This window comes from Bacillus sp. SIMBA_005 (assembly GCF_046535585.1).
GTDB lineage: Bacteria > Bacillota > Bacilli > Bacillales > Bacillaceae > Bacillus > Bacillus pumilus.
The window spans coordinates 288,358-332,486 of the sequence record NZ_JAWRWI010000006.1; the positions used below are offsets into that span (position 1 = coordinate 288,358).

General features: G+C 41.0%; 47 protein-coding genes, 1 pseudogene and 1 CRISPR repeat array (1 of these 49 running past the window's edge). Of the genes and pseudogenes, 33 read left to right on the forward strand and 15 right to left on the reverse strand.

Annotated elements, in window-relative coordinates; genetic code table 11:
- From mprF to SB660_RS12395, 3 genes are all read left to right on the forward strand, one after another.
- Window positions 1-612, forward strand: partial view of a bifunctional lysylphosphatidylglycerol flippase/synthetase MprF gene (gene mprF / locus SB660_RS12385; protein WP_268497963.1) — the 3' end only. Its footprint begins 1,959 nt before the window's first position; the window shows 612 of its 2,571 coding nt (coding positions 1,960-2,571); the start codon falls outside the window, past its left edge; its stop codon occupies window positions 610-612.
- 91 nt (window positions 613-703) lie between these two features.
- Window positions 704-1,252, forward strand: a complete 549-nt coding sequence (locus tag SB660_RS12390; protein ID WP_058015766.1) for a thioredoxin family protein — start codon at window positions 704-706, stop codon at window positions 1,250-1,252.
- A gap of 337 nt (window positions 1,253-1,589) precedes the next feature.
- A complete protein-coding gene (locus tag SB660_RS12395) occupies window positions 1,590-2,057 on the forward strand; it encodes a thiol-disulfide oxidoreductase DCC family protein (RefSeq protein WP_058015767.1) in 468 nt (155 codons plus the stop codon).
- Between the two features lie 36 nt (window positions 2,058-2,093).
- On the opposite strand, the gene SB660_RS12400 is transcribed toward SB660_RS12395, so the two are convergent.
- Complete coding sequence (locus tag SB660_RS12400; protein ID WP_061407125.1) at window positions 2,094-3,350, reverse strand: transcriptional regulator; 1,257 nt, start codon at window positions 3,348-3,350, stop codon at window positions 2,094-2,096.
- A 272-nt stretch (window positions 3,351-3,622) separates the two neighbouring features.
- Here SB660_RS12400 and SB660_RS12405 point away from each other — a divergent pair, with 272 nt between their 5' ends.
- Window positions 3,623-4,210 carry a nitroreductase family protein gene (locus SB660_RS12405; RefSeq protein WP_339165293.1) on the forward strand — a complete coding sequence of 196 codons (588 nt, stop codon included), beginning with the start codon at window positions 3,623-3,625 and terminating at the stop codon, window positions 4,208-4,210.
- Window positions 4,211-4,245: 35 nt separating this feature from the next.
- On the opposite strand, the gene SB660_RS12410 is transcribed toward SB660_RS12405, so the two are convergent.
- From SB660_RS12410 to SB660_RS12420, 3 genes are all read right to left on the reverse strand, one after another.
- Window positions 4,246-4,401, reverse strand: coding sequence for a YfhD family protein (locus SB660_RS12410; protein WP_012009317.1), 156 nt, complete (start codon window positions 4,399-4,401; stop codon window positions 4,246-4,248).
- 61 nt (window positions 4,402-4,462) lie between these two features.
- On the reverse strand, window positions 4,463-4,573 hold the full coding sequence (locus SB660_RS12415) for a YfhE family protein (RefSeq protein ID WP_017358836.1): 111 nt from the start codon (window positions 4,571-4,573) through the stop codon (window positions 4,463-4,465).
- A gap of 52 nt (window positions 4,574-4,625) precedes the next feature.
- Window positions 4,626-5,522 carry a TIGR01777 family oxidoreductase gene (locus tag SB660_RS12420; RefSeq protein ID WP_410582782.1) on the reverse strand — a complete coding sequence of 299 codons (897 nt, stop codon included), beginning with the start codon at window positions 5,520-5,522 and terminating at the stop codon, window positions 4,626-4,628.
- A 94-nt stretch (window positions 5,523-5,616) separates the two neighbouring features.
- On the opposite strand from SB660_RS12420, the gene recX reads away from it, so the two are divergent.
- Both recX and SB660_RS12430 read left to right on the forward strand, forming a co-directional pair.
- Entirely contained in the window at window positions 5,617-6,408 is a 792-nt protein-coding gene (gene recX, locus SB660_RS12425) for a recombination regulator RecX (protein ID WP_410582784.1), read from the forward strand.
- Window positions 6,409-6,411: 3 nt separating this feature from the next.
- Window positions 6,412-6,726 (forward strand): YfhH family protein, encoded by a 315-nt coding sequence (locus tag SB660_RS12430; protein ID WP_410582786.1) that lies wholly within the window; start codon window positions 6,412-6,414, stop codon window positions 6,724-6,726.
- Between the two features lie 22 nt (window positions 6,727-6,748).
- On the opposite strand, the gene SB660_RS12435 is transcribed toward SB660_RS12430, so the two are convergent.
- Entirely contained in the window at window positions 6,749-6,922 is a 174-nt protein-coding gene (locus SB660_RS12435; RefSeq protein WP_003217811.1) for a YpzG family protein, read from the reverse strand.
- 25 nt (window positions 6,923-6,947) lie between these two features.
- Window positions 6,948-7,097, reverse strand: a complete 150-nt coding sequence (locus SB660_RS12440) for a small, acid-soluble spore protein K (RefSeq protein ID WP_003217849.1) — start codon at window positions 7,095-7,097, stop codon at window positions 6,948-6,950.
- Between the two features lie 116 nt (window positions 7,098-7,213).
- Here SB660_RS12440 and SB660_RS12445 point away from each other — a divergent pair, with 116 nt between their 5' ends.
- The 3 genes from SB660_RS12445 to SB660_RS12455 all read left to right on the forward strand — a co-directional run bounded on the left by SB660_RS12445 (window position 7,214) and on the right by SB660_RS12455 (window position 11,441).
- Window positions 7,214-7,486 carry a YfhJ family protein gene (locus tag SB660_RS12445; RefSeq protein ID WP_003217809.1) on the forward strand — a complete coding sequence of 91 codons (273 nt, stop codon included), beginning with the start codon at window positions 7,214-7,216 and terminating at the stop codon, window positions 7,484-7,486.
- A gap of 289 nt (window positions 7,487-7,775) precedes the next feature.
- On the forward strand, window positions 7,776-8,759 hold the full coding sequence (locus SB660_RS12450) for a glycosyltransferase family 2 protein (RefSeq protein WP_061407137.1): 984 nt from the start codon (window positions 7,776-7,778) through the stop codon (window positions 8,757-8,759).
- Between the two features lie 87 nt (window positions 8,760-8,846).
- Window positions 8,847-11,441, forward strand: a complete 2,595-nt coding sequence (locus SB660_RS12455; protein ID WP_410582789.1) for a YfhO family protein — start codon at window positions 8,847-8,849, stop codon at window positions 11,439-11,441.
- Window positions 11,442-11,464: 23 nt separating this feature from the next.
- On the opposite strand, the gene SB660_RS12460 is transcribed toward SB660_RS12455, so the two are convergent.
- Window positions 11,465-12,598: an FAD-dependent oxidoreductase gene (locus SB660_RS12460; protein ID WP_339165297.1), complete on the reverse strand. Its 1,134-nt coding sequence runs from the start codon at window positions 12,596-12,598 to the stop codon at window positions 11,465-11,467.
- Between the two features lie 207 nt (window positions 12,599-12,805).
- Between SB660_RS12460 and SB660_RS12465 the strand changes: the two genes are divergently transcribed.
- Window positions 12,806-13,273 (forward strand): DinB family protein, encoded by a 468-nt coding sequence (locus tag SB660_RS12465; protein ID WP_339165299.1) that lies wholly within the window; start codon window positions 12,806-12,808, stop codon window positions 13,271-13,273.
- Between the two features lie 4 nt (window positions 13,274-13,277).
- On the opposite strand, the gene SB660_RS12470 is transcribed toward SB660_RS12465, so the two are convergent.
- The 3 genes from SB660_RS12470 to SB660_RS12480 all read right to left on the reverse strand — a co-directional run bounded on the left by SB660_RS12470 (window position 13,278) and on the right by SB660_RS12480 (window position 15,191).
- On the reverse strand, window positions 13,278-13,700 hold the full coding sequence (locus SB660_RS12470) for a regulatory YrvL family protein (protein ID WP_180309352.1): 423 nt from the start codon (window positions 13,698-13,700) through the stop codon (window positions 13,278-13,280).
- Window positions 13,701-13,768: 68 nt separating this feature from the next.
- A complete protein-coding gene (locus SB660_RS12475; RefSeq protein ID WP_339165302.1) occupies window positions 13,769-14,932 on the reverse strand; it encodes an oxalate decarboxylase family bicupin in 1,164 nt (387 codons plus the stop codon).
- 94 nt (window positions 14,933-15,026) lie between these two features.
- A complete protein-coding gene (locus SB660_RS12480) occupies window positions 15,027-15,191 on the reverse strand; it encodes a YvrJ family protein (RefSeq protein ID WP_003217819.1) in 165 nt (54 codons plus the stop codon).
- Between the two features lie 166 nt (window positions 15,192-15,357).
- On the opposite strand from SB660_RS12480, the gene SB660_RS12485 reads away from it, so the two are divergent.
- The 9 genes from SB660_RS12485 (at window position 15,358) to cmr6 (ending at window position 24,754) form a co-directional block, all read left to right on the forward strand.
- A complete protein-coding gene (locus SB660_RS12485) occupies window positions 15,358-15,960 on the forward strand; it encodes a sigma-70 family RNA polymerase sigma factor (protein ID WP_047947015.1) in 603 nt (200 codons plus the stop codon).
- Complete coding sequence (rsoA, locus tag SB660_RS12490; protein WP_073204404.1) at window positions 15,908-16,129, forward strand: sigma-O factor regulator RsoA; 222 nt, start codon at window positions 15,908-15,910, stop codon at window positions 16,127-16,129. The genes SB660_RS12485 and rsoA overlap by 53 nt, the downstream gene beginning before the upstream one ends.
- Before the next feature lie 181 nt (window positions 16,130-16,310).
- Window positions 16,311-16,672: direct repeats of the CRISPR family, unit length 32 nt; unit sequence GTCGCACTCTACATGAGTGCGTGGATTGAAAT.
- An 817-nt stretch (window positions 16,673-17,489) separates the two neighbouring features.
- Entirely contained in the window at window positions 17,490-18,374 is an 885-nt protein-coding gene (locus tag SB660_RS12495) for a DUF6602 domain-containing protein (RefSeq protein WP_410582792.1), read from the forward strand.
- A 15-nt stretch (window positions 18,375-18,389) separates the two neighbouring features.
- On the forward strand, window positions 18,390-19,727 hold the full coding sequence (cmr1, locus tag SB660_RS12500) for a type III-B CRISPR module RAMP protein Cmr1 (RefSeq protein ID WP_339165305.1): 1,338 nt from the start codon (window positions 18,390-18,392) through the stop codon (window positions 19,725-19,727).
- A complete protein-coding gene (gene cas10 / locus SB660_RS12505) occupies window positions 19,697-21,505 on the forward strand; it encodes a type III-B CRISPR-associated protein Cas10/Cmr2 (RefSeq protein WP_339165307.1) in 1,809 nt (602 codons plus the stop codon). The genes cmr1 and cas10 overlap by 31 nt, the downstream gene beginning before the upstream one ends.
- Entirely contained in the window at window positions 21,498-22,730 is a 1,233-nt protein-coding gene (gene cmr3, locus SB660_RS12510) for a type III-B CRISPR module-associated protein Cmr3 (RefSeq protein ID WP_339165308.1), read from the forward strand. The genes cas10 and cmr3 overlap by 8 nt, the downstream gene beginning before the upstream one ends.
- Window positions 22,731-22,743: 13 nt before the next feature.
- A complete protein-coding gene (gene cmr4 / locus SB660_RS12515) occupies window positions 22,744-23,613 on the forward strand; it encodes a type III-B CRISPR module RAMP protein Cmr4 (RefSeq protein WP_233421727.1) in 870 nt (289 codons plus the stop codon).
- Window positions 23,610-23,978 (forward strand): type III-B CRISPR module-associated protein Cmr5, encoded by a 369-nt coding sequence (cmr5, locus tag SB660_RS12520; protein ID WP_339165311.1) that lies wholly within the window; start codon window positions 23,610-23,612, stop codon window positions 23,976-23,978. The genes cmr4 and cmr5 overlap by 4 nt, the downstream gene beginning before the upstream one ends.
- Window positions 23,975-24,754, forward strand: coding sequence for a type III-B CRISPR module RAMP protein Cmr6 (cmr6, locus tag SB660_RS12525; RefSeq protein WP_339165313.1), 780 nt, complete (start codon window positions 23,975-23,977; stop codon window positions 24,752-24,754). The genes cmr5 and cmr6 overlap by 4 nt, the downstream gene beginning before the upstream one ends.
- Window positions 24,755-26,504: 1,750 nt before the next feature.
- Here the strand turns inward: cmr6 and SB660_RS12530 are convergent.
- Entirely contained in the window at window positions 26,505-27,485 is a 981-nt protein-coding gene (locus SB660_RS12530) for a metal-dependent hydrolase (protein ID WP_106036204.1), read from the reverse strand.
- 192 nt (window positions 27,486-27,677) lie between these two features.
- On the opposite strand from SB660_RS12530, the gene mutY reads away from it, so the two are divergent.
- Window positions 27,678-28,778, forward strand: a complete 1,101-nt coding sequence (mutY, locus tag SB660_RS12535) for an A/G-specific adenine glycosylase (protein WP_058015781.1) — start codon at window positions 27,678-27,680, stop codon at window positions 28,776-28,778.
- On the opposite strand, the gene SB660_RS12540 is transcribed toward mutY, so the two are convergent.
- A complete protein-coding gene (locus tag SB660_RS12540; protein WP_044139672.1) occupies window positions 28,765-28,989 on the reverse strand; it encodes a hypothetical protein in 225 nt (74 codons plus the stop codon). The two genes, mutY and SB660_RS12540, sit on opposite strands and share 14 nt — an antisense overlap.
- Before the next feature lie 81 nt (window positions 28,990-29,070).
- Between SB660_RS12540 and fabL the strand changes: the two genes are divergently transcribed.
- The 10 genes and pseudogenes from fabL (at window position 29,071) to SB660_RS12590 (ending at window position 38,613) form a co-directional block, all read left to right on the forward strand.
- Window positions 29,071-29,823, forward strand: coding sequence for an enoyl-[acyl-carrier-protein] reductase FabL (gene fabL, locus SB660_RS12545; protein WP_003217873.1), 753 nt, complete (start codon window positions 29,071-29,073; stop codon window positions 29,821-29,823).
- Window positions 29,824-29,898: 75 nt separating this feature from the next.
- Window positions 29,899-30,048 (forward strand): annotated as a pseudogene (locus SB660_RS12550) (gamma-type small acid-soluble spore protein); the annotation flags it as partial.
- A 173-nt stretch (window positions 30,049-30,221) separates the two neighbouring features.
- Window positions 30,222-30,482 (forward strand): YgaB family protein, encoded by a 261-nt coding sequence (locus SB660_RS12555; RefSeq protein ID WP_137055487.1) that lies wholly within the window; start codon window positions 30,222-30,224, stop codon window positions 30,480-30,482.
- Window positions 30,483-30,629: 147 nt separating this feature from the next.
- Window positions 30,630-31,160, forward strand: coding sequence for a nucleoside tri-diphosphate phosphatase (gene ntdP, locus SB660_RS12560; RefSeq protein WP_012009337.1), 531 nt, complete (start codon window positions 30,630-30,632; stop codon window positions 31,158-31,160).
- A gap of 92 nt (window positions 31,161-31,252) precedes the next feature.
- Window positions 31,253-32,995: an ABC transporter ATP-binding protein gene (locus SB660_RS12565; protein WP_410582798.1), complete on the forward strand. Its 1,743-nt coding sequence runs from the start codon at window positions 31,253-31,255 to the stop codon at window positions 32,993-32,995.
- A 112-nt stretch (window positions 32,996-33,107) separates the two neighbouring features.
- Window positions 33,108-34,130, forward strand: a complete 1,023-nt coding sequence (locus SB660_RS12570) for an ABC transporter ATP-binding protein (RefSeq protein WP_061407158.1) — start codon at window positions 33,108-33,110, stop codon at window positions 34,128-34,130.
- Window positions 34,099-35,076, forward strand: a complete 978-nt coding sequence (locus SB660_RS12575; RefSeq protein WP_410582801.1) for an ABC transporter ATP-binding protein — start codon at window positions 34,099-34,101, stop codon at window positions 35,074-35,076. The genes SB660_RS12570 and SB660_RS12575 overlap by 32 nt, the downstream gene beginning before the upstream one ends.
- On the forward strand, window positions 35,051-36,637 hold the full coding sequence (locus SB660_RS12580) for an ABC transporter substrate-binding protein (RefSeq protein ID WP_058015786.1): 1,587 nt from the start codon (window positions 35,051-35,053) through the stop codon (window positions 36,635-36,637). The genes SB660_RS12575 and SB660_RS12580 overlap by 26 nt, the downstream gene beginning before the upstream one ends.
- Window positions 36,638-36,697: 60 nt before the next feature.
- Window positions 36,698-37,699: an ABC transporter permease gene (locus SB660_RS12585; RefSeq protein ID WP_003217874.1), complete on the forward strand. Its 1,002-nt coding sequence runs from the start codon at window positions 36,698-36,700 to the stop codon at window positions 37,697-37,699.
- Window positions 37,700-37,716: 17 nt separating this feature from the next.
- Window positions 37,717-38,613: an ABC transporter permease gene (locus SB660_RS12590; RefSeq protein ID WP_410582803.1), complete on the forward strand. Its 897-nt coding sequence runs from the start codon at window positions 37,717-37,719 to the stop codon at window positions 38,611-38,613.
- A 29-nt stretch (window positions 38,614-38,642) separates the two neighbouring features.
- Here SB660_RS12590 and SB660_RS12595 read toward each other — a convergent pair whose 3' ends face one another.
- Both SB660_RS12595 and SB660_RS12600 read right to left on the reverse strand, forming a co-directional pair.
- On the reverse strand, window positions 38,643-39,716 hold the full coding sequence (locus SB660_RS12595; RefSeq protein WP_058015788.1) for an FUSC family protein: 1,074 nt from the start codon (window positions 39,714-39,716) through the stop codon (window positions 38,643-38,645).
- A gap of 246 nt (window positions 39,717-39,962) precedes the next feature.
- Window positions 39,963-41,258: a glutamate-1-semialdehyde 2,1-aminomutase gene (locus SB660_RS12600; protein WP_410582805.1), complete on the reverse strand. Its 1,296-nt coding sequence runs from the start codon at window positions 41,256-41,258 to the stop codon at window positions 39,963-39,965.
- A 129-nt stretch (window positions 41,259-41,387) separates the two neighbouring features.
- Here SB660_RS12600 and bcp point away from each other — a divergent pair, with 129 nt between their 5' ends.
- Both bcp and perR read left to right on the forward strand, forming a co-directional pair.
- A complete protein-coding gene (gene bcp, locus SB660_RS12605) occupies window positions 41,388-41,855 on the forward strand; it encodes a thioredoxin-dependent thiol peroxidase (RefSeq protein WP_012009346.1) in 468 nt (155 codons plus the stop codon).
- Window positions 41,856-42,012: 157 nt separating this feature from the next.
- Window positions 42,013-42,450 (forward strand): peroxide-responsive transcriptional repressor PerR, encoded by a 438-nt coding sequence (gene perR, locus SB660_RS12610; protein ID WP_012009347.1) that lies wholly within the window; start codon window positions 42,013-42,015, stop codon window positions 42,448-42,450.
- A gap of 34 nt (window positions 42,451-42,484) precedes the next feature.
- On the opposite strand, the gene SB660_RS12615 is transcribed toward perR, so the two are convergent.
- Window positions 42,485-42,832 carry a YgzB family protein gene (locus tag SB660_RS12615; RefSeq protein WP_003217804.1) on the reverse strand — a complete coding sequence of 116 codons (348 nt, stop codon included), beginning with the start codon at window positions 42,830-42,832 and terminating at the stop codon, window positions 42,485-42,487.
- A gap of 189 nt (window positions 42,833-43,021) precedes the next feature.
- Between SB660_RS12615 and SB660_RS12620 the strand changes: the two genes are divergently transcribed.
- Entirely contained in the window at window positions 43,022-43,900 is an 879-nt protein-coding gene (locus SB660_RS12620; protein WP_003217861.1) for a nucleotidyltransferase-like protein, read from the forward strand.
- The last annotated feature ends 229 nt before the right edge of the window (window positions 43,901-44,129 follow it).

Sequence of the window (44,129 nt, forward strand, 5' to 3'; positions counted from 1 at the left end):
GCTGTGGCCAATAAGTTTGAACGAGAAGGCTATACGTTTGACATGCTGGAACCTCCTTTTTCAGATGAGCTGATCTCAACCTTAAAACAGATTTCTGATAGCTGGCTTGGAAAGAAAAAAGAAAAAGGGTTTTCGCTCGGCTATTTTCAAGAAGATTATCTTCAAAAAGCACCAATTGCGATACTGAAGGATGAACATGGGGAGATCATTTCATTTGTGTCATTAATGCCGATGTATCAAGAAGGGGAGATATCGATCGACCTTATGCGTCATATGCATGATGCACCGAACGGGATGATGGATGCGCTGTTTATCCACCTTTTTCAATGGGCGAAAGAAAAAGGCTACAAATCCTTTAACATGGGAATGGCGCCTTTATCAAATGTAGGAACATTTCATCAGTCCTTTCTCACGGAGCGTTTGGCGAGTGTTATTTTCAACAACGTCAGATTTATGTACAGCTTCAGTGGATTACGCTCGTTTAAACAGAAATATAAACCTGAATGGCGCGGAAAATATTTAGCGTATAAAAAGAATACATCTTTACCTGTCACAATGGTGCTTGTCACCAAGCTGATAGGGATGGACCCAAATCGCAACCGGCGTCCATAGATCAAAAACCTTTACCTTTCACTAGGTGAAGGTTTTTTTAGACAAAAGAATAGCAAAAGTGGTAAAGTTGAAGAGTAAGGGGGATGTAAATATGACATTAAATGAATGGTTTGCAAAGGGATTAACTGAACGTACATATGTACACAACATGGAGAAAAACCGAGAAAATCTACTCACGGTGTACAACCAGTACGCAATTCATCAAAAAGAAAAAGAGCTGCTTCAAAAGCTGCAAAAGAAAAAGCTCAGAGCGCTTGTCATCACAGCGGATTGGTGCGGAGATGCGATGGTCAATGTACCAATTTTCATGCGTATTGCAAGTGAAGCACTCATTGAAGCGCGCTATTTCATTCGGGACGAGCATCTAGACCTGATGGATCAGTATTTAACGAACGGAACCGCAAGATCGATTCCGATTATCGTGATCATTGATCAAGACGGGAATGAAGTAGGAAAATGGGGACCACGCTCAACAGAAGCACAACGCTTTGTTGATGAGAAAAAACCAGACAAGGATGCTCCTGATTTTGAGGAAGCTTTTCAAGTATTTGCGAAAGAAGCCGCACATCACTATACGACAGATCGTTACTTATGGAAAGATATTGAGAAAGAAATAGTAGAAGTTTTGGAAAAAATATAAACCAAAAGACTACTTCGCCGCAAAGGGAAGTAGTCTTTTTTTATCTTGTTTTTGCGTTTCACCTACAAAACACCGCATAAAGATGTAGAAAAACCGCAGAATTCTACAAAAAACCGCAGAAAACCGCAACGCATCACGATTTTCCCAACCATTTTTAGTTGAAAAACCTCATATGTGCCATGAAAACCTCAATTTTGCCCTTATCTAAAGGCTCATATAACGCACGTTGGTTTGCTTTTTCCCAATACAAGAGGCCCAGCAACTATAGTAATCTAGTTGTAATCTCCTTTGAACGAACTAAAAAAACAAATGACGGAAAAGGGCTGGCGATCAATCTATGAAAAAAATCATTTATCTCGATCAGGAAAAAAAGAAGCTCGCTGAATCGAAAAAAAGAGAACAGCGTTCCATCAAATCACTTAGGCTGCTTGTGTTTTATGACGGGCAAAGTCCTTCATGTGCAAAAGCGATAGACTTGTTGAAAGCTCTCGATTGGAAGAACCGTATTCATTTTGAATCCTTTCGACACTCGCAGCTGCTCAAACTGAACAAAATAAGTGAAGAAAAGGCAGAAAAGCGGATCGTGTCAATTTCCTTAGCCAAAAACCAAAAAAATTCGGGGATCTATACATTGCTGAAAATTGCTTGCAATATCCCTGCATTATGGGGAACGATCCCATTCATCGTGCTCAGCATTTGGTTAGGCTTTGGGCAGCATGCGTACGATTACTTTGCGAGAAAGCGGTATGTTCATTCAGTCAAACAAGTCACCCGTCCTGATACAGATCAACAGAAGACCATTTAATGAATAGGAAAAGCATGACCTTCGATCGGCAGAAGGTCATGCTTTTTTGTAATAGGGGACATATGATGCAAGATGATGAAGCAGCGTTTTCGTGTAGGACATATAGGTACGTTCGTCAAGCTCAGAAGCCGCATAGGAAAGCAAGGTTCTTAGAGCAAACAAGTACTCACTGTGCAGCTCATTGTGTTTAAAGTAAGGAAGGGCTGCTTCGATTAAATAGGTTTTCAAATCAAGAGGGTTTTCCTCAATCATCAATTTATAGATTTTGATCATATATAAACAGTTTGGCTGAATACGAGGCTGTTTTAACAGCTCATGTATGTAGGGAAGTGCCTTTTTGCGGTCGTATTCAGCATATAATGTCGCGATTTCATACAGAGTTTCACAGTAACGGTCTTCTATCTGTTCTTGATTAAAGTAATTGAGTGAATCTAGTAAATAAGGCACAGCTGAAGAGAAATCACCCTCCCGTTTTAAAAGTACCCCATAATAAAAATATGCGGTCATTTTAATATAGGCATCAGGATAAAGGGATGTGTGCAAAATCACTTCTTTTAAATATTTCTTCGCTGTTTGAAAGGCTTTTAGTTCCAGTGAGATCACGCCATGAATGAGTGTGCAGTGAATGATCCGTTTGAAATTGTTTTTTTGTCTATATAAATCCATCGCTTGGTGGGTTGCTTCAAGCGCATCACCAAGATGTCCCATGTTTCCAAGTGCTTTTGCATAGTGATAATACAGGTCACTTTGTTCAACAGACGCATAAGAAAAGCAGCTTTCCAGTTTCTTTATGCCTTCTTCAAGCTGACCATTTTTAATGAGATGAATGCCATCTAGATATTCAAATATTTCTTTTTCCGTTTCAATAAAGGTTTTTTCAAACTTTTTCAGTACGCGGTGTGTTTTTAAGGCAAGCGGCTGCTTGTCCGATAATAAATAAAATTGAAATAAGGACAAATGATACTGAATGCCTAAATCCAGCGAAAAGAACTGTTCCTCGTGCTGAATGATCATTTCTGCATTTTGTTCCGCTTGATCGAGTGCATAGAAATACATATTCATTTGAAACTCATCCAAGAGTGACAGCAGGTGACGAGCCTTTTGTGACAGCGTTTCTTGACTGATGCCGAGTCGTTCAAGCAGTAAATTGATCGTATCTTGATTGGCCTCTTTTGAGCCATTTTCGATTTTACTTAAATGAGAGACAGAACAAATTCCTTCTGCCAATTCAGATTGGGTCATATTTTGTTTATACCGGTAGAGCTTAATGATTTGCCCGATATTGATTTTCATTCCATCCAGAAGCCTCCCTTCCAATCATGGGTTGAAAGCCTTTTGACAATAGAACCGAATCAGACAAAATGGGAATACCTGAAATCATTTCATCATCTTGGCTTTTTTCTCAAAATTTGTTTAAAACGTAATATGATTGTAACATTACTTGAAAAACTCAAACAACTTTTTAGCAGACGGGAGGGGAAACATCATTTGCAACTGCTCGAAATGATGTTTATAATGTGAATGAGAATCAATTTCAATTAAGATTGATTGAAAGGATGACACATATGCCAGAAATCAAACAACAAACAGAAGCGTTAACGGTACGAGACGCTGTCAGATATAGACGATCCATTCGGAAATTCAAAGAAACGCCTGTGACCATTGAGCAGCTTCAGCCGTTATTAGAGGATGCGGTCTATGCACCGAATCATAAAATTACGGAGCCGTGGCGCTTTCTATATGCAGTGACGGAGGAAGCGAAAGCGACATTTGTTGATCGCTTCGTTGCGTTCTTCAAACGCAACAATCCAGATGCAAAGGAAGAAAAGATCAATCAATATAGAGATTACTTTTCAAAAGTTCCAGCCCTTTTACTTGTAGTGTTAAAGGAAGACGAAAACCCAGTAGTGAGAAATGATGATTTTGCCGCTGTGAGCGCACTCATTCAAAACTTCCAGCTGCTTGCTTGGGATCAAGGAATCGGTATGGTCTGGAAGAGCGGCCGCATCTTATACAACAAAGGCTTTCAACAGGACATGGGTCTAAAGGAAAACGAGCGGTTTGCTGCCATCCTTCATATTGGTTATCCAGAAGAGGTGCCTGAGGAAAAATCACGTCAGAAAGCATCAAGTCTTCTTACTGAAATCAAATAAAAGAAAAGCAGACCGCTAAAGGGTCTGCTTTTTACTTATTGTTTTTTGGCGCGCTGGTCGGCTGCTTTCATACGTGCCATTGCTTTTACGTCATTCGGATCTGCAAGTTCTTTGGAAAATTCAACATATTCGCCATCCGACTCTTGTGCTGCAAGTTCGTGATTGGTTTTTTGGTGTTGGTCTTTTTTCAAAACCTTTCCCTCCTTTACAAGATCACTTTAGTTATGTGCTTGTTGGAGTGGAATATCCATCTTATTTGTTTCTTTTTTCTGCTGCTCTTTCCGCTTTTTTGAATTCCTGCTGATACAGGACTTCCTGGGTTTTCTTCAGCTTTGAAGTTGGCTGGTGTTCTTTTTTCTTCATCAAAATCGCCCCCTCATCTCATTTTTCATAGGATGGGTGTTTTTGACAAAAATTATTCCTTTGAATGCAAAATCGCTTCTTTTAATTCAGGATGCAAAAAGTCATAAGAAGAAAGCAATGCCTTCTTCGGCAGCGCACGCTGACCTTCTAAAACAAGTAATGACATTTCGCCAAGTGCCGTTCGAATGACAAAGGATGGGACCTTCAGCCAGTGAGGGCGGTGAAGGGCAGATGCTATCGTTTGTCCAAGCTGTTTCATTTGAACAGGATTCGGTGATGTGACATTGAGTGGACCTGAGATGTCGTCATTGTGCATGGCATAAGCAATGAGATGTGCTACATCTTCGACATGAACCCATGAAACCCATTGCGAGCCGGAGCCAATCGTTCCGCCGGCAAATAGTTTATATGGCAGTGTCATCAGTGGCAAGGTACCTTTTTCTCCTAACACGACGCCGAAGCGTGTGTAGACGGTACGAATGCCGAGTGCTTCAATCTTTTGTCCCTCAGCTTCCCAACGCTTAGATGTATGACTTAAGAAATCAGTATCCGCAGGAGGTGATTCCTCTGTAAAATCTCCTGTTTGAGACGTGCCATAAATTCCGACAGCACTTGCTTGAATGAGCACGGATGGTTTCGATTCCTGCGCTTCTATAATGCGCCTTACTTCTTGTGTGGATTGAATACGGCTAGAGAGGATGCCTTCTTTTGCCTTGTCTGTCCAGCGGGTGAAAATGGATTTTCCAGCAAGGTTAATCCAGACATCAATCGCAGGCAATTCATGCTCAGGCGCAGCACCTTCTGTCAGCCACTGCACATAGTGTAAATGATTTTGTTCGGATTCCTTTGGATTTCTTGTTAAAATATATAGATGATGTCCTTCAGCAGCGAGCACTTTCGTGACGTGCTGGCCGATAAAACCGGTTCCTCCGGTGATGGCGATATTCAATTGACATCTCTCCTCTCATATACATACCTATATCTTTCACGATTTTGAATCAGAAGAAACATCCTGACTGTTTGAAAAAAGGAGTGATCACAGGATGCCCTATATTACAAAAATCTCCGCTCAAAAAAACAATACAGAGCGGGTAAACATCTTTCTTGATGAAAAGTACGCGTTTAGCGTGGATCTAGATGTGCTCGTCCAGCACGATTTGAAAAAGGGAAAAGAGCTGGACGAAGCCGATATCATCGACATTCAATTCGGTGATGCTGTGAAAAAAGGATTTCAGCAGGCCGTCGATTATTTATCCTACCGAATGAGATCGGTGAAAGAAGTCACCGATTACTTGACGAAAAAAGAAATCCCGGCACCTGCCATTAGTGAAATTATACACAAATTAAAGCATTACAAGTATGTAAATGATCTTGAATTTGCGGAAGCCTATGTCAGCACCCACCGTAAAACGAACAGCAAAGGGCCGTCTGTCCTGAAAAAAGAGCTAAAGCTCAAAGGGATAGATGATGACAACATTGAACAAGCACTATCGCAATATCCTGATGACTTACAGCTGGAGGAAGCTGTGAAGCAGGTTCAGAAGCTTGTGAGAAAAGAAAAAAATCGTTCCGCAAAAGAGATCGAGCAGCGCATCAAGCTGCAGCTGCAGCGAAAAGGGTTTTCGTTTGAGGTCATTGATAAAGCCCTTCAAGAAGCCTATGATGGACAAGAAGAGGAAAAGGAAGAAGAAGCGCTCCTTTATATGATGGAGAAGGCAAAACGCAAGGTAGGATACGACGGATCATTTGAAAAGAGGATGAAGGTGAAGCAATTTTTATTCAGAAAAGGCTTTGATCTCGACACAATTGATCAAGTTTTAGACAAAGGGGAATGACAGATGGACAAACGTTATAGTGAGATGACGGAATACGAATTGAAGCAGGAGATAGCTTCTCTTTCTGAAAAAGCACGTAAGGCTGAGCAGCTTGGCATTGTGAATGAATATGCCGTCTTAGAACGGAAAATCGATATGGCCAAAGCCTACTTAGTAGATGCAGCCTTGATTCAAACGAAAACGACTTATCAAATTAAAGATACAGATGAAGAGTTTTACGTGGAATATTTAAATGGTGTATTTGCGTGGGGATACAGAGTATCAGCCCCAAATAAAGAAGATGCACTGCCAATTTCAATGCTTACGAAAAAGGACTGATCCGAGAGATCAGTCCTTTTCTTTACTTCGAACGTTGTTTACGGACGTTGTTCTGAAGTACGATGTCGTGCTGCGTTTGCTGCGTTTCTCCGTTGACCTGAGAGGCAGAATGCTTTGCATTCGCCCATGGTTGAGGGTAAGCGGTTGTCCTTAATTGAACAAAGTCTTCCATATACGATTTCCCATTTGAACTCATATCTCAAGCACTCCCTTTGGAAAAATTAGCGTTTCCCTGATGCCCTCATTCGTTCCTGTGGACGTGTATTCGTCTCACCATTTGGCCTTTTAGACGCATAAGCATCTGTGGCGCCTGGCTCGCCTTCAAATTTGTGATTCACTTGATTTGGAAAGCCTTTTGCTTTATTACGCATATCGATTCCCTCCAAACAATACAAATCATTTGCGTCTTTTGAAGACGTAAGGGTAGTATATGAAAAAAGAGGTTTTTTTAAAAAGGCACTTTCTGCTAGATGAAGGAGGAACCGACATGGAACAATACTTTGAGCGATTAACAGAACAACTGATGGAAAAAAACAATATGCTGACATATGACGAAGCACGTACATGGGTAGAGCTGCTTTGGAGTGATTTTGAAACGACCTATGCAAAGGCTGGCCACAAGTATAAAGGACAGGAAACAACTGAACGGATTGTCCAAGAGTGGATTGAGAGCTACGGTGCGCAGCTGCATTTATTCCAAAATAAACAATCGAAGGCAAACGAGCATCTACAAGAGCAGAATAAAGGGCTGCTTCATTAAAAGAAGTGCCCCTCATCTTTTTCAATAAATAGGAAAATATATAAATGAGTAAACAATTTTATGATACAATACCCAGTCTGTGATCGAAATTACAGGCTTTTTACAATGGTTAAACTTAAAATTACATTAAATTCATCTTGCTGAAAATCACTGGAAATAAAACTTTGATATAATGGAACGATTAAAGAAACATGTAATTTATGGATAATAAAAAAGGGTTTCGTTTCCTGATAAAAAAGGAATAATGAACATATCAGACTATGTGAAAAAAGTGAAGAGAAGGTGCGATATGGAACGAGAATTGCTCTCTGTTATAATTCCTTCTTACAATGAAGGTGAAAACATCAGACGAATCTTTGAGGCACTCGAGGAAGAGTTTCGCGATTTTCATTATGACTTTGAAATCATTTTTGTGAATGATGGAAGCAAAGACAATACACTTCAATATATGAGAGAGCTCTCTCGCAAAAGTGCAAAGGTCAAATACATTTCCTTCTCACGTAACTTTGGGAAGGAAGCCGCTATTCTGGCAGGACTTGAATATGCGAATGGAGTAGCTGCGATCATCATGGACGCGGACTTGCAGCACCCAACGTATTTGATTCAGGACTTCGTCAGAGGATATGAAGAAGGCTACCATCAAGTCATTGCCAAACGGAACCGTAAAGGAGACAGCAAGCTTCGCTCTTACTTATCATCCATGTACTATAAAGTGATGAACAAGGTAGTCGAAGTGGACTTGCGTGATGGCGTCGGAGATTTCCGCTTAATTTCGCGCCAAGCAATCGATGCATTGCTTCAGCTGAAAGAAGGAAATCGTTTTTCTAAAGGGCTTTTTTGCTGGATTGGGTTTGAAGAAAAGGTCATCTATTATGAAAATGTAGAAAGACAGCATGGTGATACAAAATGGTCATTAAAGAAGTTGTTTAACTATGGCATAGATGGCGTTATTTCCTTTAACAACCGCCCGCTGCGTATTTGTTTTTATACTGGCATACTGATCTTATTCCTCTCTTTGATTTACATCGTGGCCACCTTTATTCAAATCGTCAAAACGGGCGTGATAGTACCTGGTTATTTCACTTTAATATCGGCTGTGCTTTTCCTCGGAGGTGTCCAGCTTTTGAGTCTAGGTGTGATTGGTGAATATATTGGCCGCATTTATTATGAAACGAAAAAGAGGCCGCATTATTTGATCCAAGAATCAAATGTCATGCAGCAAGAGACAAGCTCTAAGGAACAAGACCGAGTGTTAACGCAGTTATTTAAATAACGTGGAGTCAAATAACCGGCAAGCACGAATCGCTTGCTGGGTTGTTTTGTTTCAAAGAACAATGGATCTTTTGTGGAAAGGATTTAGATGATGAAACGTAGATGGATAATCATTGGAATGTGCCTCATTCTCGCATTATTAGGCCACTCCTTTTTCTTATATGAATATACGCAAGGCCGGTACATGACAGGAGATGGGGATGGCATTTCGCAAATGCTCCCATTTAAAAAGCTGCTTTACGACGAATACGTCAAAGGGAATTTCTTTTATTCCTATCAATTCGGTCTAGGCGGCGGTACATACACGCAATTAGGGTATTATTTCACAACGTCGACGGTCTTTATGGTGACAGTCGCTGTCGTCTGGCTGATGAATGCGCTCCATCTCATACAGTCAACAGACATCCATTTTTGGGCAAATGCCGTCATTTGGCTGAGCGTGATCAAGCTGACGCTTATTCTTTTCATCGCTTACCGTGTGCTTCTTTCAATGGTTCAAAATAGATTGGGTGCACTGACAGGTGCAGCAATCTATGGATTATCTATTGTATATTTCCGGCATCAAACGTTTTGGGAATTTTTCACCGACAGCATGATGTGGCTTCCGCTGCTTGTGCTTGGGGTTGAGCGGATATTCAAAACGGGTAAGCCCGCTTGGTTTATTGCGAGTTGCAGTCTGATGCTGATCAACAACTTTTACTTTGCTTATATTCACTTTATCTTTTTAGCGATCTATCTTATCTTCAGATATATGATCAAACTGCGAAGTGAGGAGCACGGGTGGAAAGTGTTTTGGACACTTGCGATCTCTACGCTGTTATCCTTTGGGATCAGTGCTGCCTTTTTTATCCCGTCTGTTTATGGCTTTCTTAACAATATAAGACCGCCGTATGAACAGACCATTCCTTGGTTCGAGCTGCATGATCATCTGCTGTTTACGAGCAGGGTGTATTTATTACCTGTGATTTTTCTCATTTGTATGTTCCTCGTTCCGCTTTACCGGAACAGGTGGTTTTTCATTTTTACATCGATCAGCGTTCTGCTCATTGTTTTTCACTACAGTCCAAAGATGGCGAGCGTGTTTAATGGTTTTTCAGCACCGCAATACAGATTTGAATACATTCTTGCCTTTACAGTTGGAGCGGTCGTTGCCATCACGATCAAGCATTTCTCACAAATCGAGTGGAAGTGGAAAAAGCGTGCGGTCTTAGGCGCTTGGATCGTGTTCCTTCTCGCTGTCGTCTTTTCAGAACGAGCAAAGGGAAACATGGATGTCGTTGTGTTTACAGGTATAGGACTGCTTGTGATCAGCTTGTTCATCCTATGGATGCATGCGGAAAAACGTCAGCACCTTCGTCTCTTTTCAGCTGTGCTTATTGCCATCAGCTTACTGACAGCAGGCGTGTATCAGCAGGGATACTTATCTGAAAGAAGCAATATTAAGAGCGTATCAGATACGTATCTGAATAGTGAGGCATATGCTGGACATGAACAAATGAAGCTCATTCAGCAGATTCAAAGCCGCTCTTCAAAAGATCCGCTTGCCCGGATTGATTGGATGAACGGCGTGCGCAACAACACCCCGTTATTTGAAGGCTTTCAAGGCATGAGTGCGTATTCAAGTATATTGAATCAGCATTTGCTCCATTTCTACTGGAATGACCTGCAAATTGATATGGGGAGGGAAAGTGTCAGCCGTTATGCAACAATGGGGGACAGGGCGAATTTATACAGTCTGACCTACGGGAAGTATTATATGAGAGACAAAAGGGTGTCTTTCTCACCGCCGGTTTATTTTAAGCCAATATTGGAAAGCGAACATTATGAAGTGTATGAAAATACACGCCCGCTCCCATTTGCAAGAACAACGAGTACCGTCTATTCAGAAAAGTCACTAGAGCATGCGTCAGCACTTGATAAAGAACATGCGATGTTGCAAGGTGTGATCTTAAACAAAAAAGGAAATGCTGAAATCGACCAATCGCCTGATCGAATAAAGGATACAAACATTCATACTGAACAAGCGGTATACGAAAATGGCGTGCTTGATGTATACGGGAAAACGGGCGGGCTGAATATCACCCTTCCAGATGATATCGCTCGCGTGGGGGATGTGTATGTGAGTTTTTATGTGAAGCGGACAGACCGCAATGAAGGGTTTCAGTTATCCATTGACGACTATGTTACATCTCGAAAAAGCAATACATCCATCTACAAAACAGGTGTCAATGAAGTGACGATTCGGGTCCCTGCGGAAAAGATCCTCTCCATTCGAGTACCAAAAGGGACATACGAACTCAATCAACTGAAGCTGTATCAAGAGCCTTACCGCGTCCTAGAGAAAGCATATAAAAAAGAAAAACAAGATAATGGCAACCAGCAAGTAAAGCTTAAAAATAACCGCTTTACGATTTCATATGATAACAAGCGCGGCGATAATTATATGGTTCTGCCAGTACCATATGAAAAAGGCTGGGAGCTCACGGTGAACGGCCATCAAACCGATATTGAACAAGCCAATTACGCCTTTATCGGTTTTCCAATAGAAAAAGGCGAAAACGAGATTGTGCTAACCTACTATCCGCCTTATATCAGAATTCTCGCATTGATTTCACTCGTCAGTTTGATTGGTGCGATCCTCTATGCACGGAGAAAACACAAGAAACACCACTTTTCATCATAAGTGGTGTTTTTTTATCTTTCATCTCATACGTAAGTTTCTTCATCCCATTCAATCGTGTATTCGTTCATTTTTTTATCAATATCGTTTTGAATACTCATGTGCTGAAATAGCGCATTCAATTCTTCTGTCCTCTTTCTTCGATCCTTTTCATAATAATAGAACGCATCTCGATAATCATGATCCCTTAGCATCTTTGCTATGAGCATGGCATCTTCTAGACTATACGATGCTCCTTGACCAACAAAAGGGTTCGCCGTATGTACCGCATCACCTACAAGAACAACACGTCCTTTTGACCACACAGGAAAATCCTTTATTTCATAGATACTTCTTGGAAAGAACATGTTTGTATGATCGATGATGTCAGAAAGGTGTTTAGGAATGTTCCAATGTTCCATTTGTTTATATAATAACTGTCGGATGGTTTCTTTATTGGCTTTCTCAAAATGTTTTGTAGGTAACTTCTCAGGACACTGAGAGAAAGCTTGCCACAAAATATTCATTTTATTTGTTGGATGCGCTTTTCCAAAAATGAATTGAAAGTTTCCGTCATTGTAAAAATAACTTGTTGCCTCATCCAATACAAAATTCTTCACAAACGATACTCCTTGTAGTCCCCAAAAACCGCTATAGTCTAATTTAGCATTAAACGCAATAGCCTCTCTTGTTTTAGAAAAAGTTCCATCTGCTCCTATTACGATATCACCTGTTATCTCAGTTTCATCTTCAAAAAGAACCTGAACGGAATGAGGCTGCTGTTTGATTGAGATTAACTTTTTGTTGTATTTCACTTCTATTCCTTGGCGGTGAACTTCTTTTAAAAGTGATTGGATGATTTGGTCTCTCATGACGTTCAGTAAAGGAGCATCATAATATTTTTCACTATAATTGTGAAAGGTCGCTTCTACTTCATTTTCACTGTTTATTTGCTGGATCTTCTTTATCACTGTTGCATTTGCTATCACTTCATTTTTACACCCGATTCCAGCCAAAATCTTTACCCCATTCGGAGAGAGTAAAAAACCTGCTCCTGTTTCTAATTCTTCATCTGACCTGCTTTCATAAATCGTACTTTCCATTCCAGCCTTTTTTAAAAATAAAGCAGTAGCCAATCCTGCTACACCACTGCCAATAATGATCACATTTTGAGATTTCATCATTTTCCCTCCCTTTTTATAAACAGACCGGTCGGTTTATTTTTGTGCAAAAAAATAAGCTTTTTCATATAGGACAGCGTATCACAATTCCCCCCTTTTCATTTGGTAATTAAAGTATATGATAATATGTTATAAATGATTTAGCAAGAATGAAACTATCCAATTTCTGATCAACTTCTTTTAAAAACATGAAGGGGATAACAAAACATGAACAAAGACACCGTGATAAAACACTATGAACACACCCTTGAATGGGTACAGTCACTAACGGAAGTAACAGAAGAAGAATGGCGTAGCACCATCGCTGATGGAAAGTGGAGCATTGCTGAGATCATCGCACATTTCGTTCCATGGGATGAATTTATTTTACACGATCGCCTAAAGGAATTTTGGAACAATAAAGCGTTACCTCAGGCACCTGATGTGCATGAAATGAACCGGCAGTCAGCCGAAAGAGCAAGAAAGGAAGAGAGAAGCGAGACGATCGGGCGATTTATTGCTGTTAGAACAATATTGCTTCAAGAAATGAAGAAAATCGAAGTATCTCGCTGGACTACACCCTTTCTGATCGGTCAAATCGAGCTGACGTTATCAAGTTATTTTCAAGGTTTGATTAAGCATGATCTCCATCATATGGAGCAGGTCAAACAAGCGCTCTCCACAAAAAGACGATAGCGCCTCACGAAGCTTCCTTATCAAACGAAAACGTCGCATAATCAAACAAAAAATGAAATAGCCAAAGACTTAGCGCAAAGAGAATTTCTTCAGAAGTAGTCAGCAAAATGCCGTCAACCAATTCATCTGATAAGTAGACAGCACCCCAAATAAACAAAAGGTGAAATAAAACGGCATAGAAAACGATGGATCGTTTTTTGGACCGACACTTACGAACAAACCGCATGAGCACGTGTTCCAGATGTTCAAAAGAGATCCCAAGTACAACATAGATGCCCATAAACAGAAGCAGCGATAAAATCGAATGATAAAAAGCACCCGTCAAATGAAAGAACAGCACACAAAACAACAAAAATATGTAACAGACAGCCGACGCCGCCATGAGCCATTTCAGCCCTTGCCATAAAGCGTGAACAGATTGTTGCATGGGTAAACAACACTCCTTTACATGAAGATACCTGCAAAAAGGACAGCCTTTTTGCAGGAAGGTTGGAATTAATCCTCTTTTTTAGGTGCAGCGATAACAGGATGTTTTTCAGTATCAAGCAGTTTCAAGAATTCTTCGCCTTGATCTAAATGATCCAAAACAAGCTGTTTCGGTGTGACCGCAAGCCACTGATTGAGTGAAATGTCTGCATAATGATCGCTCTTAAAGATTTCTAAGAAATAGAGCGGTTCGTCGCCTGTATTTTCTACATAATGCCCCATAGCAAATGGCACATAGCCAACGTCTCCCGCCTGATAGTTGAAGGTTCTCGCATGTCCATCAGAAGCAAATACCGTCATTCGAGCTTTTCCAGAAATGAAATATTGCCATTCATCCGTATTTGGATGCCAGTGCAGCTCACGGATGGCACCTGGATCAACTTTCACAAGAGCAGAGGCAATCGTTTTAGAAGCTTTGAAATTGGTAGAATCCGCAATCCACACTTGTCCGCCGCTTGACGTAATCGGCTCTTGCTTTAACAGCTCATATTTAAAGGAGTTCGGGACTTCTCCTTGCTCTGTTTGCACCTTGTCACATTCAAGGGAACCAGGAATTCCTTTTTGGAAAATATACTTCTCTTTCTCTGGCAGCTTGTTAAATTGTTCTTTTGTCATTCCAAAGTTTTGGAGAACGACTTCCTCTGGGGTATGGGCAAGCCAATCAGTCACTTGGAACGTACTATTTTCAGAGAAGGAACCATCATCAAACACTAGCAAGAATTCAGCTCCCGGTTCAAGTGCTTGAATAGAGTGCGGCAAGCCTGAAGGGAAGTACCATAAATCTCCCTCAGTCACATCCTCTGTAAAATTCCGCCCCTCTGCATCAACCGATGTAATTCGGGCTTCCCCATAAATCATATACGCCCACTCCGCTTCCTTATGCCAGTGCAGCTCGCGAATCGCACCAGGTTTTAGCCGCATGTTCACAGAGGCAAGACTTTTAGAGATTGGCAGTTCACGCACTGTTACCTCGCGGGCATAGCCGCCTTTTTCTAAACGGTTGTGCGTATCAGAAAAAGAATATTTCATGTTGGGAACCGTTCCATGATCGGTTTCTGGTGGCGTGAGCATATCTGGGTTTTGTCTGTCTCGCTCGAGATTACGTGGAATTTTGACCGTTGCTCCTTTTTCTCCTCGAATCGGCTGTGGTACACCATTTTGCTTTTCACTCATGATAAAATCCCCTTTCAACATCGTATTGTGTGAGGTGACAAAAGGCCTTTCATTCCGCCCTCGTTTTCATAAGGTGAAACGAATCAAGAAGATGTCAATCTGATTCATCATTTTTTTGAACAGCGACCAATCGTTGGATGAGCTTGCTTAATTCATCAAACTTTCGTTCAAAACGTGTCAGCAAATAAACCGTCAAAATGGCAGGAAAGCCAGCCTGACCGAGCTGCTTCAGCCATTCCTCCGAAAAAAAGGTCTCCATTTGTCTCACCTCCCAGCGGATGCTCGTCTTCTCTATAAGTGGTATGAAAGAAGAAATAGGAAATCAAAGGGGGAGAAAATGAACCATTAGACCCGTTTCACAAAGTTTACTTTTTTTAACTTTTGTCCACTTAATGCAAGTAGAGAGAACAAAGGGGAGGATGCACATGGATTATCGGCTGTTATTGAAAGCAAAATGGAAGGAAATCGTTGATCACCCGCTCATTCAGCAGTTTTTAAGCAATCCTAAAAACCAGCAGCTGCTCCGGCAAGTCATGGAAGAGCCAAACGAAGAAAATGCGAAAAAACTAGATTCCGAGTTCAAGCAGTTTTATCAAAAAATCCGCATCATCAAGTATATTTCCACAATGATCCGCATCTTTTCAGTCGACTTTGACAAACGAGTGAAAAAAAAGCAGCAACGTTTTCCGCTCATACTCGATCATCCTGATACGCAAGAAGTGAAAGACCCTGTTCAAACAGATACGTATGAAGCTGTGCTCTTTAACCAGCAAGACTTAGGGGAGCACCTGCAAGACCCAAGATTGTACAAGGCCTACCAGCAGCTCACAGACAAACAAAAAATGGTTTTAACCCATATTTATGTTGAAGGTCAAACAATGAAAGAAATAGCCGACCGGCTAGGCGAAACGAGACAAAACATCTCAAACATCCACAAAAAAGCACTCAACAAACTAAAAGAAGAAACAGGGGGAGATGTCCGTGCAAGAAGACAAAATGACCAATGGAGAAATGGAAGAACTCATTGAAACCTTCACACCCATGATCAAAAAGAAACTACAAAACACGGCATATCAAGAAAGAGAAGACCTCGAACAAGAACTTTATATCAAACTCATCGAAAAAATAGACCGGCTGATTTACCAAGAAGGACCTGGATTTTGGGAGTTTATTGTGGAATATATGACGAAGTTGTAAGAGAAGCTGATGGTGCGAATGTGAGGTGAACATAAAATCCCCGGGGTATTCGCACCTTTTTATTCGACAAAATTGAGAAAAAATGTATATTTTATGAAGGGAAAAACAAAATTCTTTATTGAAAGTTGTGGATTTTGCCTATCATTTCCTAAAAAATGTTACAATTAGGGCAGAAATCGCAGTCGCACTCTACATGAGTGCGTGGATTGAAATTAACGCAAGGGCTTTTGTATACTTCCCCCCACGTGTCGCACTCTACATGAGTGCGTGGATTGAAATAACAAAACGCATCTGATACGTCAATCATAGAAAGAGTCGCACTCTACATGAGTGCGTGGATTGAAATTGAATAAAATTGCGTTTTTAACCCAATTTTCAAGTCGCACTCTACATGAGTGCGTGGATTGAAATATAATATTGCCCGATCCTGCATAGGCGTATCCTCGTCGCACTCTATATGAGTGCGTGGATTGAAATACAGTAGCCGTATTAATTACAGGTCTTATATTTGTCGCACTCTATATGAATGTGAGGAATAAAATTCTTGTCAGTAGGTAGCTTGAAAGATTTATTGACATTGCGCTTGAAATAGGTGTGAAAAACATAACTCTGTCTCAGCCATTTTATTAATGAATTCAAAGATGTTGATGAAGCAGCGAAATAAGTATGATTATCATCAGTAATAGTTTTTAATTAAATAGGATTAAGAGAGATTCGGTGCGAATGTGAGGTGAACATAAAATTCCTGAGGCATTCGCACCTTTTTATTCGACAAAAATGAGAAAAAATGTATATTATTTAGAGGTGAAAACAAAATTCCATATAGAAATTGAGGGTTTTGGCTATCATTCCCTAAAAAATGTTATAATTAGGGCAGAAATCGCAGTCGCACTCTACATGAGTGCGTGGATTGAAATCTTATCGCTGCCACTAGTTTGTTTTCAAACTCAGGTCGCACTCTACATGAGTGCGTGGATTGAAATATGGCGGTGTTTTTCTATTTGCTGTAAAGCGTCCCGTCGCACTCTACATGATTGCGTGGATTGAAATGATTTCTTCGTCTGTTAAATCTTCATAGTATTTGTCGCACCCATATATGAGGTGTGCATGGTTTTCAATGATTGTGTCTTAAACGGTTATGACTACCTTAAAGATCATCTTCTTACAACATCCTCTTTCAAATAGCCATCAAATATACTGTTCATTTGTACAGTGAAAACATGACTCCTTGCAGTCATGTTTTTTTCTTCTTCTTTTTCCTAAATAAACCTTAAAAAATCTCAAAATAAGTCGAAATGAAAAGTAGTTATTTAGATTCAAATATTATCCATTCGTAATGAGTGGTGAAGGAGGAAATGGTTTGGGTGAAACGGAGCGAACCGGTAAAGTGGAGCAGCTGATCTTAGAGAATTATCAAAGATTAAACAGCATGATATCAGAAGAAGTGGACTTTGCTTCTAATCATGGCGGGCTGACAGGAGATTCTAGAGAAGTGATGTGGTTGGAGTTTTTTCGGAAAATCATTCCTAAAAAATATTCATTAGCACAAGGTGTCATCATTATTGACTCAGAAGGAAATCATTCTAACGAAGTCGATATTGCCGTATTTGATGAGCAGTATACGCCGTATGTGTTCCAACACAATTCCTTGAAATTTATACCGATTGAGGCGGTTGCTATAGAATGTAAAAGTTCAAATTTCGATGTTGATAATTTAAAAGTTTGGTCTGACAATATAAAAAAATTAGTACCGAAAACAAAAGGAATAGCTAGGATAGCCGCCAAAGGGGTTGACATGGTTGAAAATGATACACAGAAACGAACACGTCCTATTTTAATTTTAGCAAGTAATTTAAAAAGGCAAACAGCAAACTCATCTTCAAAGATGTTTGAAATATTAGACAAAGCATTTGACCTTATTCTTATGAAACAAAAGAGTGTATTTCATTTAAGAGCTCCTAATGAAGATAAACAGTTAGGATGGTGGGCTAATGAATTAAATTGTTATGATCCAGAAAGGTCTAAGGAACAAGAGGATAAAGAAAAGAAAAAAAATAGTGAGAAAAATAAAGATGATAGTAAAGACAAAGTGATTTCGAACAAACTCAGCGATTTACGTATTAATGGATGCGATCTGTTGACACTAAATTTCCAATTAAATCAATTGCTGATGCTCATTAACAATCCCATGTTTTTCCCTCACTATGCATATGCCGAGCTATTTCAGAAACAGATAACAAAGTGAAGAAAGGAGAGCGACATGACAAGGGAATCTAGTAAACCCAAAACGAATTGGCATGATGTGAAACATGCGATTGACACGAAAATCCATGAAGACCAAAGACTTTTTAAAGAGCCGCTCACTATTCATTTGGTTACGCCAATGTTTGGCGGAGGGCCCCAATCAAACTCAATTGATCAAGACAGACCGATTCGAGAAAGTGCGATTCGTGGTCATCTTCGTTTCTGGTGGCGTGCAACTCGAGGAGCTGCTTGCAAAAACGCAAATGAATTATCTAAACGAGAAGCAGAGATATTTGGTCATACAGAAAAAAGCAGCTTAATTAAAGTAATCGTTGAAGAAATATTTAAAGAACAAAAACAAATCAAATTCCCTCCAAAATATATTTTTCAAAAAACACCAAATAAAATGTTGATGGGATATTTCAAAATGAATGTTTATTTGACCGAGAGTGCTTCAATGACTTCACAAGACAAAAAGAAGTTGGGCAATGAAATCGAAGCTGCACTATGGGCGTGGATCAACTTTGGGGGACTTGGTGCAAGAACGAGACGTGGTTGTGGGAGTTTATACTGTGAGACATTTTCTCCTAAAGAGCAAGAAGTCAGTAAGGAGCGATTTGATCAATGGTTTAAAGAGAAAGTATGTCAATATGCTATCTCCATTCCCGAAGTGCCTCGTGAATGGGCAACGCTCAGCTGGGAGTTTAGATTACAAAATAAAGCTTCTCAAACGCATTTATCCTGGACGAGAACAATGGATACATACAGTGAATTTCGAAAAAAACATAATGTCCAAAATGGGGAGGCTGGGAGAAGTTATTGGCCTGAGGCAGATTCCATACGTCGTCTAGCGAATATGTCACATCCTGATCACGAATTACAATATCCTTCAAATAAACCAAAGAGATATATCGCTTTTCCTAGGGCGCAATTTGGTATGCCGATTGTTTTTAACTTTAAAAAGAAATCGAAAAAAGATAAGGAGCGAAGCGAAGAAGAAATAGCAAAAAGAAGGTGGTTTCAAAAGGAGCCTAATACAAAGACGTTAGTCCCGCGAAATAAAAATCGCTTGGCTTCACCACTCATCTTAAAACCGTTAGCTATTAATCAAAAGGAATCGGTGGGCATGGTGATGGTGCTGCAGCAACCAAAGATCGAAGCTTTATCGCTTTTAGGAAAAGGAAAGCCTTTGCCCGATGTGACAGATGAACAAAGTATCTACCCAACAGCCACCTACTCAAACAATCCATTACGAGACGAGAGTGGCCGTACGCACTCATCGGCGATTCAAGCCTTTTTACATAGCAAGGAGGTGCAAACATTTTGCCAGAAGAATCACAAAAACAAACATTAATGCTATTTTCGATAGGGCCCGTTCAAGAATTTATTGCGCAAGCAAGGCGGACGCGTGATTTATGGTTTGGCTCTTTTCTTCTATCTGAATTAAGTAAAGCAGGTGCGAAGAAATTTCAAGAACTGGGTGGAACGCTTATTTTCCCTGTGTTCAACGAATCATCTGCAAATACAAACAATGCACCAAACAAAATATTGGGAGGAATTTCACACGAACAGCCTTCATCCGTTGCAAGACAAGTAAAAAAAGCAATATATGGCAAATGGAAGGAATACGCAGATTTTGTAAGAGGGATTGTGGATCCTTATATTCAAATAGGCACATGGAATCGACAAGTAGATGATTTAATAGAATTTTATGCTGTGTGGACTGAGATGCAAACTCCAGAGGAAGCGCCAAATGCGTCCGCAAGTTCATATCATATGGCTCTTCAAGAAGTCGAAGGTTTAATGGCGGCAAGGAAGACTTTAAGAGATTTTAAACAAAATGAGCCAAGGGCGTTATTCGGTGAACCAAAATCATCACTTGATGGTGGCCGGGAATCAGTTTTCCAAAAGCAAAAAACACCACAGCAAGTGGCGCAACTTGCTAAATGGGGAATTGGTGAACATGAATCATTAGATGCGATTTCAGTGATCAAACGATTATCTATACATAAGCACCCGAGTATGACCTTTCCATCAGTCTGCGATAAAGCGTTTGCTCCCTATCAAAACATGTTGAAACAAAATGAACAGAAGAAAGCTGCCACACAATATGTGAAAGATGTAGAAACATATCTTAAGAATATGAATCTAACAGTAGCCCCTATTGATTTGAGTGAGGCATCGCTTTTTTATGATAGAAGAATAGAAGATTATCTTGAACAACGTGGACTTGTCGGGACCACACGAACAGAAGCGAAAAATGATATCACACAGCTGCTCGAAAAATATTTCAAAGGTGAATACAGCAAGCATCATGGCCGGCCGGTCAAACCACCAGCACCTTCACCTTACTATGCCTTTCTCATGGCGGATGGAGATAAAATGGGCAGCCAACTGCGAAATATACAGCATGTAGAAAGTCATATTGCATTTTCTAAAACGCTCTCAACTTTTGCTTCAAAGGCAAGTGGGATTATTTCCGAATGTGAAGGTACATTGATTTATGGCGGTGGAGATGATGTCATGGCTTATGTACCGGTTCACAAATGCTTAGAAGCAGCTGGGAAATTACAAAGAGAATTTGTATCAACGATGAATGCTCATCAACATAGTGAAATACCTCCTTCGATTTCAATTGGCATCGCCATCGTTCATATGCTTGAGCCTCTTGAAGAAGTAAGAAGTATGGCACGCCAGGCTGAACAATATGCAAAACAAGAGCGAAATTCATTAGCGATTCATTTCCAAAAGCGAGGCGGAGGAGACACAATGAATATCTCAGTCTCTTTTCAAATAGATCCAGTGGCCTCTATCCAAGAGATGACGACATGGTTAAAACAGTCTTATTTCACATCTGGCTTTGCATATGGCTTACGAGAGTTGTATCAAACATACGAACAGTCTTCATTTAAAAAACAGCCAGCAATTTTAGATGAACTCATTCCACTAGAGATAAGACGTCTTGCATTCAAAAAGAAAACGGAAGCAAAAACAGAGCAAGAAACGAAAGAGTGGATCGATCAATTGATTACGAAGTATATACCGAAGAAGAATACATTAGAAGAATTACATACAATCGCTGAATGTATGATCATTGCTCTTCAACTAGAGGAGGTAAGTGGACATGCCTGAAAGATGGTTTCACATTCAACCGCTTGATCCGCTGCTTATTCGTGATGCACGCCCATTTCAAAGTGTACCGGGTATACGGGCGCGTTCATTAAACGATGTTCCCCCTAGTGTGGTCGCAGGAACACTTCGTACAGCACTAGCGAAGATACGACAATCAATGAAACACACCACGCCACTTTCTTATTATGCGAAATCTCTTGTGCGAGGTCCTTTATATCGCTGGCATGATCATTTATATGTGCCAATGCCTAATGACCTTGAGTTATTCGATGATGAGTATGGCATGTATCAAGTGAGACCGAAGCGAATGATGTCGAAAGGACAGGGCTTTTTTGGCACAGGAAAAACAGGCCGTTTTAGTGAGGCATTATGGCCGCCAATTGGAGCTGGTGCTCGTAAAAAAATGAAATCGCCGCCTGCTTTTGTATCACTAAAGTGGATGATGAACTGGCTGACAGACGCAGTGGATGAGAGTCAGGTGAAGGAAGCCTTGACTGAATACCAACACATGCAGAAGGAAAATCATTCGTTCAAAAATGATGCACCACCTGCATTTATTCCAGCATTACAGCGTCAGGAGCGAACACAAATTGAGGTGGAAACTGGCAGTAAAAGAGCAAAAGATCAGCATCTATTTTCAACTGAATCGCTCTTATTCCCAGATGACTTTAAACTGGAGGCAGGAATAGATTTATCTACTGAAGAGTCAGAAGAATTAAAGCCTTTCTCAGGGATTCACCCAATCGGTGGTGAACGGCGGCTGGCTCATATAGAAGACCGGCCACATGTATACCAACAAGATTGGACATGTCCGGATGCTATTAAAGAATCGCTCAAAAACAAGCCGTATGTTCGCATGATATTGGCGACACCTGCTTATTTCAGTAAAGGATGGCAGCCCGGCTGGCTGGATGAACAGCTCATGTCAAAACCACTATTTGATACAAATGTACGACTCAAATTGGTTTGGGCATCTGTTCCACATTGGCAGCCTATCTCTGGATGGAGTTTAGCAAATAAAGACAAAGGGCGTGAAAAAGCAATACGCCGCTTAGTCCCTGCGGGTAGCGTTTACTTCTTTACAGTAGAAGAAGGAGATCCAGCAGAACTGGCCGAAAAAATGTGGCTTCAATCAGTATCCGATCGTAACCGGCGCAAAGAAGCGTTTGATCGTGAAGATGGCTGCGGGTTAGCACTTTGGGGAACATGGAAGCCGAATGAATAAGAGGAGTGAGATGATGGAAGCAAGCCGTTGGTTTTGGATACATTGTTTATCCCCCCTTCATATTGGAGCGGGTGAAGGAGTTGGCGTGATTGATATGCCCATTCAACGAGAAAAAGTAACAGAATGGCCGATTATACCTGGAAGCAGTATCAAAGGCGTGCAGCGTGAACATTATCGCGCGAAAGGACAAGACACATTCGTACAAAAAGTATTTGGTACACAAGGAGATCAAGATGGAAGCGCAGGAGCAGTCGTCATGACAGATGGCCGGTTATTTTCATTCCCGGTGGCGAGTAGATACGGTACATTTGGATATGTGGCAAGTCCACTCATATTGAAAAGATTAGCCCGCGATGCAAAAGCATTAGGCGTATCGCTGGATATCCCTGATCTCATCGAAGAATCGAGCACGCTAGTCACCATGATTTCTAAATTAGTAGAGAATGACGAATTATATCTAGGTGAATTTCAAGGGGCTGCGAAAAAATCTCCACAACTAACCGATTTTGCTGAACAGATGGCCAAACTTTTATTCGACGATAAACAATCACAAACTCTTTGGATAGAACGATTTGTGATTGTAAGTGATGACGTTTTTCAATACATTGTCACCATGAATTCTGAAGTGACACCTCGTATTAGAATTGATCATGAAACCCAAACAGTTAGTAAAGGTGCTCTCTGGTATGAAGAGTATGTACCGGCAGAAGCCATATTTTATGGGCTCATGTGGTGTGATCGTGTCGATGGAAGCAATAATTTATCCGTTAGACATCAACTTTTAAATCAACTAGAAAAACAGATGTATCTTCAATTAGGTGGAAACACAAACGTAGGTAAAGGAAGAGTATCCTGGCGTATGACAGGAGGGGAGGGATCATGAAACTCATTCAACATCATTATGCTGAGAAAGCGTATCAACATGTGATGAATGCCAAAACGAATGAGGAGAATTTCTCAAATCAATATGGACAACTCTGTCACAGATTCGCCTCAATGATCTTAACAAATGGATTAAGGCTCACCATTACATTTTTTGAAGCAAAATCAAAAAAAGGAAATGCTTATCAACAATTCGTTCAGGATATAAAAGAAACACTGGATATACAAGGAGATTGGTCAGCTTCCAATCGAGATTACTTAATCAAATCAAGACAAGCTTTAAATGCATCTGTTTGGTTAAAAAGATATGCGGAATCTATTTTAAAGGTGGAACAAGGGGCGGAGAATGTGGAGGACATCCAATGAATCTGTCATTAACCTTAAACAAAAGCAAATGGGAGATTGATGGTTCTACATTGTCGGACATCATAAAGGACAGCTCGAAGAAGCAGTCATTTTATGAAAATGTGATTAGTTTGCATCAAGAACAGTGGGAAAAATACAATCACTTGCTGTATGAAAAATTTGTGGAGCGATATTATACCGATACGAACCTCACATGCTTAGTCAAGTCCATATCGCCGTTAGTCATTGGACATAGAGGAGAGGGTGTACTTGAAACGGGATTGTTATTACACCCGATATACGGCGTTCCTTATTTACCAGGAACAGCTTTAAAAGGTGTAGCCTCTCATTATGCCCACTCTGTATTAGGTGAAAACTTTCCTGAACTAAAACAAGGTGGTAGTGATTACAACACATTGTTTGGAACAAACGAACGTGCTGGCATCATCGAATTTCATGATGCGCTCATGATGCCTGAGACGGTAGGAGAAGCATTCAAAGTGGATGTGATGACACCACATCATTCAGACTACAACAGCGTCAAGCTAGATAAGATGAACAAAGGGGGAAGTGTTCCAGCCCCTCGAGACGATGACTCACCAACACCTATTCATTTCTTAACGGTGGTCAACGGCCGCTTTCAACTTCTATTGAAAACAAAAAAGAATCTACCAGAAGAATCGGAATGGCTCGAACTCGCCAAAACCATCTTACTAGGCGCTTTAGAACACGAAGGAATCGGTGCTAAAACAAATGCGGGTTATGGAAGACTTAAAATGGACGACGTCATTTCATGAAACTTGGTGCGAATGTGAGGTGAACATAAAATCCCTGGAACATTCGCACCGTTTTATTCAAAAAATGAGAAAAAATGTATATTTTTAGGTGTGAAAACAAACTGCTATATAGAAACTTAAGGGTTTTGACGATTATTCCCTAAAAAATGTTATAATTAGGGCGAAAATCGCAGTCGCACTCTATATGAGTGCGTGGATTGAAATCTACCGCTATTTGCAATGTCCGTAAAGGCGTATGGGTCGCACTCTATACTAGTGCGTGGATTGAAATTAATAAGAGTTTAAGAGACTCAATTCTCTGCTCTCGTCGCACTCTACATGAGTGCGTGGTTTGAAATATGAATTTCAGTGCCTCTAAAAATCCTGCAATTTTGTCGCACTCTACACGAGTGCGTGGATTGAAATTAGCTGATGGTTCAGCTTGATGTTTTTTTCAAATCGCACTCTATATGAGTATGAGGAGTAAAATTCTTATCAGAAGGTAGCTTGAAAGATATATTGACAATTGCGCTTGATATAGGTGTGAAAAACAAAACTCTGTCTCAGCCTTTTTATTAATGAATTCAAAGCTGTTGATGAAACAGCGAAATAAGTATGATTATCATCAGTAATAGTTTTTTTAAAATAGGATTAAGAAAGATTCGGTGCGAATGTGAGGTGAACATAAAATTCCTGGGACATTCGCACCTTTTTATTCGACAAAATTGAGAAAAAATGTATATTATTTAGAGGTGAAAACAAAATTCCATATAGAAAATTGAGGGTTTTAGCTATCATTACCTAAAAAATGTTATAATTAGGGCAGAAATCGCAGTCGCACTCTACATGAGTGCGTGGATTGAAATTTCATGGCTGCTCCTTTCCGACAAATAAAAAACGGTCGCACTCTACATGAGTGCGTGGATTGAAATCACAATTCAAGGTTTACTTGAGCGTTTTTATCTGCGTCGCACTCTACATGAGTGCGTGGATTGAAATCTATCTGATCCAATTCTATTTTCACGTGTTTCAGGTCGCACTCTACATGAGTGGATGGATTAATAATTGTGAAAACATAACTCTGCCTCCTGCCTCAGTAGTCATGAATCTAATTGGATTCAATTGTTGCTGAAATATAAAGAAGTATGATTAACAAGTTTCAATAGATTTCATACTAAGAAAAAGTCGGTGCGAATGTGAGGTGAACATAAAATCCCTGGAACATTCGCACCTATTCATTCGACAAAAATGAGAAAAAATGTATATTTTTTAAGAGTGAAAACAAACTTCTATATAGAAACTTAAGGATTTTGACGATCATCCCCTAAAAAATGTTATAATTAGGGCGGAAATCGCAGTCGCACTCTACATGAGTGCGTGAATTGAAATTTTTTCGGGATCGTACTTTGCAATAAATAGCCCATGTCGCACTCTACATGAGTGCGTGAATTGAAATGTTTGTGACGTTTTCAGCTCATTACCCCACACACGTCGCACTCTACATGAGTGCGTGAATTGAAATATCTCTTCTCGGATCACGCGGTCTAGCCATTACAGTCGCACTCTACATGAGTGCGTGGATTGAAATTCGGCCGTTTCCCGTACCGTACAATCGTAGTCAGTGTCGCACTCTACATGAGTGCATAGATCACAGTGTCTTAGTTTTATACAAATTCAACTACCTATCCAGTTCAAAATCTACACAAAATGATTAATCAATAATGTACGTCCCCTCCTAAATCCAAGCCCTACACAACAAAAAAAGACTCGCTCACACAGAGCCGAGTCTTAATTTTTTTTGCAGTTTTTCTTCACTAAAAATCCAGCCGGTATAGGAATTTTTGATTTGGTGGTCCATGTCGATATGGCAGATCGCGACAAAAGGATAGTGACCTTTGCTGCGGTAGCGCAAATCAATGAACCGCACCTCATAATGATCCTTGTATTTATCCACTTCCCACCGGTAGACAGGGGAGAAGGAGAGAAAGGCTGAAATGTTTTCATCTTGTTTGGCAATTTTCATAATTTCAGTATCAGGAACCGGCACCCGGTTAAAGGTGTCTAAAATGACAACCTCTCCATTCATACTGCGCCCAACATGGAAAGAGGATTTACATTTCACGGCAATGCGCCATTGTCTGAACTTCATCGTAGGCGAAATAATAATGTCTTCAATTTCATCGAATCGTGCACGCAGCTGACGTTTGATCTGAAGCTGCATGATGACCCTGACGATATAGTAACAAAAAATCACCGCATACAGCGTTATGAACGTATAGCCGGGATGACCGCCAATCGCCCAAACGACAATGGCGACAAGGTGTGTAAAAAAGATGAATGGATCAAACGTGTTTATAATCCCAAGCGCTACCCACTTCTTTGAAAATGGACGAATGGCCTGTGTGCCGTATGCATTGAATATATCGACAAACACATGAAGCACAACGGCTAATAGGGTCCATAACCAGAGGTGAAGTAAATTCGCCCCCGGCACAAATGGGAAAATCACAGCCGGAATCAGCAATGACCAAAATAGTACAGCCGGAATGGAATGTGTAAATCCTCGGTGATTTCTTATATAAACCGCATTATTTTTTAGTTTTAGCACAGTATCAATGTCTGGTGCTTGGGAGCCGGCGATGGTCGCGATCATCACGGCGTGTGCCATGTGTGGATCTGCGCTGACGGCTGGATCTAAAAGTGCAAGTCCCCCAAGAGAAATGCCCATTACTACATGAGTACCAGTGTCCAATTGATTACCTCCTAGTTGTCATGCTTAGGAACAATCATACAAAGTATACGTCTCCAATCAAGACTATGTGCAAAATCACTTTTGCTTTATCCCGATTTAATGTAACATGTTAACGTATCTACAAACAGTATACAACAAATAAGGTTCTTTTCAGAACGTTAGCCCTCGGTTCAAGTGAGAAGGAGTATAGATATGAAAGACATTCAAGAAAAGCTGGACCGCAAAGATATTGCGGGCTTTCAGCATGATTTAATTGATTGGTATGAAAAAGAACAACGAACACTTCCGTGGCGTGAAAATCAAGATCCATACCGCGTCTGGGTATCAGAAGTGATGCTTCAGCAAACGAGAGTAGATACGGTCATTCCGTACTTCAACCGGTTTATGGAGCAATTCCCGACGGTGAAAGATCTCGCTTTAGCTGATGAAGAAAAGGTCATGAAAGCATGGGAAGGTCTTGGCTACTACTCAAGAGTGCGTAATTTACAGGCAGCTGTGAAAGAAGTATATGAATCCTACGGTGGCATTGTCCCTGATACGAAAGAGCAATTTTCAAAGCTCAAAGGTGTAGGTCCGTATACGAGCGGCGCAGTACTGAGTATCGCCTATAACAAGCCGTACCCTGCGGTAGACGGCAACGTTATGAGGGTCATTTCCCGTATTTTGTCCATATGGGATGATATTGCAAAACCAAAAACGAGAAATATTTTCGAGTTTGCGGTGGATCAGCTCATTTCCCGGGAAAAGCCATCAGAATTCAATCAAGGGTTGATGGAGCTAGGTGCGCTCATCTGCACCCCAACATCTCCTGCCTGCCTTATTTGCCCTGTGAACATGCATTGCTCGGCACTGGAGGAAGGCGTTCAGCATGAGCTTCCAGTGAAAAGCAAAAAGAAAAAACCGACTGCAAAATCAATGGCAGCAGCGGTGTTATTTGATGACGCAGGCAACCTCTATATTCATAAGCGGCCAAGTACAGGCCTTCTTGCGAATTTATGGGAATTCCCTAACTTGGAAACCATAAAGGGAAGAAAAACGGAAAAAGAGCAGCTAATGGATTTCTTAAAAGAGGAGGCAGGTGTACAAGCAGAGCTTGGTGACTTAGAAGGCACCATTCAGCATGTATTTACCCACCTCATCTGGAATATTTCTGTTTTCTTTGGACGAGTTACCTCTATATCTGATGACACGATGCTGAAGAAAGTCACAACAGAAGAATTTGAGGCATATGCTTTGCCAGTCTCACACCAAAAAATTTGGAAGCTGGCACTTGAGCAGCCTAGTCGTATTTAACCGTTGTCCCGTGGGTATAATCGGCTTCATTTCGGTGCAGACCCCCGCGGTTTTCAATTTCAGAAATGATTTCTCGATACTTAGATTGCCCTTCTTCGTTTAAATAAGGTAAAATTTGTTGGAAAGCATGATGAAAGTAAGCAAGCTCAGTATCTTTCCATTGATCCTTGGACATCATGCCAAGCTGGCTTAAATCGCGTCCGACATACATGAATGTAACCTCCTAATAGGAACTTTCCTATTAGTGTGAAGCGAATGAACGAAAACTATTCAAATCAGGAGATGAACCATAATGAGTCAACGTAAATGTGCATTAATTACAGGCAGCAGCAGAGGTGTAGGGAAAGAAGTTGCCCTTCGCCTAGCTGAAAAAGGATATGACATTGTCATTAACTATGCGAGAAGCAAAAAAGCTGCACTTGAAACAGCAGAAGAAATTGAAGCGATGGGTGTTAAAACATTGGTTGTCAAAGCCAACGTAGGTCAGCCAGAGAAAATCAAAGATATGTTTCAGCAAATCGATGAAACCTTTGGCCGTTTAGATATATTTGTGAACAATGCGGCATCTGGTGTTCAGCGCCCAATCATGGACCTTGAAGAAAATCATTGGGACTGGACGATGAATATCAATGCAAAAGCTTTACTATTTTGCGGACAAGAAGCAGCCAAATTAATGGAGAAAAACGGCGGCGGACATATCGTCAGCATTAGCTCACTAGGCTCTATTCGCTATCTTGAAAATTACACAGTTGTTGGCGTCTCAAAAGCAGCATTAGAAGCATTGACGCGTTATCTATCTGTGGAGCTGTCACAAAAGAATATTGTCGTGAATGCCGTATCTGGCGGCGCGATCGATACAGATGCACTTAAGCACTTCCCGAACCGAGAAGAGCTTTTAGAAGATGCCAAGAAAAATACACCAGCTGGCCGAATGGTGGAAATTAAAGACATGGTCGACAGTGTGGAATTCCTTGTATCAGGCAAGGCAGATATGATTAGAGGACAGACGATTATTGTGGATGGCGGACGTTCTTTGCTTGTTTAAAAAAATCATGAATAGGATTTGCACCTTCTGCACAAATTAATGTGCGTGGAGGTGATAATGATGGACAAACAACAAAACAAAACAAACGCACAACAAGTGAAGAAACAAAACCAAGCTGCTGCACAAGGTGGTCAATACGGCACTGAATTTGCTAGCGAGACTGACGCACAGCACGTAAAAAAATATAACCAAAAAGCTGAGCAAAACAAACAACAAAACAGCTAATCACTGAAACAGAGAAAGCACTTCATCTACGAATGAAGTGCTTTTCTTTTTGCCTCTCCCCACCATCCGACAAAACCTGTAAAACCTCTACATAAACAGTCAAAGGATTTCGGCGATCTTTCAAGAAATGGTATACAGACAAAAAGTGGATGAAAATAAAAGGGAGGAGTTAGATGTCTGATTTCGATCAGCTTGTAAAAGAACAAATGCAGCTCATGGATCAACTGCTCAATGTACAGGGAGAACTCGATCTATGCTTAGAAACAGAAAAACAATTGCTGCAAGATGAAAAAAAAGAAGAGTGGACCAGGCTTCATGATCAAATCAAACAGAAACGTGTGGAACTGCAAAGAGTTCAAACCTTGTTTACAAAACAGACAGAAGAGGTCATCAATTCATATAAGCAGATGGAAAAGAGTTCAACCGTGATGTAAGACAGTGTGCCGTTCAATTGGGTTGAATGGCTTTTTCATTTCATTTTTTAATGATGTAACGGTATAATATAATAGAGACATGTTTAGTTGGGAAATTAGGTCTTTGGACTGTTAGGTTTGTTTGTTATAGAAAGTAGGGGAGAAAATATGGGCTATCCCAAGGAAGGAGAAACCATCCAAATTCAAAGCTATAAACACAATGGCTTGATCCACAGGATTTGGAATGAAACCACCATTCTGAAAGCAACGGAATTGTGTATCATCGGTGCAAACGACCGGACAATGGTGACTGAATCCGACGGCCGTACTTGGATGACGAGAGAACCGGCTATTTGCTATTTCCATGCAAAACAATGGTTTAATGTGATTGGGATGCTTAGAGATGATGGGGTATATTATTACTGCAACATCAGCTCTCCTTTTGCAACAGATGAAGAAGCAATTAAGTATATTGATTACGACTTAGATGTCAAAGTCTTTCCGGACATGACGTACAATATTTTGGATGAGGATGAATATGCAGATCATAAGAGGCAGATGAATTATCCAAAGGAAATCGATAGTATCTTAAGAGAGCATCTGAATACATTATTGCATTGGATTCACCAGCGGAAAGGTCCGTTTGCTCCTGAATTTGTGGATATGTGGTATGAACGTTTTTTACATTATACAAAATAGCAAGAGCAGCAAAAACCTGTTTAGCTTTTAGGCTAACAGGTTTTTGATTGCGCACGGATAAGAGGCACTGATAGATTGGGAAGGAGATTTACATGGGGGTCATTAAACGCTACATGGCTTTTGTAACACCGTATAAAAAACAGATTGCATTGACAATGATCATCGGGATGATCAAGTTCTCGATTCCCTTAACATTGCCTCTGCTTTTAAAGTATGTCATTGATGATGTCATTCAAGGCTCGGGGTCGGCTGAAGAAAAGACATCATCTCTACTGATGATTATGGGAATCATGCTCGTCTTATTTTTAGTGATGAGACCGCCTGTTGAATACTATAGACAATACTATGCGCAGTGGACAGGCAGTAAAGTATTATTTGATATTCGGGAAAAGCTGTTTTCGCATATTCAAAAGCTCAGCCTTCGTTATTATGCCAACACGAGAACAGGAGAAATCATTTCTAGAGTCATCAACGATGTGGAGCAGACAAAAGAGTTTGTCATCACAGGTCTTATGAATATTTGGCTTGATTTGATGACCGTGCTCATCGTGATCGCCATTATGTGTACACTGGACATCAAGCTCACCATTGTGTCTGTCATTATTTTTCCGTTATATGCGTTTGCAGTGAAGTTTTTTTACGGCAGGCTGCGTAAGCTGACAAAAGAGCGGTCACAGGCGCTGGCTGAAGTGCAAGGGCATTTGCATGAGCGGGTACAAGGAATGCCGGTTATTCGGAGCTTTGCCATTGAAGAATATGAACAAGAGAATTTTCATGATGAAAATAAAAATTTCTTAAACAAAGCGATCAATCATACGAATTGGAACGCCAAAACATTTGCCGTTGTCAATACTATTACTGATATTGCACCGCTATTGATCATTGCATTTGCTGGCTACACCGTCATTAATGGATCACTTTCGATCGGGACCATGATTGCCTTTGTCGGTTATATTGACCGGATGTACAACCCGATTCGCCGCCTCATCAACTCATCCACGACTTTAACTCAGTCAGTAGCGTCAATGGATCGTATCTTTGAATTTATTGATGAGCCATACGAGGTAACAGATCGGCCGAATGCAAAAGAAGCCGATCATTTAAAAGGAGAGGTCGAATTTAAACATGTGTCATTTCGTTATGAACACACGCAGGAAGAGATTCTTCGCAACATCTCCTTAAAAGTAGAAAAAGGACAAACGGTTGCGCTTGTAGGAATGAGCGGTGGGGGGAAGTCCACTCTCGTCAGCTTAATTCCAAGATTTTATGATGTGACAAACGGATCACTTGAAATTGACGGCATTGATATAAAAGAGTACAAAGCAAGAAGCCTTCGAAATCAAGTCGGAATGGTGCTGCAGGATACATTCTTATTCAGTGACACGATTAAAGAAAACATTGCCGTTGGAGATCCAGAAGCCTCTTTTGAAAAAATCGTTTCGGCTGCAAAAGCGGCAAATGCCCATGATTTTATCATGTCTCTTCCTGAGGGATATGACACGAAGGTAGGAGAACGGGGCGTGAAGCTGTCAGGTGGTCAAAAACAACGGATTTCTATTGCAAGGGTCTTTCTAAAAAATCCACCGCTGTTGATTTTAGATGAAGCAACGTCTGCATTAGATTTAGAAAGTGAACATTACATTCAAGAAGCGATGCAAAAGCTAGCAAAAGACCGCACAACCTTTATTGTCGCGCACCGCTTATCAACAATTACACATGCTGACCTCATTGTCGTCATGGAACAAGGTGAGATTGTGGAAAAAGGAACACACGAAGAATTAATGAACAGAGAGAGCCACTATCGCCATCTTTTTACCATTCAAACATTAAATTAGTAGAAGCCTATCCGATTCTAGCGGATAGGCTTTTTTATGCTTGTCAAAAACATGACATATTTCCCAGCTTGTCTCAATACAATTTTAAAAAGTATGACGGGGTGGTGAATATGTGAAAGAACAAGACGTGCTGCTGGATGTCAAACAGCTGTCCATTGCATTTCAGCAAAAAAAGCAAAAAGTACCCATCGTCCATCACATATCGTTCTCGATTCAAAAAGGAGAAACCTTAGGAATTGTTGGCGAATCTGGCTGCGGGAAAAGTATCACATCTATGTCATTAATGGGGCTGAACCAGCAAACAGAGACAACGGGAGAGATCCAATTCGAAGGGCAAAACCTGCTGTCGCTTTCAGAAAAACAGTGGCGAGAAATAAGAGGAAATGACATTTCGATGATATTCCAGGAACCAATGACCTCTCTGAACCCATTAATGACCATTGGCAAACAAATGACAGAAGCCCTTTTCACACATCAAGCAATCGGTCAAAAAGAAGCAAAAGCGAAGGCGGTTGATCTGCTTCAGACCGTCGGATTGAAGCAAGCCGAATCATTGCTTAAAAAATACCCGCATGAATTATCAGGCGGCATGCGTCAGCGTGTGATGATTGCGATGGCGATGCTTTGTCACCCAAAGCTCATGATCGCAGATGAACCAACAACTGCACTTGATGTGACCATCCAAGCGCAAATCCTTCGCCTGCTCAAAAAGCTGAACGAAGAGATGGACACCGCTATTTTATTTATTACCCATGATCTAGGCGTCGTACGGCAAATATGCCAGCGAGTCATGATTATGTATGCTGGTCGAATCGTAGAAGAAGGAACCGTTGACCGTATTTTTCAAAAACCTCTGCATCCCTACACAAAAGGTCTTTTCGCCTCAGTTCCATCGTTCAAAGAGAAAAAAGAAAAGCTTATCTCTATTGCAGGTCATGTACCGAAGCCAGGGACCATTCGATCCGGCTGTCAATTTGCCGCGCGCTGCCCCTATCAAATGGCGCAATGTCTTGAAGAAGATCCCGTTTTACAATCCATTGAACAGGATCACCGCGTGGCGTGCTTTCTTATGGAAGGAGGAGAAGACACTGAGTCACCCACTCTTGCAAGTGAATCAGCTGACAAAACGGTATGACACAGCCGCTTTTTTTTCTAAACATAAACACTCGACTTTGGCTTTAAATCAAGTGTCCTTTCACGTGAAGGAGGGGGAAACGCTTGGCATTGTTGGTGAATCAGGCTGCGGGAAATCAACACTTGGCAAAAGCTTAATGAGATTAACTGAACCGACGTCAGGCTCTATTCAACTGAAAGGGCAAGAGGTCACTCTTTTGAAAGAAAGAGAGATGCGTTCTTTAAGAAAAGACATTCAAATGATTTTTCAAGATCCATATGCTTCATTAAATCCACGTATGAAAATCAAAGATATTTTAGAGGAACCGCTCATTGTTCATCGACATGGGGCGAAAGCAGAAAGACGGAAGCGGGTAAAAGAAATGCTGCATATTGTCGGTTTTGATCCTTCCTACGGGGAGCGTTATGCGCACCAATTTAGCGGCGGACAAAGGCAGCGTATTGGGATCGCTAGAGCACTCATTACCCATCCAAGTCTTGTCATTGCCGATGAACCGGTTTCAGCTTTAGATGTATCCGTTCAAGCGCAAATTTTAAATTTGATGCTTGAATTGCAAAAGACGCTTTCTCTGACGTATCTATTTATTTCTCACGATCTTGGCGTTGTCAGGTATATGAGCGACCGAATCGCCGTCATGTATGCTGGACGCATTGTCGAGATGGGGCCTGCCGAAGACGTATTTCACAGCCCGCTTCATCCTTATACATCGCTGCTTCTGAAATCCATTCCACATATGGATCACGAGCTAGAGACGCAAGATGTGTCGGCAGAAGAGTCTGCAATGACGCCAAGCGGCGGTTGTCCTTTCTACAAAAGATGTCCAAAAAGGTGGGAGAAATGCTTGAAAGCAGCACCTGCTTTGTATGAGGAGGAACCGGGGCATGCGGCGGCGTGTTACTTATATCAAAAGGAGGAACACAATGAAGAAGACATGGTTATTCAGTAGTTTCATTTTTGTGCTGGTGCTTGCACTATTTTTGGGGGGATGCTCGTCCGCTCCGTCATCAGAAGAGAAGGCAACAAAAGACACTCTCGTATTTGGCAGAGGAGGAGACTCCACTTCACTTGATCCAATCACAACAACAGAAGGCGAAACCTTTAAGGTCACAGAGAATATGTTTGAAAAGCTTTTGAATTACGGTGAGAAAGACACGACCATCCACCCAGGTCTCGCAACAGACTGGGATGTTGCAAAGGACGGAAAATCATACACATTCTACTTAAGAGAAGGTGTGAAATTTCACGATGGCACAGACTTTAACGCAGAAGCAGTGAAATTCAACTTTGACCGCTGGATGAATGGTGATGCAGAAAAATTTCCTTACTATGGCATGTTTGGCGGCTATAAAAAAGATAAAGGACATGTCATTAAAGACATCATCGTCAAAGGTGAGCATGAAGTAGAATTTCAGCTAAAGCGCCCGCAGGCGACATTTCTTAAAAACATTGCCATGTCACCGTTTGGCATCGCAAGTCCTGCGGCTGTTGAAAAAAGCGGCGATTCCTTTCGCGAGAATCCAGTAGGAACAGGACCATTCAAATTTAAAGAGTGGAAACAAAACGACCGTATCGTATTAGAAAAGAACGAAGATTACTGGCAGAAAGATAAACCAAAACTGAATCAAATCATCTTCCGCTCGATCCCAGAAAACTCGGCTCGCTTAAATGCCTTGAAAACAGGCGAAATCGATTTGATGGATGGTGTGAATCCGTCAGATTTAGATGGCATTAAAACGGATAAAGCACTCCAGCTCATTGAAAGACCATCAATGAACGTAGGCTATATCGGACTGACTGTCACAAGAAAGCCGCTTGATAACAAGCTTGTTCGTCAAGCGCTCAATTACGCGGTCGATAAAGAATCCATTATTAAGTCATTTTATGGCGGACTTGCCGAACCAGCAAAAAATCCTCTTCCTCCAGCTTTAGAAGGCTACAATGACGACATTGATCCGTATCCGTATGATCCCGAAAAAGCGAAGGAACTTTTAAAAGAAGCGGGCTTTCCTGACGGCTTTCGCATCAAGCTTTGGGCAATGCCTGTACCGCGTCCATATATGCCAGATGGGATGAAGGTAGCAGAAGTCATTCAATCAAACTTTGAAAAGGTCGGCGTCAAAGCAGAAATTGTGACATATGACTGGGCGACCTATTTAGATAAGGCAAGTAAAGGAGAAGCGGATGTGTTCTTGTTAGGCTGGACAGGGGACAATGGCGATCCTGATAATTTCATCTACACACTTTTGGACAAAGACAGCATTGGCGGCAACAACTATACATTCTTCGAAAACGATAAAATGCACGACATCCTCATCGAAGCGCAAACAGACACAGATCAAAAGAAACGAAATGAGCTATATCAAAAAGCGCAGGAAATCATTCATGATGAAGCACCTTGGATTCCATTGGTGCATTCGATCCCAATGCTTGCAGCATCTAGTGATTTAAAAGGCTACCAGCCGCATCCAACTGGTTCAGAAGCTTTGACTGACGTGTATTTCGAATAAGCAAATAAGGGAGATCTTGCATCTCCCTTATTCAAACAAAGAAAAGGCGGTGAAAGCTGTTTGTTTGCTTATTGTATGAAGCGGGCAGGAATGCTCATCCCAGTATTGATCGGAATGACATTGGTCGTGTTTTCAATTATACGGTTTATTCCAGGGAACCCAGCACAGGTTATCTTAGGACAGCGGGCAACGAAAGAAGCAGTAGAACAGTTAACCATCCAGCTCGGTTTAAATCAGCCTTGGTATGTTCAATACGGACATTACATGCTGGGCCTTTTAAAAGGAGATTTAGGGACTTCGATACGAACAGGAGCGGCTATTGCCCAGGAAATGAAACCATACTTATTTGCGACGTTAGAATTAACCTTTTTTGCCATGGTGCTGGCGATCGTTGTGGGGGTAAATGCCGGAATCATCAGTGCTTGGTTTAAGCATTCTTTCTTTGATTATGTCGCGATGTTTATTGCACTCATTGGAGTGTCCATGCCGATTTTCTGGTTAGGCTTAATGGGGCAGTGGCTGTTTTCGATTGAATTAGGTATTTTACCGACAACGGGCCGTGAAAACGTCAGAAATCCAGTGGAGTCAATCACCTATATTCATACGCTGGATACGCTTTTGCAAGGCCGGTTTGATCAATTCACTGACAGCATCAAGCATTTGATCTTACCAAGTACAGCACTTGCCACAATTCCTGCTGCGATTATTGCGAGGATAACAAGGGCAAGTATGCTGGAAGTGCTTCATTCAGACTTTATTCGAACAGCAAAAGCAAAAGGTGTACGTTCATTTTTCATCATTTATCAGCATGGGTTGAAAAATGCGCTTATTCCGATCTTGACGATTATTGGTCTTCAGACAGGCCTCTTGCTAGGCGGAGCCATTTTAACAGAGACCATTTTTGCATGGCCGGGCATTGGGCGGTATATATATGACGCCATCAGCTATCGTGATTACCCAGTCATTCAAACTGGCATTCTCGTTGTTGCGCTCATATTTGTCCTGATCAACTTCATTGTGGATATCTTGTATGCGGTCATTGATCCAAGGATTAAATATTAGGGAGGGAGAGTGATCACATGGAAGCACAAAAAGAGCTTGAACCACCTCAACCAAAAGAAGAACGCTCTCATTCATTGATTCTTGAATCGATGAAGCTGTTCTTTCAGCACAAGCTGGCGGTCATTGGCAGTGTGATTGTCTTTTTATTTCTGATCTTAGCAATATTCGCACCGCTCATTGCTCCTTTTGGAATCAATGAACAATCTCTCGGTGAGCGATTTAGTGCACCATCAGCTGCGCACTGGTTTGGTACAGATGATTTCGGCAGAGATATATTCTCAAGAGTTGTGCATGGCGCGCGGATTTCCTTATGGGTTGGTTTCTTCTCGGTTCTCGGGTCTGTCATTTTAGGCACACTGCTTGGATTGATTGCAGGCTATGGCGGTAGAGTGCTAGATGCTGTGATCTCGAGAGTATTTGATATTTTACTCGCTTTTCCTAGTATTCTACTGGCGATTGCGATCGTCTCCATCTTAGGCCCCTCCTTACAAAATGCCCTTATTGCCATTGCGATTATTAATGTCCCAACCTTTGGACGGCTCGTTCGTTCAAAAGTGCTGAGTATTAAACAAGAAGAATACGTGCTAGCAGCAAAGGCGGTTGGGATGTCACACCGCCGCATCGTGCTGCATCACATTCTGCCAAATAGTATGGTGCCGGTCATCGTACAGGCGACGCTTGCGATCGGAACAGCGATTATTGAGGCAGCAGCTTTAGGTTTTTTAGGATTAGGTGCACAGGCACCAAGCCCAGAGTGGGGGAAAATGCTTGCCGATGCGAGACCTTATCTCGTTCAAGCCCCTTGGACATTAATTTTCCCAGGTGTCGCGATCATGCTGACAGTTTTAGGTTTTAACCTGATGGGAGATGGATTACGTGACACACTGGATCCTAAAATGAAGAAAATAAAATAAGACCAATTCTAGGAATTGGTCTTTTCTGTCTATGCTTCTTTTTCTTCTGTCTCAATTTCACTGTCTTTTGGGTGATACGTCTGGAAGCTTGTAATCAATGTATCTAAATGCTCTAGTTCATCACGGTATTCGATGATGCTGGACATAACATTTAGCATATTGTAATCGAGCAAGTCATTTTCTTGGTTTTGCTGATGCTGGATAAATGATTTCGTTAACGTTTCAAGACGAAGAGAGCATTCATTTTGAAATTCATCGTCCTGCGGTTTCATTTTACCGACGAATTTCATCAAGGTGCGCTCATGCCAATACAGTAAGTAATCAATTTCATCTGTTAAGCTTTCCCTGAAATGCTCTGGCATCAAATGAATTTCATTTTCTAATTTATGAAGCTTTTTCAGCAAGTAAAGAGCGCGATTCGATGCCATAATGGCCTGTCTAAACAAAACGAGCTTTCTTGATTTTACATAGGTTGTTTTCTTTAAATAGCTTCGTTCCTCTTTGTATAACAAGTAAATGTGATCTAATTTGATCATGCGTTCTTTTATTTGATCGATGTCATCCTTTAAAGTGGAATGATCAGTAGACTGTCTGGAGCTCAGACGGATCCATTTTAAAATCTCCTCCGTATTTTCCATAATGTGATGAACAAGCTTTGTTTCATACTTTGGCGGCAGGAAGATTAAATTCACTAAAAATGAAGAAAGAACTCCTAACACCACAGTAGCTGTTCGAATTAAGGCAAAGGAAAGGAAATGATCCCCTGCACTTTCTAAAATCGCAATGACGGTTACAAGTGCAATTGGAATCGTGTGTTCAATCTTCAGCTTTAAATTAATGGCGATGACCATGACAGCGGTTAAACCGATAATGACTGGTCCAGTGCCAAAAAGCAGGCCGAACGTAATGGCAAGTGCTGCTCCGATAATATTGGCTTGCACTTGATCAATAATCGTTAAAAAAGATCGATAAATAGATGGCTGGATAGCAAATACAGCTGCAATTCCCGCGAAGACGGGCGTTGGCAACCCAAGCCATGTTGCCAGGTAAAGCGCGAGTACAATGGCAATACCGGTTTTTAAAATACGGGCTCCAAGTTTCATTGGTTTTGTCCCTGCATTCCTTTCTTTTAGATAATAGATGATCACTCGTCATTTATTATAAATATTTTGATGAACAACTAAGTAATATACAGCGGTCTTCCGAAATATTCAAGTGATTTTTGAAAGTTCATGAAAACATCAAAAGAAGGTATTGAGAAGAAATGTAACAGATTCACACGCTTTTGACAAACAAGAGCTGATAAATAAAAAAACAGGCGCATCTTTTTACGCCTGTTTTTGACCCTATTATGATTGTTTCAACTGTTCAAACGCATGATCTACTGCTTGTAGCGTCTTAGAAATATCTTTTTCAGTATGTGCGATCGTTAAGAACCAAGCTTCATATTTAGAAGGAGCGAGGTTAATCCCTTGCGAAAGCATTAATTTAAAGAAGCGGGCGAACATTTCGCCATCCGTATTTTCAGCCTGCTCATAGTTTACAATGGTTTCTTTTGTGAAGTAGACAGTAAGAGCCCCTTTTAAGCGGTTCACTGTAATATCTACTTGATGTTTTTTTGCATGGGCTAAAATGCCTTCTTCTAGCATAGCGCCAAGCTGATCTAGACGTTCGTAAACACCATCTTGTTTTAACACTTCCAAGCAGGCAATACCAGAAAGAATGGATGCAGGATTTCCTGCCATCGTGCCAGCTTGATAGGCCGGTCCAAGAGGAGCGACTTGCTCCATAATTTCTTTTTTACCGCCATAAGCACCGATCGGAAGTCCGCCGCCAATGATTTTTCCTAATGCAGTGAGGTCAGGTTTTACTTGAAGCAAGTCCTGTGCGCCTCCGTACATAAAGCGGAAAGCTGTAATTACTTCATCATAGATCACAAGTGCGCCCTTTTCATGAGTGAGGTCATTGACTTGTTGCAGGAAACTGTCCTTAGGTTCTACGATGCCGAAGTTCCCGACAATTGGCTCGACAAGGACAGCTGCGACTTCATCGCCCCATCGATCCAATGCTTCTTTGTAGCTGTCAATATCATTAAATGGAACGGTAATGACTTCATTGGCGATGCTTTTTGGTACGCCGGCTGAATCAGGGGTTCCTAAAGTGGAAGGACCAGAGCCAGCTGCCACAAGTACAAGATCAGAGTGACCGTGATAGCACCCGGCAAACTTAATGATTTTTGTTCTGCCTGTATATGCACGTGCCACACGAATCGTTGTCATCACCGCTTCAGTACCTGAATTGACAAAGCGAACTTTGTCCAAAGCAGGCATGGCTTCCTTCAGCATTTTAGCAAAAGTGACTTCATGCTTCGTTGGCGTTCCGTAAAGAACGCCTGATTCAGCCGCTTTTGTAATCGCTTTTGTAATATGAGGGTGGGCATGTCCTGTAATAATGGGGCCGTATGCTGCTAGATAATCGATATAGCGATTACCGTCAAGATCCCAAAAATAAGCGCCTTCTCCTTTTTCCATAGCCACGGGTGAACCGCCGCCTACTGCCTTATATGAACGAGAGGGGCTGTTGACACCTCCAACAATATGCTCCAGCGCCTCTTGATGTAATTTTTCTGATTCTGTGAATTTCATAAATAGCCTCCTATCTCAACGTATCACGTCGTCTATCATTATTTTAACATGCCAATGCAAGCGTCCTTAGTTGAATATCCTCTCAAAATTGGATAGGCTATTTAAAAAATAGGTTGGAGGGATTGTGTCATGACAATCGAAGTAGGCCAGCAAGTACCTGAAATCGAATTAACCGGTGACAACGGGGAGAAAGTAAAGCTTTCTGACTTTAAAGGAAAACATATTGTCCTTTATTTCTATCCAAAAGATATGACACCCGGCTGTACAACAGAAGCATGTGATTTCCGCGATCGCCATCAAAGCTTTGCAGAATTAGATGCTGTCATTATCGGCGTAAGCCCAGACAGTCAGGACAAGCATCAAAAGTTTAAAGAAAAACATGATTTACCGTTCTTACTTCTTGTAGACGATGAACAGAAATTGTCTGAAGCCTTTGGAGTATGGAAGCTGAAAAAGAACTTTGGCAAAGAATACATGGGCATCGAACGTTCAACGTTTCTTATTAATAAAGAAGGAACGCTTGTGAAAGAGTGGAGAAAAGTTAAGGTGAAAGACCACGTAGAAGAAGCGCTTGAGGAACTAAAAGCTCACGCTTAATATCATCACAGGATAGGACCGGCACACATGCCGGTCTTTTTTGTGAAGAAGAATAGGTAAAAAAGAGGATTGTAATTGACAAAGATTCGGCTCTGGGGGTACACTATTTATAAAGATTATAATATAAGAATATTTTTGAAGAGAGGTGCATGATGAAATGGCTGCTCACGAACTAAAAGACGCTTTAGATGCTTTAAAAGAAACCGGTGTTCGAATTACTCCGCAGCGCCATGCCATCTTGGAGTTTCTCGTAAATTCTATGACTCACCCAACCGCGGACGATATATATAAAGCACTTGAAGGTAAATTTCCAAATATGAGTGTCGCAACGGTTTACAACAATTTACGAGTCTTCCGGGAATCTGGATTAGTAAAGGAATTAACGTACGGTGATTCCTCAAGCCGATTTGATTTTGCGACATCTGACCATTACCATGCGATTTGTGAAAACTGCGGAAAAATAGTGGACTTTCATTATCCTGGCCTTGATGAAGTTGAACAGCTTGCATCCCATGTGACGGGCTTTAAAGTCAGTCATCATCGCTTGGAGATCTATGGGACTTGTCAAGAATGTGCGAAAAAAGAAAATCATTAATGAAAAAGCTGACCGGTTAAATGGTCAGCTTTTTTTATGACTTTTTTCGATTGTAGGATTCATCAAACTCTTTGCCTTCTAATGCTGGATCGAGTGTAAGCGGCTCTCTGCAATGCATACACATGTCCACCCGTCCAAGCACTTTTGTTTCCTTCTCACAGCCTGGACATACGACACGGACTGCCTTCGTAGAAAGCATACCGATCCAAAAGTAAACCACTGTACTCAATCCGATCGATAAGACGCCGAGCAGCATAAAGAAAGTCGACAGCCAAATCGATTCCTTGAAGAACACACCGATATACATGATCAGAAAGCCAACAAAAACCAAACTAAGTGCAAATGTTCTGATTTTATTAATCTTACTGGAGTATTTCGCCATCCCTAGTCCCCCTTGTCTCCAATATAGCACATTTTACCTTTCCGTTTGAATTAGATATAGAGTTTTGTGAATAAATTGCTTATAATGGTTCAATGATCTTTTTTCTTGAATTGAAGGAATTTTGATTCTATGAGGAGAAATACATAGCATTAGAGAAGAACTTTACACCCGAGTATTGGAGGAATCACTATGGAAAATCTTCTCCGTCCTATTTATCAAGAGAGAGCAAGTCATCCAGACACATTGGCTGTGATTATAGTAGAAAGAAGACACAAGGTATCTTCTGAGACGGATAACTTTGATGCAGCACTTCTAGTCATTGTAAAAGAAGCGGAAGAGCCGTTATTTATCAAGCACTATGAATCGGATCACCAAACAGCTTCTTTAAATGTTGTCACAGATGAGCAGTTGAAGGAATGGATTACCCTTGGCACGAACCGCCGAATCATTGATTGGATTTTGAATGGGAAAGTCCTATTTGACCGAAATGAATATATTTTTAACTTAATTGATGACCTGAGTACATTCCCATTTTCAAACCGCAAACTTAAAATCGGTTTAGAATACGGCAAGCTAATTCGCAGATATATAGAAGGAAAAGCATTTTTTGAGTCAAATCAATTCCTTGATGCATATAATTCAATTGTGCATGCGCTGCATCATTTGGCACGTATTGAAGTAATCGATAAAGGCTTCCATCCAGAAGTGACAGTTTGGAATCAGGTGCGACATATGGAACCGGAAGTTTATAAACTTTATTCAGAACTCATTGAAAGCCACGAAAGCCTTCATAAGCGTTTGGAACTTTTATTTTTAGCAAATGACTTTTTGATCCATTCAAAAGCAGAAATTGGTGCCGCTCATTTGCGTCATGTCATGGAACAGCAAGATATATGGCTTTTTGGCGAGCTGCTCGCGCATCCTGACCTCAAGTATTTCACGCCTGACCTTAGCGTCATGATTGATTTCTTTGTGGAAAAAGGAATTGTCCAAGTGGAGCCGATTGAGACAAAGGGACAAAAAATCTATCATCGAGGATATTTTGTGAAAAAAGATATTGACGCCTGAATATTATGATGGTATATTATTATACGTCGCTAATGAGCAACCAAGTTGCTTTGAAAGAAAAGCTGACAAAAAGAAATTCTAAAAAACACTTGACGCACACAGCGTCGAAATGTTATATTGAGAAAGTCGCCTCTGAGAGACGGCGGAGATGATCTTTGAAAACTAAACAAGACAAAACGTACCTGTTAATTCGAGTTTTTATAAAAAAATCCTATGAAATATCATAGGT

What these genes read in the sequence shown, in the direction of transcription:
- rsoA (WP_073204404.1), top strand. Translation starts at nt 15,908, where the DNA reads ATGTCCGTGCAAGAAGACAAAATGACCAATGGAGAAATGGAAGAACTC.
- recX (WP_410582784.1), top strand. Translation starts at nt 5,617, where the DNA reads ATGCCCTATATTACAAAAATCTCCGCTCAAAAAAACAATACAGAGCGG.
- cmr3 (WP_339165308.1), top strand. Translation starts at nt 21,498, where the DNA reads ATGCCTGAAAGATGGTTTCACATTCAACCGCTTGATCCGCTGCTTATT.
- ntdP (WP_012009337.1), top strand. Translation starts at nt 30,630, where the DNA reads ATGGGCTATCCCAAGGAAGGAGAAACCATCCAAATTCAAAGCTATAAA.
- SB660_RS12395 (WP_058015767.1), top strand. Translation starts at nt 1,590, where the DNA reads ATGAAAAAAATCATTTATCTCGATCAGGAAAAAAAGAAGCTCGCTGAA.
- SB660_RS12435 (WP_003217811.1), bottom strand. Translation starts at nt 6,922, where the DNA reads ATGAGTTCAAATGGGAAATCGTATATGGAAGACTTTGTTCAATTAAGG.
- SB660_RS12590 (WP_410582803.1), top strand. Translation starts at nt 37,717, where the DNA reads ATGGAAGCACAAAAAGAGCTTGAACCACCTCAACCAAAAGAAGAACGC.
- bcp (WP_012009346.1), top strand. Translation starts at nt 41,388, where the DNA reads ATGACAATCGAAGTAGGCCAGCAAGTACCTGAAATCGAATTAACCGGT.
- SB660_RS12455 (WP_410582789.1), top strand. Translation starts at nt 8,847, where the DNA reads ATGATGAAACGTAGATGGATAATCATTGGAATGTGCCTCATTCTCGCA.
- SB660_RS12540 (WP_044139672.1), bottom strand. Translation starts at nt 28,989, where the DNA reads ATGTATGTCGGACGCGATTTAAGCCAGCTTGGCATGATGTCCAAGGAT.
- SB660_RS12565 (WP_410582798.1), top strand. Translation starts at nt 31,253, where the DNA reads ATGGGGGTCATTAAACGCTACATGGCTTTTGTAACACCGTATAAAAAA.
- SB660_RS12450 (WP_061407137.1), top strand. Translation starts at nt 7,776, where the DNA reads ATGGAACGAGAATTGCTCTCTGTTATAATTCCTTCTTACAATGAAGGT.
- SB660_RS12445 (WP_003217809.1), top strand. Translation starts at nt 7,214, where the DNA reads ATGGAACAATACTTTGAGCGATTAACAGAACAACTGATGGAAAAAAAC.
- cmr5 (WP_339165311.1), top strand. Translation starts at nt 23,610, where the DNA reads ATGAAACTCATTCAACATCATTATGCTGAGAAAGCGTATCAACATGTG.
- SB660_RS12430 (WP_410582786.1), top strand. Translation starts at nt 6,412, where the DNA reads ATGGACAAACGTTATAGTGAGATGACGGAATACGAATTGAAGCAGGAG.
- SB660_RS12400 (WP_061407125.1), bottom strand. Translation starts at nt 3,350, where the DNA reads ATGAAAATCAATATCGGGCAAATCATTAAGCTCTACCGGTATAAACAA.
- SB660_RS12465 (WP_339165299.1), top strand. Translation starts at nt 12,806, where the DNA reads ATGAACAAAGACACCGTGATAAAACACTATGAACACACCCTTGAATGG.
- SB660_RS12390 (WP_058015766.1), top strand. Translation starts at nt 704, where the DNA reads ATGACATTAAATGAATGGTTTGCAAAGGGATTAACTGAACGTACATAT.
- SB660_RS12485 (WP_047947015.1), top strand. Translation starts at nt 15,358, where the DNA reads ATGGATTATCGGCTGTTATTGAAAGCAAAATGGAAGGAAATCGTTGAT.
- mutY (WP_058015781.1), top strand. Translation starts at nt 27,678, where the DNA reads ATGAAAGACATTCAAGAAAAGCTGGACCGCAAAGATATTGCGGGCTTT.
- SB660_RS12615 (WP_003217804.1), bottom strand. Translation starts at nt 42,832, where the DNA reads ATGGCGAAATACTCCAGTAAGATTAATAAAATCAGAACATTTGCACTT.
- SB660_RS12415 (WP_017358836.1), bottom strand. Translation starts at nt 4,573, where the DNA reads ATGAAGAAAAAAGAACACCAGCCAACTTCAAAGCTGAAGAAAACCCAG.
- cmr1 (WP_339165305.1), top strand. Translation starts at nt 18,390, where the DNA reads ATGACAAGGGAATCTAGTAAACCCAAAACGAATTGGCATGATGTGAAA.
- perR (WP_012009347.1), top strand. Translation starts at nt 42,013, where the DNA reads ATGGCTGCTCACGAACTAAAAGACGCTTTAGATGCTTTAAAAGAAACC.
- SB660_RS12620 (WP_003217861.1), top strand. Translation starts at nt 43,022, where the DNA reads ATGGAAAATCTTCTCCGTCCTATTTATCAAGAGAGAGCAAGTCATCCA.
- SB660_RS12600 (WP_410582805.1), bottom strand. Translation starts at nt 41,258, where the DNA reads ATGAAATTCACAGAATCAGAAAAATTACATCAAGAGGCGCTGGAGCAT.
- cmr4 (WP_233421727.1), top strand. Translation starts at nt 22,744, where the DNA reads ATGGAAGCAAGCCGTTGGTTTTGGATACATTGTTTATCCCCCCTTCAT.
- SB660_RS12460 (WP_339165297.1), bottom strand. Translation starts at nt 12,598, where the DNA reads ATGAAATCTCAAAATGTGATCATTATTGGCAGTGGTGTAGCAGGATTG.
- SB660_RS12470 (WP_180309352.1), bottom strand. Translation starts at nt 13,700, where the DNA reads ATGCAACAATCTGTTCACGCTTTATGGCAAGGGCTGAAATGGCTCATG.
- SB660_RS12475 (WP_339165302.1), bottom strand. Translation starts at nt 14,932, where the DNA reads ATGAGTGAAAAGCAAAATGGTGTACCACAGCCGATTCGAGGAGAAAAA.
- SB660_RS12580 (WP_058015786.1), top strand. Translation starts at nt 35,051, where the DNA reads ATGAAGAAGACATGGTTATTCAGTAGTTTCATTTTTGTGCTGGTGCTT.
- SB660_RS12405 (WP_339165293.1), top strand. Translation starts at nt 3,623, where the DNA reads ATGCCAGAAATCAAACAACAAACAGAAGCGTTAACGGTACGAGACGCT.
- SB660_RS12595 (WP_058015788.1), bottom strand. Translation starts at nt 39,716, where the DNA reads ATGAAACTTGGAGCCCGTATTTTAAAAACCGGTATTGCCATTGTACTC.
- fabL (WP_003217873.1), top strand. Translation starts at nt 29,071, where the DNA reads ATGAGTCAACGTAAATGTGCATTAATTACAGGCAGCAGCAGAGGTGTA.
- SB660_RS12440 (WP_003217849.1), bottom strand. Translation starts at nt 7,097, where the DNA reads ATGCGTAATAAAGCAAAAGGCTTTCCAAATCAAGTGAATCACAAATTT.
- SB660_RS12555 (WP_137055487.1), top strand. Translation starts at nt 30,222, where the DNA reads ATGTCTGATTTCGATCAGCTTGTAAAAGAACAAATGCAGCTCATGGAT.
- cmr6 (WP_339165313.1), top strand. Translation starts at nt 23,975, where the DNA reads ATGAATCTGTCATTAACCTTAAACAAAAGCAAATGGGAGATTGATGGT.
- SB660_RS12480 (WP_003217819.1), bottom strand. Translation starts at nt 15,191, where the DNA reads ATGGAGACCTTTTTTTCGGAGGAATGGCTGAAGCAGCTCGGTCAGGCT.